Here is a 54,960-nt window from a genome sequence, read left to right as displayed (position 1 = left end):
CAGCGACTCCGCCTCGTCCTCCAGGATGTCCGTCACGGCGGTCATCGCGGTCAGCGGGGTGCGCAGCTCGTGCGACATGTCGGCGACGAACCGGCGGCTCTGCGCCTCCCGGGCGCTGAGCTCGGCGACCTGCTCGGAGAGCGCCTCGGCGGTGCTGTTGAACGTCCGCGCCAGATCGGAGAGTTCGTCCGCGCCCTCGATCTCCAGCCGGGTGTCCAGGTGGCCCTCGCCGAGTCGCCGGGCCGCCTCGCCCAGGTGGCGGACCGGCCGCAGCACGGTGGCGGCCGCGGCCTGGGCGATCAGCGCCGAGCCGATCAGCGCCAGCAGGGTGGCGATCGCCAGCGACCAGCCCAGGGTGTTGAGGTCGGTCCGCTCGTTGGCCAGCGACTTGAACATGTAGGCGGTCAGGTCGGTGTTCACCACCCGGGTGCCGGCCACCAGGTACGGGCCGTCCTGGTTCACCCGCTGCCAGTACAGGTGGTACTCGTACGGCTGGGCCGCGCTGACCTGGCGCGGGGTGTCGACGATCGACCGCAGTGCGGCCGGGACCTGGGCCTCGGTGAACCGCGACGGGTTGGAGGAGGCGACGCAGCCGGTCACCTTCGGAGAGACCACCACCACGTCGTAGTTGAGCCCCGAGGCGGCCACCTGCTGTGCCAGGTAGGTGAGTTCGGCGCAGACCGGACTCCCGGAGACGGAGGTGACGTTCCGTGACACCGAGCCCCGGAAGTCGTTGAGCGCGGTGTTCTGGGCGCGCTTGAGCACCCCGTCGCGGTTCAGCCAGTAGGCGATGCCGGAGGCCGAGCAGGCGGTGGTCAGGGCCACCACGGCGAACACCGCGACCAGCCGCACCCGGAGCGAGCGCAGGTGGAGGCTGCGCCCCGGGCGGCGGGGCGCGGTCTGGGGGTCGGTCACGTCGGCTGGTCTCCGGTCGGTTCCGGTCCGGTCAAGGGGGACGGGGGCAGGGGACGGTACGGGGCGGGGGCGGTGCTGAGCGGGCGTCAGCCCTGGGACGGCGGGTCGAGCCGGTACCCCACCCCGCGGACGGTGCGGATCAGGGTCGGGGCCGAGGGGACGTCCTCCACCTTGGCCCGCAGCCGCTGCACGCAGGCGTCCACCAGCCGGGAGTCGCCCAGGTAGTCGTGCTCCCAGACCAGCCGGAGCAGCTGCTGCCGGGACAGCGCCTGGCCCGGGCGGCGGCTCAGCTCCAGCAGCAACCGCAGCTCGGTGGGCGTCAGTTGGAGGTCCGCGCCGTCCTTGGTGACGGTCATCGCGGAGCGGTCGATGACCACGCTGCCGTAGGTGGAGGAGTCCGAGCTCTCCCGCTCGCCCCGGCGCAGCACCGCCCTGATCCGGGCGTCCAGCACCCGGGGCTGCACCGGCTTGACGACGTAGTCGTCCGCGCCGGACTCCAGGCCGACCACCACGTCGATGTCGTCGGAGCGCGCGGTCAGCAGGATGATCGGCAGCTGGTCGGTGCGCCGGATGCGGCGGCAGACCTCGAAGCCGTCGATCCCCGGGAGCATGACGTCGAGCACGATCAGGTCCGGACGCTGCTCCTTGAAGAGCTTGAGGCCGTCCTCGCCCGAGGCGGCGGCGGCCACGCGGTGACCCTGGCGGGTGAGGGCGAGTTCGAGGCCGGTCCGGATGGCGTCGTCGTCCTCGATCAGAAGGAGGAAAGGCACGGGCTCATTCTGGACCACGGGGCGCCGGGCTTCACCCACCAGGGGAGGCCGTTCAACTCCTCTGCAACCGGAACCCCGGATTCGGGCGTCCCCCTCCGACGGGCCGAAGGTCCCGGCGGCTGTGACAGCCCTGTGACAGTCGGCGGACACCTCCATCACAACGGGACGGCAGGATTTTCCATGTCGCCGCAGTTCCCGGGCGGCAGGAACCGTACCGACCCACGGGGGTGCACGATGAACGCCACGCTCAGGACCCGCAGCAACGCGGCAGTCAACCACGCGCGTTCGTCCCGCACGCACTTCGAGGTGAGGACGGACGAGAACTCCGGTGCCGTGATCGTACGGGGGTGCGCACACAGCACCGGGTCCCGCCGCCTCGGCGGGACGAGGGGGGAGCTGTACGGAATCGGTCGCATGGGGAGTGCGACCGACTCCGCGCAGACCATGACGCTGCGCGGGGTGCTCCCCGTCGTCGGCGGACAGGGTCGCGAGAGCGCCGGTGCCACGCTGCTGCGGCTCACGCCGCAGCCCGTGGTGCCCGTTCAGACCACGCAGGCGGCTCAGCCCGCTCCGGCCGCCCAGCCGGCCGCGTTCGAGCAGGCGAAGGCCGAACCGGGCGACAACATCGCCGAGTTCACCGCGTACGTGCAGGCCCGCCGGGCCTCGCTGTTCGCCACCGCGTACCACCTGACCGGCGACCGGTACGAGGCCGAGGACCTGCTGCAGAGCGCGCTGTTCTCCACCTACCGCGCCTGGGACCGGATCACCGACAAGGCCGCGGTCGGCGGGTACCTGCGCCGCACCATGACCAACCTGCACATCTCCGCCTGGCGCCGCCGCAAGGTCGCCGAGTACCCGACCGAGGAGCTGCCGGAGACCGCCGGCGACACCGACGCGATGGGCGGCACCGAGCTGCGCGCCGTGCTCTGGCAGGCGCTGGCCAAGCTGCCGGAGAACCAGCGCACCATGCTGGTGCTCCGCTACTACGAGGGCCGCACCGACCCGGAGATCGCCGGCATCCTCGGCATCAGCGTCGGCACCGTCAAGAGCAGCATCTGGCGCGCGCTGCGCCGCCTGCGCGACGACGACCAGCTCAACCGCAACGGCGACACCGCGCACGCCTTCGGCGAGCTGGTGGCGTGACGCCGCAACGAGACTCCCGTCGGGGGACGGGATAGGTCACGTCAGGGAACCAGGCGCCGGCTCGGGGGAGCGGCACCGGGAAGGAACGTGACCGGAACGGAAGGGCCCGGTGCCGGGGAGCGGCACCGGGCCCTTCTGCGTGCACGCGTGCCGCGTCGGCTCGGGCGGCCCCGGGCTGACGGAGCGCCAGCACGGCCCGGCCCGCCGCCGGCCGACCGTCGCGGGGTGCTCTCGGGCCTCGGACGTGCCGTCTGCTCGTACGGGGAGTCAGGCTGCGGGCGGCCACCGCGGCTCGGCCTGTTGCCGGCCCGGCCCGGCGGGCTTTCCTCGGGTGCTGGGGTCTCCGGTCCGCCGTCAGACCGTGGCGGGTGCCAGGCTGCGGGCGGCCACCGCGCGGACCCGCTGCTCGGCCTCCGGGCCGGCGCAGGCCAGGGCGCCGAGCTCGACCTGCCGGGCCACGATGCCGCGCTCGGCGCGCATCAGGCGCCAGCCGCGCCGGATCAGCAGCGGCACCGACTTGCGGCCCTCGCGGACGTCCCGGCGGAAGCGCCGCCAGGCGGTGGTGGTGGGGCGGTTGCGCAGGCAGATCGCCTCGCCGAGCAGGCCCTCCGCCGCGCAGAGGTTCACCAGCTCGGCCGCGAATATCCCCTCGGCGATGAAGGCCGGGGCGCCGTTCAGGTCGAACTCCCGGCTCCCGGCCCGCCCGTTGGCCGGGATCGAGTACACCGGGACCTCGGCCCGCCCGGTCTCCGCCAGCAGGCGGACCGTCGCCAGGGCCTGGTCCAGGTGCCAGGAGAGCGGCGAGTCCCAGTCCGTCCCGCCGCCGGCCTCGGCCGGCAGCCGGGGCAGCGTCGGGTCGTCGCCGTCCTTGTAGAAGTCGTCGAGCTGGAGCACCGGCAGACCGGTCCGCTCGGCCAGCGAGGACTTGCCCGATCCGGAGGGCCCGGACAGCAGGACGACCAGCGCACGCGCCGTCGGGGCGGGGTTCATGGGGGAGTCACTCACGAGACACCAGTCTGACGCACTCCCGGGCGATCCCGAAACCGACGGGACGTCAGTTCTTCGACGCCGCCGAGACGAGTGCCACACCCAGCGCCGGCAGGTACCGGCTGTGCACCTGCACGTACACCGGGCCACCGTCGGCGGGCTCGTACCGCTTGGCCGCCCAGTCCTCGTCGTGCCAGGCCTCCGGCTCCGGGTCCAGCAGCTCCCCGCCGACCGGGAACACCAGGTACGGGTACGCCCGCGACCCGAACGCCGCATCCGCCCGCCTGGGCGTGAACAGCAGACTCCCGTTGGTGTACTCGGCCGGCCACCCCGGGCGCTCGGAGCGCACCGCGCAGGGCAGCCTGGTCTGCTTCCCGGCCGCCAGTCGGCGCATCGCCCGCCGCGCGCGCAGCGCCCGCAACGGCCCGTCCCCCACCAGCAAGGCCAGCTCGCCGAGGATCTCCCACATCGTGCACTCCCCCAAGATCGTTTCTCTGCTCACGACCCTAAGGCGCAGCTCAGCCGGGGTGCACCGCCTCTCGGAGGGTCTCGCCCCTAGGGGGCGCGGGCCGCACGTACGCCCGTGGACGGAGAGGACCCGGCAGTGCGCCCGAGGCCCGCCGCAGGCGGGCGACCGGAGAGGGCGGGAGGCCGGAAAGGGCGACGGGCCCGCGCAAGGGGGGGAGATGCGCGGGCCCGTCCGTGGCGCGTCCGGGCCCTGGGGGGGGGTGAGGGCACTGGGGACGGCCAGTCTGTGTGGAGTTGTCCTTGACGGAGGGTCAGACGCCCATCGGGTGCCAGACCGTCTTGGTCTCCAGGAAGGAGAGTAGCCGCTCGGTTCCGGGCGCATTGGTCCAGGCCAAGTCGGTCTCGCCGACCGCCGGGCGGAGCACCCGCTTCAGGGTATCCGCGGCCAGCACCTCCAGCTCGGTCGCCGCGCCGGGCCCGTCCGAGGCGATCGCCCCGGCCAGGTCCAGCCCGTTGACGTCCTGGTGCGAGGCCAGCGTCGGCGCGATGTCCGCGGTCTTCCCGGAGATCACGTTGACCACGCCGCCCGGCAGGTCCGAGGTGGCGAGCACCTCGCCCAGCGAGAGCGCGGGCAGCGGGGCCTCGGCGGCGGCCGCGACCACGACCGTGTTGCCCGCCGCGATCGCCGGGGCGATCACCGAGACCAGGCCGAGGAAGGAGAAGCCCGCCCCGGACTGCGGGGCGACCACGCCGATGACGCCCGAGGGCTCCGGGGTGGAGATGTTGAAGAACGGCCCGGCGACCGGGTTGGTGTTCCCGGCGATCTGGGCGATCTTGTCGGTCCAGCCCGCGTACCAGACCCAGCGGTCGATCGCGGCGTCCACCAGGGCGGCGGCCTTCTTGGCGCCGATGCCCTCGGCGGCGGCCACCTCGGCGGCGAACTGCTCGCGCCGGCCCTGGAGCATCTCGGCGATCCGGTACAGGACCTGGCCGCGGTTGTACGCGGTGGTGCCGGCCCAGCCCTTCACGGCGCCGCGGGCGGCGACCACCGCGTCACGGGTGTCCTTGCGGGTGCCGAGCGGGGCGTTGGCGAGCCACTGGCCCTTGGAGTCGGTCACCTCGTACACCCGCCCGCTCTCGGAGCGCGGGAACTTCCCGCCGACGTACAGCTTGTAGGTCTTGAAGACGCTCAGGGTGGTCTCAGACATCGAGGTACGCCTCCAGGCCGTGGCGACCGCCCTCGCGGCCGTAGCCCGACTCCTTGTAGCCGCCGAACGGCGAGGTCGGGTCGAACTTGTTGAAGGTGTTGGCCCAGACCACGCCGGCCTTGAGCTGGTTCGCCATCCAGAGGATGCGCGAGCCCTTCTCGGTCCAGATGCCGGCCGACAGGCCGTACGGGGTGTTGTTGGCCTTCTCGACCGCCTCGGTGGGGGTGCGGAAGGTCAGCACCGAGAGCACCGGGCCGAACACCTCCTCGCGGGCGATCCGGTGCGCCTGCGTGACGCCGGTGAACAGCGTCGGGCGGAACCAGTAACCGGCGCCCGGGAGTTCGCACTCCGGGGCCCAGCGCTCGGCACCCTCCAGCTCGCCGATCTCGGAGAGCTCGGTGATCCGGGCCAGCTGGGCGGCCGAGTTGATGGCGCCGATGTCGGTGTTCTTGTCCAGCGGGTCGCCGACCCGCAGGGTGGACATCCGGCGCTTCAGGGCGTCCAGCAGCTCGTCCTGGATCGACTCCTGGACCAGCAGGCGGGAACCCGCGCAGCAGACGTGGCCCTGGTTGAAGAAGATGCCGTTGACGATGCCCTCGACCGCCTGGTCGATCGGCGCGTCGTCGAAGACGATGTTCGCGGCCTTGCCGCCGAGCTCCAGCGAGAGCTTCTTGCGGGTGCCCGCGACCTGCTTGGCGATGGCCCGGCCGACGGGGGTGGAGCCGGTGAAGGCCACCTTGTTGACGTCCGGGTGGGCGGTCAGCGCGGCGCCGGTGCGGCCGTCGCCGGTGACGATGTTGACGACGCCCTTGGGCAGACCGGCCTGGCGGCAGATCTCGGCGAACCGCAGCGCGGTCAGCGGGGTGGTCTGGGCCGGCTTGAGCACGACCGTGTTGCCGGTGGCGAGCGCCGGGGCGATCTTCCAGGCCAGCATCAGCAGCGGGAAGTTCCACGGGATGACCTGGCCGGCCACGCCGAGCGGCTTCGGGTTCGGCCCGTAGCCGGCGTAGTCGAGCTTGTCGGCCCAGCCCGCGTAGTAGAAGAAGTGCGCGGCGACCAGCGGCAGGTCGACGTCCCGGGTCTCCCGGATCGGCTTGCCGTTGTCGATCGACTCCAGCACGGCCAGCTCGCGCGAGCGCTCCTGGACGATCCGGGCGATCCGGAACAGGTACTTGGCCCGCTCGCTGCCCGGCAGCGCCGACCAGTCGGCGAAGGCCCGGCGGGCGGCGGCGACCGCGCGGTCCACGTCCTCGTCGGTGCCCTGGGCGAACTCGGCGAGCACCTGCTCGGTGGCCGGGTTGACGGTCTTCAGCGCCTCGCTGCCGGAGGAGTCGACGAAGGCGCCGTCGATGAAGTGCCCGTAGGAGGTGGCGATGTCACCGGCGGCGGCCGGGGACTCCGGCGCGGGGGCGTACGTGAACAGGCCGCCCTTGGGGGCCTCGGCCTGGACGTTGTTCTTGTTCTTGGCCATGGGGATCAGTCCACCGTCACGTAGTCGGGACCGGAGTACCGGCCGGTGGTCAGCTTCTGACGCTGCATCAGCAGGTCGTTGAGCAGGCTGGAGGCGCCGAAGCGGAACCAGTGCGGGGTCAGCCAGTCGTCGCCCAGCGTCTCGTTCACCATGACCAGGTACTTCATGGCGTCCTTGGTGGTCTTGATGCCACCGGCGGGCTTCACGCCGACCTGGATGCCGGTCTGCTGCTTGAAGTCGCGGACGGCCTCCAGCATCAGCAGGGTGACCGGGGGAGTGGCGTTGACCGTCACCTTGCCGGTGGAGGTCTTGATGAAGTCGGCACCGGCCAGCATGGCCAGCCAGGAGGCGCGGCGGACGTTGTCGTAGGTCTGCAGCTCGCCGGTCTCGAAGATCACCTTGAGGTGGGCGGCGGTGCCGTCGGGGCGCTTGCACGCCTCCTTGACCGCGACGATCTCCTGGAAGACGTCCATGTACCGGCCGGAGAGGAAGGCCCCCCGGTCGATCACCATGTCGATCTCGTCGGCGCCGGCGGCCACCGCGTCGGCGGTGTCGGCCAGCTTCACCGGCAGCGCGGCGCGGCCGGCCGGGAAGGCGGTGGCCACCGAGGCCACCTGGATGTCGGTGCCGGCCAGGGCGGCCTTCGCGGTGGCGACCATGTCCGGGTAGACGCAGATCGCGGCGACCCGGGGGGCGGTCGGGTCGCTCGGGTCGGGGTTCCGGCCCTTGGTGCACAGGGCGCGCACCTTGCCGACCGTGTCCGCGCCTTCCAGCGTGGTCAGGTCGATCATCGAGATCGCCAGGTCGATGGCGTACGCCTTCGCCGTGGTCTTGATCGAACGGGTGCCGAGGGTGGCGGCGCGGGCTTCCAGGCCGACGGCGTCGACGCCGGGCAGGCCGTGCAGGAAACGGCGGAGCGAGGCCTCGGACGCCGCAACGTCCTGAAGGCCGCCGCCCGCAGCGCCGGGGGCATTGGCTGCAACAGTGGACATGGTCACAAGAGCAGCATATCTACGCGCGTAGCAACGCGCCAGACCCGACCCCTTTCGATGCACGACCGATATCTCCCGCCGTCCGCCACCCCATCCGACCTGCACTCCCGTCCCACCCGCACCTTCCGCCCGTCGCGGCCCGCCCTGCCTCGCCGCAGCGCACGTCGCCCCTGCCGCCGTCGGCGCCGCGGCGACGTGGCGTCCTCTCCGCTCGTGCCGCAGGCGCACCTCTTCCCTCCGTCGGCACGGCGGTCGCGTGGTGTCCTCCCTGTTCCTGCCGCGGCCCGCGCCGCAGGCGCACCCCGTCCTCCGTCGGCGCCGCAGGTGCGCCGCGTAGGGTGGCCCGGTGACCTCGGGAGACGAAGCGGAGCGGCCGAAGCGGACCGGGCGGCGGCCCGGTGGGGCGGACACCCGGCGGACGGTGCTGGAGGCGGCCCGGGCGGAGTTCGCCGCGCGCGGGTACGAGAAGGCGAGCATGCGGGCGATCGCCCGGGCCGCCGGGGTGGACGCCGCGCTGCTGCACCACTACTTCGGCACCAAGGACCAACTCTTCCTCGCCGCCCTGGAGTTGCCCGTCGACCCGCGCGCCGTGGTGGAGCAGGCCCTGGCCGGTGACCCGGCCGGAGTCGGTGGCCGGGTGGCCGACTTCATGCTGAACCTCTGGGAGCAGCCGGGCGTGCTGGACCGCCTGCTGGCGCTGATCCGGGCCGCCGCCACCACCGAGCAGGTGGCGACCCTGATGCGCGGCTTCGTCGCGGCCGAGCTGATCGGCCGGATCGCCGCCTCGCTGGAGGTCGAACAGCCGGAACTGCGGGCCGAGTTGATGTTCTCCCAGATCGTCGGCCTGGCGATGGCCCGCTACGTCGTCAAGGTCGAGCCGCTCGCCTCCGCGACCCGGGACGAACTGCACCCCCTCCTCGCCCGCACCTTCCAGAACTACCTGGTGACGCCGTGAGCACCGAGCTCGACCTGTGGAAGCAGCGCCTCGGCCACGTCCCCGAGGAGGTCTGGCGCCGCACCGAGCTGCGCGTCCTGATCCTCGCCGACAACGAGCTCACGACCCTCCCACCCGCCGTCGCCGCCCTCCAGCGCCTGCGCACCCTCGACCTCGGCCACAACCGCCTCTCCGAAGTCCCGCCTGATATAGGCGAGTTGACCGACCTGTCGGACTTCCTCTACCTGCACGACAACCAGCTCACCACCCTCCCCGAGGCCCTCGGCCGTCTCACCGCCCTGCGCTACCTCAACATCGGCGAGAACCGCCTCACCCACCTCCCCGACGCCCTCGCCGACCTGGCCTCGCTCCTCGAACTCCGCGCCGAGCACAACCGCCTCACCGCCCTCCCCGCCGGCCTCGGCCGCCTCCGCGCGCTCCGCGAGCTCCACCTCCGCGGCAACGCCATCTCCGAACTCCCGCCCTCCATCGCCGAGTTGGCAGAGCTCCGGCACCTCGACCTGCGGGACAACCAGCTGACCGCCGTGCCGGAGGCGCTCGCCGCCCTGCCCCGCCTGCGCCACCTCGACCTGCGCTCCAACCGCCTGGCCGCCCTCCCCGACTGGCTCGCCGCCCTCCCCGCCCTGGAGAAGCTGGACCTGCGCTGGAACGCGGCCCGCCCCAGCCCGGCCCTCCTCGCCGAGCTCACCCGCCGCGGCTGCGCCGTCCTGTACTGAAAACCTCCGCGGTCCTTGACGGCCCCGCCCTGCGGCGCAAAACTCATCACATGATGAATTCAGCGGTCCGGGTCGCCGGACTGACCGTCGTCCGGGGCGGCCGCACCGTGCTGCACGGCCTCGACCTGGACGTCCCGGCCGGGAGCGTCACCGGCCTGCTCGGCCCGAGCGGCTGCGGCAAGACCACCCTGCTGCGCTCGATCGTCGGGGTGCAGAAGACCGCCGGCGGCCGGGTCGAGGTGCTCGGCCGGGAGGCCGGGAGCGCCGAACTGCGCCACCGCATCGGCTACGTCACCCAGGCCCCGGCCGTCTACGACGACCTCACCGTCACCGAGAACCTCCGCTACTTCGCCGCCGTGCTCGGCGCCCCGCCCACCGACCCGGCCCGGGTGATCGCCGAGGTCGGCCTCACCGAGCACCGCGACGCCCGCACCTCCCGGCTCTCCGGCGGCCAGCGGGCCCGGGTCTCGCTCGCCGCCGCCCTGCTCGGCAGCCCCGAACTCCTCGTCCTGGACGAGCCGACCGTCGGGCTGGACCCGGTGCTCCGGCAGGAGCTCTGGCAGCTGTTCCGCCAACTCGCCGACAACGGCGCCACCCTGCTGGTCTCCAGCCACGTGATGGACGAGGCCGTCCGCTGCGACCGGCTGCTGCTGATGCGCGAGGGCCGCCTGCTCGCCGCGGACACCCCCGAAGGACTTCTGCGCCGCACCGGCGCCACCGACGTCGACGCCGCCTTCCTGACCCTGGTGGGGAGCACCTCGTGACTGTCACACCCGTGAGTGGCACCCGTACCATCGCCACCGCCCGCCGCGTGCTGGCCCAACTCCGGCACGACCCGCGGACGGTGGCGATGCTGCTGGTCGTCCCCTGCCTGCTGCTCACCCTGCTGCGCTGCATGTTCGACGACCAGCCGCAGCTCTTCGACCGGGTCGGCGCCGCCCTGCTCGGGGTCTTCCCGCTGCTGGTGATGTTCCTGGTCACCTCGGTCGCGATGCTGCGCGAGCGGACCACCGGCACCCTGGAGCGCCTGCTCACCATGCCGCTCGGCAAGCTCGACCTGCTCCTCGGCTACGCCCTCGCCTTCGGCCTGGTCGCCCTGGTCCAGGCCGCCCTCGCCGCCACCCTCACCCTCGGTCTGCTCGGCCTCGACGTCCAGGGCCCCACCTGGCTGCTCTTCGCGGTCGCCCTCGGCGACGGCCTGCTCGGCATGGCGCTCGGCCTGCTGGTCTCGGCCTTCGCCCGCACCGAGTTCCAGGCCGTCCAGTTCCTCCCGGCGGTGATCCTCCCCCAACTCCTGCTCTGCGGGCTCTTCGTGCCCCGCGACGCAATGGCGGCCCCGCTCCGCTGGGCCTCCGAGGTGCTCCCGCTCTCCTACGCCGTCGACGCCATGAACCGCCTCACCACCACCCCCGGCACCAGCGCCGCCCTTCTCACCGACCTCGCCGTCATCGCCGCCTGCACCCTCCTCGCCCTCACCCTCGGCGCCGCCACCCTCCGCCGCCGAACCGACTGACCGGGTCACTACGGTGGCCGGGTGACTGACGACCCGTCGAAGACCCGCCTCCTGGTCCTGCACGACTACGGCATGGGCAGCGCCTGGTGGTGGGTGCACGCCCGGTCCGAACGTGAGGTGCTGGAGACCTTCGCCGACGTCGAGGTGGTGCACGACGAGGAGACCCGGGCCAGGGCCGAGGGCTGGGGCCTGGACGAGGCCGATGTGGACGGCCCCGTCGATCCACCCGGTCTCGACGGTTGCCGGGCCGACCGCGAGGCCCACCGGGACCTGCCCGGCTTCGGCACCCTGGTCGGCCCGGACCCGCTGTACCTGCGACGGCGCTGGGCCGAGGACGGCGAGACCACCACCTACCTGCTGGAGGTCGACTCTGCCGGCCGACGCCTGCGCCAGGTCGAGGTGGAGGAGGACGGCCAGGCCTTCCGGAGCACCCCGGACGACTGGCCGTTCAACCCGCCGTGGCTGGACCGGTACTCGCCCGAGTGGCTGCCGTTCGTGATCACCGCGCCGGAGTTCGAGCAGGAGTGGGCCGACGCCCGGTACGACCCGGAACGCTGAGGGCGCCGGTGGCGCGGTCACCGGCCGGGGCGGATGGGGCAGAATCGGCCCCATGACCGAATCCGACGGCAAGCCCGACCCGGGCAGAGCCGCCTCCGAGCCCCAGTACGCGGACCGCGTCTACCGCTCCGTCCCCGGTGTGATCTCCGGGGTCATGCTGCTGGCCGTGGCCGGGTGGCTGATCATCGACGCGGTGCTCAGCGGCACCGGCCGCACCCCGTGGATCGCGCTGGCCTGTGCCCCGGTCTTCGGCCTGCCGGTGGTCGCGTACACCCTGCGGCCCGCGGTGCTGGCCAACGACCGGCGGCTGCTGGTGCGCAATCCCTTCCGCACCGTGAGTGCGCCCTGGGCGGCCGTCGAGGGCCTGCGCGCCGGGTACTCGGTCGAGCTGTTCGCGGGCGGGAAGAAGTACCAGGTCTGGGCCGTCCCGGTCTCGCTCCGGGCCCGCAAGAAGGCCGGACGGGCGGCCGCCCGGGCCGCCGCCGGGGGTGACCCGCGCGCCTCCCTGACCTCCTCCCTGACCAACCCGCTGCGCAGCGGCAAGGCCGGCGAGGGCGACCCGACCAAGGCCTGGTCCGACCAGGTGGTGACCACCCTCCAGGAGATCGCCGAGCGCAACGCCGCGAAGCCGGAGGCGGCGGGCGAGGTGACGGTCCGTTGGTGCTGGTGGATCATCGCCCCGGCGGTGGCCGGACTGATCACCCTCATCACCCTCATCGCGGCCACCTGATGACCGCCACGGGGGGAGAACGGGAGGCGGACCCGGTCCGCCGCAGCTACGACACGGTCGCGCGGGAGTACGCCGAGCGGATCGGCGACGAGCTGGCCGGCAAGCCGCTGGACCGGGCCCTGCTGACCGCCCTGCTGGAGCAGCGGACGGGCCCGCAGGCCCCGGTCGCCGACCTGGGCTGCGGGCCCGGCCACGTCACCGGCTGGCTGGCCGGGCACGGCGCCCGGGCGGTCGGCATCGACCTCTCCCCGGCGATGGTCGAGCTGGCCCGCCGGGACCACCCGGCCGCCGAGTTCCGCGAGGGCGACCTGCGGCGCCTGCCTGCCGCCGACGGCGAGTTCGGCGGCGCGGTCGCCCTCTACTCGCTGATCCACCTGCCCCCGGCCGAGCACCGCGCCGTCCTCACCGAGGTCGCCCGCACCCTCCGCCCGGGCGCCCCGCTGCTGCTCGCCTTCCACCGGGGCAGCGAGTCCCGCCACCTCACCGACTGGTGGGGCCACCAGGTGGACGTGACCTTCCACTTCCTCGACCCCGACACGGTGACCGCCGACCTCACCGCCGCCGGCTTCACCCTCCGCGCCCGCCTCGACCGCGCCCCGCACCCGCACGAGGCCGAGACCGACCGCAGCTACCTGCTGGCGGTCCGCTCGTGAGCACCGCGGTCCACCCGGAGTCCGGCCTGTCGAAGAGCGTCTGGAGCGACGCGGACTTCGAGGAGATGGGCTGGCACGACGCCACCGTCCACGGGCTGTCGGTGCAGCAGGGCGAGCACGTCCCCCGTCTGCTGCTCGACCTGGACTACATCGTCCGCTGGGTGCACCCGGTCCGGCCGGCCAAGAGCTTCTCCTTCTGGGTCGCCCCGGCGACGCTGGTGTTCGAGGAGGTCTGGGAGGTCCAGGGCGGTCTCGACTTCACCGACCTCCACCTGGAACTGGAGCTCGACGAGGTGCATCGGCTGCCGCCGCCGGACGGCCGTGAGCAGTGGCCGCTGTGGCACCTGCAGGGCCACAGCTTCGACCTGAGGTTCCGGGCGGCGGGCTTCCGGCAGTACGTCCGCCGGGCGCCGCAGCTCAGTCCGGGGCCCGCCTTCTCGGCCGCCGAGCGCGGTGGCTGCAGCTTCACCGAGCTCGGCTTCGCCTGAGCCGCGCGGACGCACTGACGATGCGGCCCCGCCCCGGTGGTTCCGGGACGGGGCCTCGCCGTGTGCGGGGGGCCGGACGGTCCGTCAGATGCCGGCCGCCGCGGCCAGGTCGCGCTTGACGGCGTCGAGCAGGGCGGTGGCCCGCAGGCGGGTGTCGCCGAGGTCGGCGGCGGTGGCGACCGGGAGGACGACCTCCAGGTAGCACTTGAGCTTGGGCTCGGTGCCGGAGGGGCGGACCACGATGCGGGCGGCGGTGACGCCCTCGCCGGCCAGGTAGTAGCGCAGGCCGTCGGTCGGCGGCAGCTCGGCCGTGCCGGCCGTCAGGTCGTCGGCGCGGGTGACCTTCAGGCCGGCCAGCACCGTCGGGGGCTGCTCGCGCAGCCGCTGCATGGCGGAGGAGATGACCGTCAGGTCCTCGACCCGGACCGAGAGCTGGTCGGTGGCGTGCAGGCCGTGCTCCAGCGCCAGGTCGTCCAGCAGGTCGGTCAGCGTGCGGCCGGACTCCTTGAGCACGGCGGCCAGTTCGGCCACCAGCAGGGCGGCGGTGATGCCGTCCTTGTCGCGGACGCCCTCGGGGTCGACGGAGTAGCCGAGCGCCTCCTCGTAGCCGTAGCGCAGGCCCTCGGCCCGGGAGATCCACTTGAAGCCGGTGAGCGTCTCGGCGTAGCCGAGGCCCGCCGCCGCCGCGATCCGGCCGAGCAGGGTGGAGGAGACGATGGTGGTGGCGAAGGTGCCGCCCACCCGCTTGGCGACCAGTGCGGAGCCGAGCAGCGCGCCGACCTCGTCGCCGCGCAGCATCCGCCAGCCGCCGTCGTCGCTGACGGCCACGGCGCAGCGGTCGGCGTCCGGGTCGTTGGCGATCACGATGTCGGGGCCGACCGAGGCGGCGGTGCGGAAGGCGAGGTCCATCGCCCCCGGCTCCTCCGGGTTGGGGAAGGAGACGGTCGGGAAGTCCGGGTCGGGCTCGGCCTGCTCGGTGACCACGGTCGGGGCGGGGAAGCCGGCCCGCTTGAAGGCGGCCACCAGCACGTCCCGGCCGACGCCGTGCATCGGCGTGTAGACCACGTCCAGGTTGCGCGGCCCGGCCGGGTCGACCACGGTGACGGCCCGGTCCAGGTAGGCCTCCAGGACCTCCTCGCCGAGCACCTCCCAGCCGTCCTCGGCCAGCGGCACCTCGGCCAGCGAGCCGATCGCGTCGATCTCGGCGGCGATGCCGGCGTCGGCCGGCGGCACGATCTGCGAGCCGTCGCCCAGGTAGACCTTGTAGCCGTTGTCCTGCGGCGGGTTGTGACTGGCCGTCACGGTGACGCCGGCCGCGGCGCCCAGGTGGCGGATGGCGAAGGCCAGTACGGGGGTGGGGAGCGCGCGGGGCAGCAGGGCGGCGCGCAGCCCGGCGCCGACCACCACGGCGGCGGTGTCGCGGGCGAAGTCGTACGACTTGTGGCGGGCGTCGTAGCCGATCACCACCAGGTCGCCGAGCCCCTCCTTCTTCACGTACGCGGCCAGCCCGGCGGCGGCCCGGATCACCACGGCCCGGTTCATCCGCATCGGGCCCGCGCCCAGCTCGCCGCGGAGTCCGGCGGTGCCGAACTGCAGCCGGTCGGCGAACCGCTCGGCCAGCCGGGACCAGGCGATCCGCTCCGCGCCCTCCGGCTCGCCCTCGGCGGCGGCCAGCAGCGCGGTCAGCTCCTCGCGGGTCTCCTGGTCCGGGTCCTCGGCGAGCCAGGCCCGGGCACGCGCGAGCAGATCGGTGGTCTGGGACATTGCTGCCAGCTCCCTCTGAGGGTCGTACGAGCCGTACCGCCGGGTGGCCACGACGGGCGGCACCCGGCCGGGCTCCGGATTGACGAAGCCGTCGCCCCGGCGTCCCCGCCGGAGCAACGGCCCCTGCCTACTGATTCTGCGTCAGATCCGCGTCAGATCCGCTCAAGGACCTTCGCGAGCAGCGCGCCCATCCGCTCGGCGCTGGCCTTGCCGGCCTCCAGCACCTCTTCGTGGTTGAGCGGCTCGCCGGTGATGCCGGCGGCCAGGTTGGTGACCAGGGAGATCCCGAGGACCTCGGCGCCGGCCTCGCGGGCGGCGATGGCCTCCAGGGTGGTGGACATGCCGACCAGCTCGCCGCCGATCGCCCGGACCATGCCGATCTCGGCCGGGGTCTCGTAGTGCGGGCCGCGGAACTGCACGTAGACGGCCTCGTCCAGGGAGGAGTCCACCTCGCGGCAGAGCTCGCGCAGGCGCTTGGAGTACAGGTCCGTCAGGTCGACGAAGTTGGCGCCGACGATCGGGGAGTCCGCGGTGAGGTTGATGTGGTCGCTGATCAGCACCGGCTGGCCGGGGACCCAGCCCTCGCGCAGGCCGCCGCAGCCGTTGGTGAGCACGATGGTCTCGCAGCCCGCCGCGGCGGCGGTGCGCACGCCGTGCACCACGGTGGCCACGCCGTGGCCCTCGTAGTAGTGGTTGCGGCCCAGGAAGATCAGGGCCCGCTTGTCGCCGATCTTCACCGAGCGGATCTTGCCGGAGTGGCCCGCCACCGCCGGGGCCGGGAAGCCGGGCAGCTCGGTGACCGGGAACTCAGCCACGGTCTCCCCGAGGGCGTCGGCGGCCGGCACCCAGCCGGAGCCCATGACGAGGGCGACGTCGTGGCGCTCGGCGCCGGTCAGCTCGCGCAGCTTGGCGGCGGCCTCCTGGGCGGCGGCGTACGGGTCGGCGGAGAGCTTGGACTGAGGAGATGCGTTCACGTCACCGAGGATAGACGGCAATCGCCTACGCGCGTAGACATATCGCCCCTGAACTGCCGGATCGTTACCCGGATGGGCGGTAGGTCCAAACGGCCGGGCACCCCGGAGGGCCCGGTTCGGAGGAGTCTCCGAAGTGCCCTGACGCCCCGTCAGCAGGGCCGGCGGCGCAGGTCCAGCACGTAGTCGTCGGGCGCGCCCGCGCTCTCCGCCGCGTCGGCGATCAGCCCGAGGTAGCGGGCGGCGGGCAGCCCGCCCTCCCAGTCGTTGAGCACGTACGTCCAGACCGGGATGTCCCCGTCCAGGGTGTGCGCCCGCAGCCGGATCTTGCGGTAGATGCCCAGCTGGACGCCCTCCCAGCGGTCCAGGCCGTCCTCGTCCATCGGCGCCACGTCGTAGAGGGAGACGAAGACCTGCTCCTTCTCGTCCTCCACCACCGTCGCCAGCGAGCCCTCCCAGCCCAGCTGCTCGCCGCCGAAGGTCAGCCGCCAGCCGGTCAGCCAGCCCGTCCCGCGCAGCGGGGAGTGCGGGGCCCGGCGGGTCATCTGCCGGGCGTCGAGGTTGGTGGCGTACGCGGCGTAGAGGGGCATGGTCGTCAGCCTACGGGAGACCACCGGCCGGGAGGGAGCACCCGGGGATCTTCCTGACGGACCGTCGGGGACGGCTCGAACGCGTCGTCGGGACGGCCCCCGGTGCCCGCACGGCGCAGTGCGGCGCCCCCGGCGTGTCCTCGTAACCGGCGTACGGGACAATGGTGCGCGTGACTCGGATCGTGATCATCGGTGGCGGACCCGGCGGATACGAGGCGGCCCTGGTGGCCGCCCAACTCGGCGCGGAGGTGACCGTCGTCGACCGCGACGGTCTGGGCGGGTCGGCGGTGCTGACGGACTGCGTGCCGTCCAAGACCCTGATCGCCACGGCGGAGGTGATGACCACCTTCGACAGCTCGTACGAGGAGCTGGGCATCATCGTCGCCGACGACACCCCGCACGTGGACACCCCGGCCCGGGTGGTCGGCGTGGACCTCGGCAAGGTCAACCGGCGTGTGAAGCGGCTGGCCATCGCGCAGTCCCACGACATCACCCAGTCGGTCACCCGGGCGGGCGTGACCGTGCTCCGCGGCAAGGGCCGGCTCGGCGCCGGCGGCCAGGCGGTGGACGGCTCCCGCGAGGTGATCGTGGAGGCCCCCGACGGCACCACCGAGTCGCTGCGGGCCGACGCCGTGCTGATCGCCACCGGCGTGCACCCGCGCGAGCTGCCCGACGCCCAGCCGGACGGCGAGCGGATCCTGACCTGGACCCAGGTCTACGACCTGGAGGAGCTGCCCCGCGAGCTGATCGTGGTCGGCTCCGGCGTCACCGGCGCCGAGTTCGCCGGCGCCTACCAGGCGATCGGCTCGAAGGTCACCCTGGTCTCCTCGCGCGACCGGGTGCTGCCGGGCGAGGACCCGGACGCCGCCGAGGTGCTGGAGGAGGTCTTCCGCCGCCGCGGCATGAACGTCATGTCCCGCTCCCGCGCCGAGGGCGCCAAGCGCATCGGCGACCGGGTCGAGGTCACCCTGTCGGACGGCACCGTGATCTCCGGGACGCACTGCCTGATGGCGGTCGGCTCGATCCCCAACACCGCGGACCTCGGCCTGGAGGAGGCCGGCGTCCAGCTGAACGACTGGGGCCAGATCAAGGTCGACCGGGTCTCCCGCACCACCGCCCCCGGCGTCTACGCGGCCGGCGACTGCACCGGCGTCTTCATGCTCGCCTCGGTGGCGGCCATGCAGGGCCGGATCGCCATGTACCACGCGCTGGGCGACGCGGTGCAGCCGCTGGACCTCAAGACGGTCGCCTCCAACGTCTTCACCGACCCGGAGATCGCCACCGTCGGGTACACCGCGGCCGACGTCTCCTGCGGCAAGATGGACGCCGTCGAGGTCAAGCTGCCGCTGCGCGGCAACCCGCGGGCCAAGATGCAGGGCATCCGGGACGGTTTCGTGAAGCTCTTCGCCCGCCCCGGCACCGGCATCGTGGTCGGCGGTGTGGTGGTCGCGCCGCGCGCCAGCGAACTCATCCATTCGATTTCGCTCGCCGTGGACAACAACTTGACGGTCGAACAGGTGGCCCGTGCGTTCACGGTCTACCCGTCACTCTCCGGCTCCACCGCCGAGGCCGCCCGCCAGCTGCACATCCGCAAGCGGGAGGGCTCGGACTCCTGAGCTGGGCAAAGGAGTTGAGGCGGTCGCCGACGGCGGCCGCCTCTGTCGTCCCACTCCGACGGCGGAGCGTGACGAACCGTCAGCACTGGCGCGCATTGTACGGTCGCACGCCGCTCCGACGTGAGCATTTCCCGATACCAGCTGCAAACGCCTGAAAGCAGACGGTCATTCAGTTACCGTCGGTTCTGTGTTTGCTGCAGAACGTCGCCAGTTGATTCTCGAAATGGTGCGAGCCAACGGAGCCGTGTCGCTCCGCGAGTTGGCACGCGTCGTCCAGACCTCCGAGGTCACCGTCCGCCGGGACGTCCGCGCGCTGGAGGCCGAGGGGCTCCTCGACCGCCGGCACGGCGGTGCGGTGCTCCCCGGCGGCTTCAGCCGTGAGCCGGGCTACCCGCAGAAGACCCACCTGTCCGCCGCCGAGAAGAGCGCCATCGCCGACCTGGCCGCCGGCCTGGTCGAGGAGGGCGACGCGGTGGTGGTCGGCGCCGGGACCACCACCCAGGAGCTGGCCCGCCGGCTGGCCCGGGTGCCCGGGCTGACGGTGGTCACCAACTCGCTGCTGGTCGCCCAGGCCCTGGCGCACGCCAACCGGGTCGAGGTGGTGATGACCGGCGGCACCCTGCGCGGCTCCAACTACGCCCTGGTGGGCAGCGGGGCGGAGCAGTCCCTGCAGGGGCTGAGGGTCTCCAAGGCCTTCATCTCCGGCAGCGGTCTGACCGCCGAGCGCGGGCTCTCCACCACCAACATGCTCTCCGCGAGCGTGGACCGGGCACTGGTGCAGTCGGCCACCGAGGTCATCGTCCTCGCCGACCACACCAAGCTCGGCGCGGACACCATGTTCCAGACCGTGCCCACCGAGGCGATCACCCGGCTGGTGACGGACGAGCAGGCCGCCGCCACCGACCAGACCGCCCGCGAGCTGGACGCGCTGGCCGACTGCGGCGTGCAGATCTCCATCGCCCCGGTCGGCCCGCCGGTGGAGGCCCCGGTGCACCCGCACCCGGCCCCCTCCGGCTCGGCCCCCCGGCGTCCGGCCCCGCTCCCCGGCCAGCGCCGCCCGAACCACCAGCTCCCGGGCCGGATGCCCGAGCTGACGGTCACCCGGGCCCGCTGACGCCCCTGCGGGGCAGGCCCCTTGGCCCCGCTCCGCCCACCCCTCCGGCAGACACGGCCGGGGCCCCGCCGCAGCAGTGCGACGGGGCCCCTCTCCGGACGTGACGCCGGATCAGTCCTTGATCTCGCAGAGCGCGGCACCGCTGCTCACGCTGGCGCCCACCTCGGCCTTGAGGCCGGTGATGGTGCCCGCCTTGTGGGCGTTGAGCGGCTGCTCCATCTTCATCGCCTCCAGGACCACGATCAGCTCGCCCTCGGCGACGACCTGGCCCTCCTCGACGGCGACCTTGACGATGGTGCCCTGCATCGGCGAGGCCAGCGTGTCACCGCTGACCGCCGAACCGGCCTTCTTGCTGCCGACCCGGCGCTTGGCCTTGCCGGTCGCCGTGGCGCCCGCCGCCGGGGCGGCGGCCACGCCGAGCGAGGAGGGCAGCGAGACCTCGATCCGCTTGCCGCCGACCTCGACCACCACGGTCTCCCGCTGGTCGGCCTCCTCGCCGTCCACGCCACCGCCGGTGAAGGCCGGGATGGTGTTGTCGAACTCGGTCTCGATCCAGCGGGTGTAGACCGTGAACGGGCCCTCGCCGCCGTGCACCTCCGGCGCGAACGCCGGGTCGGTGACGACCACCTGGTGGAACGGGATGGCGGTGGCCATGCCCTCCACCTTGAACTCCGACAGCGCGCGGGCGGCGCGCTGCAGCGCCTGCTTGCGGGAGGCGCCGGTGACGATCAGCTTGGCCAGCAGGGAGTCCCAGGCCGGGCCGATGACCGAGCCGGACTCCACGCCCGCGTCCAGACGGACACCGGGGCCGGACGGCGGGGCGAACAGCGTCACCGTGCCGGGGGCCGGCAGGAAGTTGCGGCCCGGGTCCTCGCCGTTGATGCGGAACTCGATGGAGTGGCCGCGGACCTCGGGGTCGTCGTAGCCCAGCTCCTCGCCGTCGGCGATCCGGAACATCTCGCGGACCAGGTCGATCCCGGTGACCTCCTCGGAGACCGGGTGCTCCACCTGCAGACGGGTGTTGACCTCCAGGAAGGAGATCAGCCCGTCCTGGGAGACCAGGAACTCGCAGGTGCCGGCGCCGACGTAGCCCGCCTCGCGCAGGATCGCCTTGGAGGCCCGGTACAGCTCCGCGTTCTGCTCGTCGGTGAGGAACGGCGCGGGCGCCTCCTCGACCAGCTTCTGGTGGCGGCGCTGCAGCGAGCAGTCGCGGGTGGAGACCACGACCACGTTGCCGTGCTGGTCGGCCAGGCACTGGGTCTCGACGTGCCGCGGGTTGTCCAGGTACTGCTCGACGAAGCACTCGCCGCGGCCGAAGGCGGCGACCGCCTCGCGGACCGCCGACTCGTACAGCTCGGGGATCTCCTCCAGCGTGCGGGCCACCTTGAGGCCGCGGCCACCGCCGCCGAAGGCCGCCTTGATGGCGACCGGCAGGCCGTGCTCGCTCGCGAAGGCGACCACCTCGTCGGCGCCCGAGACCGGGTCGGCGGTGCCGGCCACCAGCGGGGCGCCGGCGCGCTGCGCGACGTGACGGGCCGTCACCTTGTCGCCCAGGTCGCGGATGGCCTGCGGCGGCGGGCCGATCCAGATCAGCCCGGCGTCGATCACGGCCTGGGCGAACTCGGCGTTCTCCGACAGGAAGCCGTAGCCGGGGTGGACCGCGTCCGCGCCCGAGTCGGCCGCCGCCTTGAGCACCTTGGCGATGTCCAGGTAGCTGGTGGCCGGGGTGTCGCCGCCGAGGGCGTACGCCTCGTCGGCCGCGCGGACGTGCAGGGCGTCCCGGTCCGGCTCGGCGTAGACGGCGACGCTGGCGATACCGGCGTCCGAGCAGGCCCGGGCGACTCGGACGGCGATTTCGCCGCGGTTGGCGATGAGCACCTTGCGCACGTGTGGCTCCCTTCTTGAACCTCGTTGAGCTTAGGGTTTGCGGGGTCTTACCGGCGAGTAGCCCCAGGTGGTGAGCTTGCCCACACGGAGCGTGACGCGGATTCGTGACCGCCCGGACACGGAGCGGGAAGCTCCGCTGGTCGCGACGTTACGCGGACCTGCCTGAGGCTGCCTCGAAGGCGGACGGTGGGCGCGTTGCGCCCCGTGGCCTTCGCCACACCGGAGGCGGGTGACTCATGCGGCCGCCACGAGTGCCAGGTCGGTGACGTCGGCGGCGAGTTCCACCACGTCGGGCCCGTAGGCGCCCGGGTTGACCACCCGGAGCACCACGGCGAAGGTGCCGTGGGCGCCGTGGGTGCGGGCCAGCTCGCGGTGGTGGCCGGTCAGGTGGCGCACCGCCGCGTGGTTGGAGGTCGCGGTCTGACCGGCTATCAGGAAGACCGGGCGGCGCTCCGGGGCGGCCTGTATCCGGGCCAGCAGCACGTAGGCGCTCGGCCGGTCGCCGGTGTCGGTGAAGCGGAACTCCTGCTCGCCCACCGTGATGGTGGAGCCGTGGGCCGTCCCGGCCGGAGGCGGGGTGAAGGCCACCCCCGGCAGCCAGTTGCGCAGGTGGGCGGCGGTGCGCTCGTTGCTCTCCGGGCCGCCGAGGCAGAACTCGGCCTTGTCGCCCAGTCCTTGGCGCACCTGGTCGTGCCCGGTGACGTCGGCCCGGGCGCCGCACTCCTTGATCAGCGCGGCCAGCTCCATCAGCGCGTACACGTCGTTGCGCGAGACGCTCTTCGAACTCGTGCCCGCCGTGTGGCGGTTGACCACCAGCAGGCAGTCCGAGCCGGGCGGCATGCCGAAGAACTCGCGGACCCGGCCGGTCCGGCGCCGCCGCCGCAGGGTGTGCGCGATCCAGCCGAGACCGGCGCTGATGGCACTGGCCAGCAGGCCGAGCGCCACGTTGAGCAGGCTGTCGAGCACCGCACGCTCCCTTCCCGGCCCGATGACCGCGCCAGCCTAGCGGCCGGGTGCGGGCGGCGGCTTGGCCCCCAGCGACAGATGTGCGGGCCGGGATCTGTCCGGATCAGCAGGGAAAAACGGAGGTCCCTGGTCCGGTTTCGGGTGCCGAACTGTAATGGTCTGGACCATTGACGGCTTTTCGGCCCGCTCCCTAGCGTGTCCGCCGACGGACGCCGCACGGCGCCCGTGGTCACCTCGACGGGGGAAGTCGAAGAGATGAAACCGCGCACCGCCCTGCCCGCGTCCGTCTGCGCCGCCCTGCTGCTCGCCGGCTGCGGCTCCACCGGCGGGACCGCCGCCGCCCCGAAGCCCACCGCCCCCACCTACGGCTGCCTGACCCAGGAGCGGGCCGACAAGGGCTCCTTCGCCCTCGACAGCGCCGCCCCGCGGGACGCCTACTACCAGGACTCCGACGCGGGCCACGCCAGGACGGCGGTGGTCCTCTCGCACGAGAACGCCTCCTCGCTCTGCGAGTGGATCCCCTTCCTGGAGGACTTCACCAAGGCCGGCTACGCCGGGCTCGCCTTCACCTCGGCCGGGGACGTCGCCCAGGACATCGAGGCCGCCGCGGCTCACCTCAAGGGCAAGGGCGTGCAGCGCCTGGTGCTGATCGGCGCCTCCAAGGGCGGCACCGCCTCACTGGCCGCCGCGGCCGCCCCCGGCGCGCTCCCGGTGGCCGCCGTGGCGACCCTCAGCTCGCCGACCTACCACGGCGGTTGGGACGGCAAGGCGGCGATCGGCAAGCTCACCGTGCCGCTCTTCATCGCCGTCCAGGAGAACGACCAGCCGTTCGCCGAGAACGCCGCCGAACTGGCCGCCGCGGCCACCGCCGCCCCGGTCAAGGACCTGAAGGTCTACCAGGGCGCCGGCCACGGCACCCGGCTGCTGGAGCAGGGCACCGCCAAGGCCGACCTGCTCGCCTTCCTGGCGAAGAACGCCCCGGCGGGCTGACGGCCGTTCAGGAGGCCCAGAGGTCGGTGATCCGGATGCCGAGGTCGGCCAGCAGCTGCCGCAGCAGCGGGAGCGAGAGGCCGATCACGTTGCCCGGGTCCCCGTCGATCCCGTCGATGAACGGCGCCGAGCGGCCGTCCAGGGTGAACGCCCCCGCCACGTACAGCGGTTCGCCCGTCGCGATGTACGCGGCCAGCTCGGCGTCGTCCGGGTTCCCGAAACGGACGGTGGTCGAGGCGGTGGCGGACGCCTCCTTGCCGGTGGCGGTGTCGATCACGCAGTGGCCGGTGCGGAGCACGCCCTCGCGGCCGCGCATCGCCTGCCAGCGGGCCAGCGCGTCCGCCGCGTCGTCCGGCTTCCCGAGCGCCTGCCCGTCCAGCTCCAGCACCGAGTCGCAGCCGATCACCAGCTGACCGTCCGTGAGCTCCCCGGCCACCTTCCGCGCCTTGGCCTCCGCCAGCACCAACGCCAGCTCCCCGGGCGACCCCGCGCTCAGCGCGTCCTCGTCCACCCCGCTGACCACGACCTCCGGCGCCAACCCCGCCTGCCGCAACAACCCCAACCGCGCCGGCGACTGCGACGCCAACACCACCACACGCTGACTCATGGGCCAAAGCGTAAATGGTGATGCCAGGGGCGCGGGGAACTGCGCGAGTACGGAAGGCGGACCGGTGTGAGATCGGGGCAGGCGAGCCAGTTGCAGGTGCTGCCGTTCCCCCGCGCGCAGTTCCTCGCGCCCCTGGACCCCCACGGGGTCCTCAGAGCGTCAGGAGCAGCGCCATCACGAAGACGAGGGCCGCCAGCACCGGGCCGGCGCGGCGGAGCATCCGTTGTGCCCGCCGCGCCTCGTCCGAATCCTCGTCCCGCGGGTCCGACCAGAGCACCTCACCAGCCTGCGCCCCGAACTGCCCGGAATGCCTGAGTACGGATACTCAACTCACCCGGCCCACCCGGAGGTTCGCCAGGCCTGCGGCCCCGGCGCGGGCGCGTGCCGCATCCGCCGGGCCCGGTCGTTCCACGCGGAGGCCGGGCCGACGCCCGCCCGACGGGCCGCCTCCTCGGCGGCCGCGGCGGCGGCGGCCCGGGCTGAGACCACCGCCAGGACGGTGGCCAGCTCCTCGGGGGTCGGCTGCCCGTGCAGCACCTGAATGGGACTCATGTACAGATCCTCCTCCCGTACGGGCTTCGCGACTACAGCGGGATGTTGCCGTGCTTCTTGGGCGGCAGCACTTCCCGCTTGCCGCGCAGCGCCCGCAGGCCCCGCACGATGTGGCGGCGGGTCTCGCTGGGGGCGATGACCGCGTCGACGTAGCCGCGCTCGGCGGCGAGGTACGGGTTGAGCAGGGTGTCCTCGTACTCGGCGACCAGCTCGGCGCGCCGCGCGTCGACGTCCTCGCCGGCCTTCGCGGCCTCCTGGAGCTCGCGCCGGTAGACGATGTTGGCCGCGCCCTGGGCGCCCATGACGGCGATCTGGGCGGTCGGCCAGGCCAGGTTGAGGTCGGCGCCGAGGTGCTTGGAGCCCATCACGTCGTAGGCGCCGCCGAAGGCCTTGCGGGTGATGACGGTGATCAGCGGGACGGTGGCCTCGGCGTAGGCGTAGATCAGCTTGGCGCCGCGGCGGATGATGCCGTCCCACTCCTGCTCGGTGCCGGGCAGGAAGCCGGGCACGTCGACGAAGGTGAGGACCGGGATGTTGAAGGAGTCGCAGGTCCGGATGAACCGGGCGGCCTTCTCGCTGGCGTTGATGTCCAGGCAGCCGGCCAGGTCCATCGGCTGGTTGCCGACCACGCCGACCGGGTGGCCCTCGACCCGGCCGAAGCCGGTGATGACGTTGCCGGCGTAGAGGGCCTGGGTCTCCAGGAACTCGCCGTCGTCCAGGACGTGCTCGATGACCTTGTGCATGTCGTACGGCTGGTTGGCCGAGTCGGGCACCAGGGTGTCGAGCTCCAGGTCCTCGTCGGTGATCGAGAGGTCGGCCTGCTCGGGGAAGGACGGCGGGTCGGAGAGGTTGTTGGAGGGCAGGTAGGAGAGCAGGTTCTTGACGTACTCGACCGCCTCCTTCTCGTCCGCCGCGAGGTGGTGCGCGTTGCCCGACTTGGTGTTGTGGGTGCGGGCGCCGCCCAGCTCCTCCATGCCGACGTCCTCGCCGGTGACGGTCTTGATCACGTCGGGGCCGGTGATGAACATGTGCGAGGTCTGGTCGGCCATCACCACGAAGTCGGTGATCGCGGGGGAGTAGACCGCGCCGCCGGCGCAGGGGCCCATGATCAGCGAGATCTGCGGGATCACGCCGGAGGCGTGCACGTTGCGGCGGAAGATCTCGCCGTACAGGCCGAGCGAGACCACGCCCTCCTGGATCCGGGCGCCGCCGGAGTCGTTGATGCCGATGACCGGGCAGCCGGTCTTCAGGGCGAAGTCCATCACCTTGACGATCTTCTCGCCGAAGACCTCGCCCAGCGAGCCGCCGAAGACGGTGAAGTCCTGGGCGAAGACCGCGACCTGACGGCCGTCCACGGTGCCGTAGCCGGTCACCACGCCGTCACCGTAGGGGCGGTTCCTCTCCTGCCCGAAGTTGGTGGAGCGGTGCCGGGCGAACTCGTCGAACTCCACGAACGAGTCCTCGTCCAGCAGCTCCTGCACCCGCTCACGGGCCGTCAGCTTGCCCTTGGCGTGCTGCTTCTCGACCGCCGCGGCCGAACCGGAGTGCACGGCCTCGTCGATCCTGCGGCGCAGGTCGGCCAGCTTTCCGGCGGTGGTGTGCGGGTCGTACGGCGCCTCGGTCATCCGGTCGGCTCTCCCTGATCCTCGGCCGCTCCCGGTGCGTCGCGCACGAGGGCAGGGGCGGCACAGCGAACTACCGCTGGGTAGCGTAGCCAGCCCGGGGCCCTTCCGGTTATGGCCAGCAACACAGTGTCATTCGGCGTGTTTCTGCGGGACGATGTGGCGGCTTACGACCATTCCCGGGGGAAACCACACATGCGTCTGACCAGTGCGGTCACCGTCCTGACCGCCGCCGTCCTGCTGACCGCCGTCGGCTGCACCTCCGACCCGGCGCCGGCCGCCGGACCGAGCGCCGGGCCGAACGCCGCCGAGCTGGTCACCAAGGCCGCCGACGCACTGCGCTCGGGCCGCTCGGCGACCGTGGACTTCGAGGCCAAGAAGGGCAACACCTCCTACACCGGCACGCTCTCCGTGGACGCCGACGGCAACTGCACCGGGCGGTTCGAGAAGACCGGCCGGCCGCTCGGCATCGGCACGGTGGAGGTGGTCCGCACCCCGCAGGGCGGCTGGTACCGGGCCGACAGGTCGGTCTACGAGACCAGCTCGCTGGAGCGGGTCTGGGAGCGGCACGGCGACAAGTACGTCACCGGCGACGGGGCCGAGGGGCTCTTCGACGGCGGGGGCCTGTGCCGCTCGATCGGGTACTTCTTCAACCCGGAGGCGGACCTGCTGAACACCGAGGGGGCGGTCCTGCTCGGGCCGCGCACCGTCGGCGGGCAGGAGGGCGTCGCGGTCTCCCTCCCCGGCAAGGTGGCCTCCAGCGAGGGGACGGTGGAGGTGGTGGTCGGCAAGGGGGAGAAGCCGGTCCTGCTGCAGCGCACCGCCTCGGCGGACGCCGTCGGGAACACCTTCACCTTCCGCGACCACGGCCGCCCGGTGACGCCCGCGGTGCCGCCGGCCGAGCGGACCGTCGACGAGCACACCCTGCTGGTCGACGCCGGGATCTTCAAGCAGGGCTGACGCCCCGTCGGATCGGTACGCTGACCCGGTGACCGAGAGCGCCGACGAGACCCCCCGCGAGCACCCCCGCCCCCGCCGCAGTGGACTGCGTGGCTTCGGCCATGACGGCCCGTCACCCTGGACCGACCTGGAGCGGCCGCCGCTGGACCAGGCCGGGCTCCGGCGGGACCTGCTGGTCCCCGGCGCGCTCTGGACCGCGCTGGACGTGGTGGCGGAGACCGGCTCCACCAACACCGACCTGGCCGCCCGGGCCAAGGAGGGCGCGCCGGAGGGCGCGGTCCTGGTGGCCGAGGAGCAGACCGCCGGGCGCGGCCGGCTGGAGCGCCAGTGGTCCGCCCCGGCCCGCTCCGGCCTCTTCCTCTCGCTGCTGCTGAGGCCGAAGGACGTGCCGGTGGACCGGTACGGCTGGCTGCCGATCCTGGTCGGGGTGGCGGCGGCCGGGGCGCTCAACCGGATCGCCGGGGTGGAGACCGGGCTGAAGTGGCCCAACGACCTCCAGGCCGTGGTCGGCGGCGAGGAGCGCAAGCTCGGCGGCATCCTCACCGAACTGGCCGACGGCGCGGTGGTGGTTGGCCTCGGCCTCAACGTCTCGCTCCGGGAGGACGAGCTGCCCGTCCCGACCGCGACCTCGCTGGCCCTGGCGGGTGCCGAGGTGACCGACCGGGAGACCCTGCTGCGCGCCCTGCTGCGCGCGTTCGCCGAGCTCTACGGCGAGTGGGTGCACACCGCCGGCGACCCGCACGCCAGTGGCCTGCTGCCCGCGTACGCCGCCCGCTGCACCACCCTCGGCCGCCAGGTGAAGGTCCAACTCCCGGGCGACCGCGAGCTGTTGGGCGAGGCCGTGGCGGTGGACGGGGACGGCCGGCTGGTGGTCCGCACCCCCGACGGCAGCCGCCACCCGGTGGCGGCCGGGGACGTCGTGCACGTCCGTCCGCAGCAGTCCTGACGAACCCCCAGGTCACCGCCCCGGGGCCGTCCGACGGGTGGACGGGGGAGCGTCCGCCCAGTGGTCGGCTTCGGGCGGATGCCCCGGATCGGGAAATTCCGTGCGACGATTCCCCCTGGCAGCGGTGTGAGGCGCACCACTACCCGCGTGGTGGTCGGTCGCCCCTGGACAGGCAGGACATGAGGCAAGTGCGGCACCCGCACGGGGACGGACCGGTGGTAGACGCAGACGGCGGCCAGGCCGGCGACGACGGGCAGACGGTCGCGCTGGACCTGGAGCGGCTGATCCTCGACGCACCGCGCAGGTACACGCCGTACCAGGCCGCCCGTGCCGCCGACGTGCCGATGGAGCTGGCCACCCGCTTCTGGCGGGCGATGGGCTTCCCCGACATCGGGCAGTCCCGGGCGCTCACCGACGGGGACGTGATCGCCCTGCGGCGCCTGGCCGGCCTGGTCGAGTCCGGACTGCTCAGCGAGTCGATGGCGATCCAGGTGGCCCGCTCCACCGGCCAGACCACCGCCAGGCTGGCCGGCTGGCAGATGGACACCTTCCTGGAGAACCTCACCCAGGCCGTCGAGCCGGGCCTCACCCGGGCCGAGGTCGCCTACCCACTGGTCGAACTGCTGCTGCCCGAACTGGAGCAGTTCCTGGTCTACGTGTGGCGCCGTCAGCTCGCCGCCGTCACCGGCCGCGTGGTGCAGGCCGCCGAGGACACCGAGATCACCAGCGGCCGGCTGGCCGTCGGCTTCGCCGACCTGGTCGGCTTCACCCGGCTCTCCCGGCGGCTGGAGGAGGAGGAGCTCGGCGAACTGGTCGAGAGCTTCGAGAACACCTGCTCCGACCTGATCGCCGGTCACGGCGGCCGGGTGGTCAAGACCCTGGGCGACGAGATCCTCTTCGTCTCCGAGGACCCGGCCACCGCCGCCGAGATCGCCCTCTCGCTGATCGAGACGCTGGCCGACGCCGAGAACATCCCCGCCCTGCGGGTCGGCATGGCCTTCGGCACCGTCACCTCCCGGATGGGCGACGTCTTCGGCACCACCGTCAACCTCGCCAGCCGCCTCACCTCCATCGCCCCCAAGGACGCCGTCCTCCTCGACGGCGAGTTCGCCACCGCCCTGGAGAACTCCGGCGCCGCCGCCCCCTCCCCCCTGGAGGAGGAGCCCGTCACCGGCCCCCACCGCTTCCACCTCCAGCCCATGTGGCGCCGCCCCGTCCGAGGCCTCGGCCTGGTCGAACCCTGGCTCCTCACCCGCCTCGGACGGCTCCCGCAGCTCGGTTAGCCCGGCTGCGCCCCTGCGGGGCGCAGCCACCACAATTCCCTCACGACAAATCGGACGAAGTCGCCACGCGTCGCCATAACCTGGGTGCAGAACGGGCAGATCCACCACCACCAGGACGAGGCGAGCCGGTGAGCGAGGCGACCATGACCGAGTGCGTCCATGCACCGTCGGACCTGCGGCTGCGCGCGGTGGTCGAACTCGCCCAGGACATGGCCGGGGCGCTGACCCCGCTGGAAGCGGTCCGGGCGGCGGCCGTCCGCGCCACCACCGCCCTCGGCGCCACCATGGCGGCGGTCTCGGTCTGGGACCGCGAGTCCGGCCGGCTCCGGGTGCTGGTGAACCACGGTGACCTGGCCCCGGGGGAGGAGGAACTGCCCGAGGACGAGTCGTACCCCGTGGCGGACTTCCCGGAGATCGTCACGTACCTGGAGGAGCACTGGACCACCGGGCGCCTTCCCCGCGCCTGGGTCCAGACGGCTTCGAGCGACGAGCCGCACGCCCCGCACGCCCACCCCGGTGCCGGTGCGTTCTGCCAGCAGCGCGCCGCGGGCCTGCGCCGCCGCGGCCGCGAGTGCTGCCTGGTGGCCCCGATCGTGCTGCACGGCCAGGCCTGGGGCGAGCTGTACCTGGCCCGGACCGCCGGCCTCGCGGTCTTCGCCGACTCGGACGCCGAGTACGCCACCCTGCTGGCGGCCCAGATCTCGGCCGGCCTGGCGCAGACCGAGCGGCTCGCCGACCTGCGCCGCCTCGCCTTCACCGACCCGCTCACCGGCCTGGCCAACCGCCGTGCGGTGGACGCCCGGCTGGAGGCGGCGCTGGAGGAGCACAACCGCAGCGGTTCGGTGGTCTCCCTGGTGGTCTGCGACGTCAACGGGCTGAAGAGCGTCAACGACCGCCTGGGTCACGAGGTCGGCGACCGCCTGCTGGAGCGCTTCGCCCACCAGCTCTCGCTGGCCGCCGCCAAGCTGCCGGGGGCGCTGGCGGCCCGGCTCGGCGGGGACGAGTTCTGCCTGCTGGCGGAGGGTCAGAAGGCGGACGAGGTGGTCGCGGTGGCCGAGGAGCTGTCCGCCCGGGCGCTGCAGCTGGCCGATGGCGAGGGGGTGGCCTGCGGGGTGGCCTCCACCGGGGACTCGATCGGGCCGGTGACCACCCCGGACCGGCTGTTCCGGCTGGCCGACGCGGCCCAGTACCGGGCCAAGGCGGCCCGGGCGGCCCACCCGGTGGTGGCCGGCCGCAGCCACGGCCCCGGCTTCTCGCCCGACCCGACGGTGCTGCTGGCCGACGCGGCCGACCCGCACCACCGGGCCGACGGGCGCCGCGGCGGCGGCCGGATCGGCGCCGCGGACCGCCGCCGCTTCCGCGGCGCCGCGCACAGCGCCGACCCGGGGCAGCTGCTCAACGTGGTGCTCGGCGCCCTGGACCGCACCGGCGCGGGCCGGGCCAGCCACCCCGCCGACACCATCAGCCGGCTCGCGGTGGTGGCCGAGAACTCCTCCCGGCTGCTGGACGCGGTCGGCTGGTGGATCTCGTACGTGCCGCCCGGCTCGCAGTTCATGCGCACCGCCCGGCACGCCGTCTACCGGATGACCAGCGGTCCGACCAGCTCCGGCGCGGAGACCCAGCGGGCCCGGATCGAGGCCCCCGACGCCGTCTTCGACCTCGGCCACTACCCGCTGACCCGGCGGGCGGTGCGCGGCGGCGGCTTCGCGCTGCGCGCCGGGGCGGCCGGGAACGACCCGGCCGAGGAGGCGATGATGATGGTCAGCGGCTACCGGGCGATGGTGGTGGCGGGCGGTCAGAACGCCGCCGGGGGCTGGCTGGTGGAGCTGTTCGCGGACGACGCGACCCTGCCGTTCGGCCAGATCGCCCCCGCCCTGCGCTCACTGGTCGCGGTGGCGCTCTCCGGCCCGGCCTCCCCGCCGCCGTAGGGCCCGTGTCCCGGCTCTGTCACGCGCCCGTCCGCTCCCCTGTCGCCCGCACCCGTCCCCGTGCCACAGTGGGGGCGACGTCCGCCGTCGGGGCCGGGCGGGAACGGGGTAACGGGGGACATGCACAGACGTATCGCCGCCACCATGCTCACGGTGGTGCTCGCCCTCGGCGGGCTCTCCACCACCACCGCCAGCGCGGTCTCCGCCGCGCCGCGCACCGCGATCACCCTGACGGCCGTTCAGGGCACCGCGCCCGGCGAGGCCGTGGTGACCCTGGGCGGCCCGGCGGTCCGGACCGAGGCGGTCCGGGAGCTGGCCAAGAGCAAGTCGGCCAAGAGCAAGTCCAAGAAGAAGAAGGGGAAGGGCGTCTCCTTCTTCGCGATCCTGCTGATCCTGCTCCTGGCGGGCCTGCTGGTCGCGGTGGTCGTCTGGGCCCTGCTGCGGCGGCGCGGCAACCGGCACTGACCGTCCGTCAGGGGCGCAGCGCCCGGACCACCTGCTCGACCAGGCCGTCGGCGTACGCCTGGTCGAGCGGACCGAGGCGGTGCAGCCAGCGGTAGTACATCGGGCCGTAGAGCAGCTCGACGGCCAGGTCCAGGTCGGCGTCCTCGGCCACCTGCCCGGCCGCGCGGGCGCTGCGCAGCCGCTCCCGGGTGACCTCCAGCAGCGGGCCGAGCAGCCGCTCGCGGTACTCGCCCAGCAGCGTGCGGTCGGTCAGCACCTCGGCGGTGAGGGCCCGTCCTGCCTGGTCGTAGAACGGGGTGGACATCTCCTCGGCGGTGCCGCGCACCACCACCCGCAGGTCGGCCGCCAGGTCCCCGGTGTCCGGGAGGGACAGGCTGCCGGCCTCGTCCTCGTTGGTGGCCAGCAGGGCGTCGAAGACCACCGCGCCCTTGGACGGCCACCAGCGGTAGATGGTCTGCTTGCCGACCCCGGCGCGGGCGGCGATCGCCTCGATGGTCAGCTTGGCGTAGCCGAGCTCGGTGGTCAGCTCGGCGGCGGCGGTGAGGATGGCCTGCCGGGAGCGCTCGCTGCGGCGGGACGGGTCCGGGGTCCGGGGTGTCATGCGGTGATGTTATCAGCTCAACGGTACGGAACGTCTCGTCTTGACGGATCGTCAGGGTGCGTTGCATGCTGGGGCTCGTTCGAGACGAACCGTCTCGTCTAGCTCATGCCGAGGAGTGCAGATGACCCGCCCCGCCCACATCGCCATGGTCTCCATCCCGGCCCACGGCCACGTGAACCCCAGCCTGGAGGTGATCCGCGAGCTGGTCTCCCGGGGCCACCGGGTCAGCTACGCCAACGACCCCGCCTTCGCCGAGCTGATCGAGGGCACCGGCGCCAGCCTCGTCCCGTACCGCACCACCCTCCCGCTCACCGCCGACTCCGGCGCGGAGGACGGCTGGCCGAGCGATCCGGTCAAGGTGCAGGAGTACTTCCTGCGGGACGCCCAGGCGATGCTGCCGGTCCTCCGCGAGGCCTTCGACCGGGACCGGCCCGACCTCTTCCTCTACGACATCGCCGGCTGCCCGGCCCGGGTGCTGGCCGAGAACTGGGACCTCCCGGTCCTCCAGCTCTCGCCGACCTTCGTCGCCTGGGAGGGCTTCGAGCAGGACGTCCCGGAGATGTTCGAGGCGATCCGCCGGGACGGCGGCGCCTACACCGCCGCCTTCACCGCCTGGCTCGCCGAGAACGGCATCACCGGCACCGACCCGCTCGACTTCATGGGCCGGCCAACCCGCTCGCTCGTCCTCATCCCGCGCGCCCTCCAGCCCAACGCCGACCGGGTCGACCCCGAGCGCTACACCTTCGTCGGCCCCGCCTTCGGCGACCGCTCCCACCAAGGGAGTTGGACCCGCCCCGCCGGGGCGGAGAAGGTCCTGCTGGTCTCCCTCGGCTCCGCCTACACCGACCGGCCCGACTTCTACCGCGCCTGCCTGAGCGCCTTCGGCGGCCTCCCCGGCTGGCACGTCGTCCTCCAGGTCGGCGAGCACGTCGACCCCGCCGCCCTCGGCCCCCTCCCCGCCAACGTCGAGGTCCACCCCTGGGTCCCCCAACTCGCCGTCCTGGAGCAGGCCGACGCCTTCGTCACCCACGGCGGCATGGGCGGCACCACCGAGGGCCTCCACTGCGGCGTCCCGATGATCGCCGTCCCGCAGGGCGCCGACCAGTACGCCAACGCCGACCGCCTCACCGAACTCGGCGTCGGCCACCGCATCGACCCCGAGGACGTCACCCCCGAACTCCTGCGCACCACCCTGCTCACCCTCGCCGCCGACCCCGAGGTGGCGGCCCGCCTCGCCGCCATCCGCCGCGAACTCCGCACCACCGGCGGCGCCGCGTACACCGCCGACCTCATCGAGGCGGCGATCTGAGGCGGCGAGGCGGGGCCGCGAGCCGGGGTGGTGAGCTGAGCCGACGTCAGTCCAGGAACAGCCCGCGGGCGGCGGCGGACTGCTCGATGGCCTCCAGGCGGGCCTCGGCGCCGGGGATGTCGTCGCACATGGTCTGGAGCAGGACGCGGCCGAGCATCATCGGGGCGCAGGCGGTGTCGAAGACCAGGCCGGTCCCGACGGCGGCGGGGAGCATCAGGTCGGAGAGCTTGGCGACCGGGGCGAAGGCGCTGTCGGCGACGGTGAGCACGGTCAGGCCGCAGTCGCGGGCGACCACCAGGGCGTCCATCAGTTCGCGCGGATAGCGGGGGAGGGCGAAGCAGAGCAGGGCGCTGGCCCCGGCCGCGGCCGCCTGCTCCAGGCGGTCGGCGAGCATCGAGCCGCCCTCGTCGAGGAGGCGGACGTCCGGGTGCACCTTGGCCGCGAAGTACGCGAAGCCCCGGGCCTGCGCGGAGGCCGCCCGCAGGCCGAGCACCGGCAGCGGGCGGGAGGCGGCCAGCAGCCGGGCGGCCCGGACGATCGGCTCCGGGTCGGCCAGCAGCTCGGCCAGGTGGCGCAGGTGCTCGATCTCGGCGAGCACCGCCTGCTGGTGCTCGTTGCGCACCACGTCGGCCGGCGACTCGGGCGTGGCCGCCTCGCCCGCGCCGAGCTCGCGCAGCTGTTTGCGCAGCGCCGGGTACCCGTCGAAGCCGAGCGCCACCGCGAAGCGGGTGACGGAGGGCTGGCTCACCCCGGCCAGTTCGGCCACCTCGACGCTGGAGAGGAACGGGGCCTCGGCGGCGTGCCGCACCAGGGAGTGGGCGATCCGCCGCTGAGTGGGCGTCAGCCGGTGGCCCTCGAAGAGCTGGAGCAGCCTGGCGGAGGGGCCGACGGAACCGTTGTCGTCGGTGCTGGTCATCGGCGCTTCCTCCGGGGTGGATCGGCGGCGTTCCGGACGACAGTGACTGTGCAGCAGTGCCGAACGCCGGGCAACGAAGTATCGAACAGTGGGATCGGGCCCCCGACTCCGGGGTGTCCCTGATTTACCCCTGACCCGCCCCCGAAACCGGTCCCGGGCGGTGGACCGGGCCGCGCGGAGGGGAGGACGCTGGTGCCCATGAACTCTCGGCAGGACGAACTCAAGCGTGACCTCGACGCCGCCGTGCAGACCCGCAAGGAGCTCGGCAAGGAGTACGAGACGGAGATCGTCGACTCCTTCCTGGCCCGGATCGACGCCCGGCTGGACGCCCGGCTGGACTCCCGGGCCGAGCAGCGCGACGGGCGTCGCCGCAGCGGGGGCGGTGGCGGCCCGAAGCTGCCGATCGTCTCGCTCGCCCTGGGCATCCCGCTCTCCGGCGTGGCCGCCGGGACCTCCGGCATCTGGGGCCTGATCGTCTGCTGGGCCGGCATCGTCGGCGTCAACATGGCCAACGCCCTGAGCAGCAGGCCCCCGCGCCACGACTGGTGAGCGGCTGACCCGAGGGTGCGAGGGACGTACGTGGTCACACCAGGGGCGCGGGGAACTGCGCGCAGGGGAACGGCAGCACCTGCAACTGGCTGACGCTGAGTCAGTTGCAGGTGGGCCGCCTTCCGATTCGCGCAGTTCCCCGCGCCCCCGAGGCATAGCCACTTTCGCCCGGAAGGCTAGGCCAGCGGCCCGGTGACCGACTCGACGGCCTTGAGCAGCTCGCCGGAGGCGACCAGCGTCGCCGCCGCCTCCAGGTCCGGCGACAGGAAGCGGTCGCGGCCGGCCCCGCCGACCCCCGCCGCCCGCGCGGCGGCGACGGCGGCGGCCGTGGCCGGCGCCAGCGGCCCGCTGCCGTTGTCGGTGCGGATCTCCAACGCCCGGGCGGAGGCGGTCAGTTCGACGGCCAGGATGCGGGCCAGGTTGTCCACCGACTGGCGGAGCTTGCGCGCGGCGGACCAGCCCATCGAGACGTGGTCCTCCTGCATCGCGGAGGAGGGGATGGAGTCCACCGAGGCCGGGACGGCGAGCCGCTTGTTCTCGCTGACCAGGGCGGCCTGGGTGTACTGGGCGATCATCAGGCCGGAGTCCACGCCCGGGTCGTCGGCCAGGAAGGCCGGCAGGCCGTGCGAGCGGGCCTTGTCGAGGAGCCGGTCGGTGCGGCGCTCGGAGATGGAGCCGAGGTCGGCCGCGGCGATCGCCAGGAAGTCGAGCACGTACGCGACCGGGGCGCCGTGGAAGTTTCCGTTGGACTCGACCCGGCCGTCGGGCAGCACCACCGGGTTGTCGACCGAGGCGGCCAGCTCGCGGGAGGCGACCAGCTGGGCGTGGGCCAGGGTGTCGCGGCCGGCGCCGGCCACCTGCGGGGCGCAGCGGATGGAGTAGGCGTCCTGGACCCGCGGGGCGTCGTCCTGGTGGTGGCCCGTCAGACCCGAACCGGCCAGCACGGCAAGCATGTTGGCGGCGGAGAGGGCCTGGCCGGGGTGCGGGCGGATCGGGCCGTGCAGCTCGGGGGCCAGCACCTTGTCGGTACCGAGCAGCGCCTCCAGCGACATGGCGGCGGTGATGTCGGCGGTGGTGAACAGGCGGCCCAGGTCGGCCAGCGCCATCACCAGCATGCCGAGCATGCCGTCGGTGCCGTTGATGAGGGCCAGGCCCTCCTTCTCCAGCAGCTCGACCGGCTCGATGCCGGCCTCGGCGAGCAGCTCGCCGGCCGGCCGCTCGACGCCCTCGGCGTCGTACGCGGTGCCCTCGCCCATCAGGGCGAGCGCGCAGTGCGAGAGCGGCGCGAGGTCACCCGAGCAGCCGAGCGAGCCGAACTCCCGGACCACGGGGGTGATGCCGGCGTTCAGCATGGCGGCCATGTTCTGCGCGACCAGCGGGCGCACGCCGGTGCGGCCGGAGGCCAGGGTCTTCATCCGCAGGAAGACCAGCGCGCGGACCACCTCGCGCTCCACCACGGGGCCCATGCCCGCGGCGTGCGAGCGCACCAGCGACCGCTGCAGCTGTGCCCGCAGCTCCGGGCTGATGTGCCGCACCGCGAGCGCGCCGAAACCGGTGGACACCCCGTAGACCGGCCGCGGTTCGGCGGCCAGCGCCTCGATCCGCTTCCGCGCGGTCGCCATCTCCTCCAGCGCGTCCGGTCCGATCTCGACCCGCGCGTTCCCGCGCGCGACGGCGATGACGTCCTCGGCGCTGACGTCGGCCTTGCCGACCACGATCACCGGAGCAGCGGGGTCCACAGCAGTGTGCATATCCATATGCACTATGACATCAGCTGAATGAAGATATGACAACCAAGTCGTGCGCTGTCTTCGGCGGGCCGTACGCTGACGGTGTGACCACCGTGCCCGAGAGCCGCCGGACGCAGCTGGCGGCGGAGAACGCCTTCCGCACCCTGATGGAGGATCAGCTGCACATCGTGCAGAGGATCGACGGCGGCAACGACTTCGGCGAGGACTTCATCGTCCGCTTCTCGGAGCGGAACCGCCGGACGCCCGACAGCATCGCGGTCCAGATCAAGGGCGGCACCTCCTTCCGCCGGGCAGAGGGCTACGCGGTCAGGGTCGAGAAGCACGGGGACGACTGGCGCGAGACCAACATCCCGGTGGTCTGCGTGGTCCACGACCCCGGCACGGGCAAACTCCACTGGGCCAACGCCACCGAACAGCTGCGCTCGGACCCGGCCGTGAGGACCATCCGGATACCCGCCGGCGCCGTCCTCGACGAGAGCACGGTCGGCACGGTGGTCCGGCAGCTCCGCCAGTACCTGCGCAACTCCCGCGGCCTGCACGCCTTCCTCTCCGGGCTCTCGGGGGCGGACCTCCGTCCGGGTGACTACCTCTCGTACTTCGTCAACGACTGCGAGGAGGAGATGATCTTCCAGCAGCGTCCCGGCGAGCCGTACGGCGTCCTGCTCCACCGTGACCTGGAATGGGAGCCCCGGCCGGTCGATCCCGGGCGGGAGGCCCGGCTGCGCGAACGGGTGCTGGCCGCCCTCCCGGCCGGGGTGGACGAGGCCGCCGCGCTGGAGCTCCTCGCGGCCCTGGGCGGCGGGCCGACCGACGTGATCATGCATCAGGCCGAACGGGACTGGCTCTCGGCCTGCATCTCGGCCAGCCAGTGGCTGCGCGAGCTGCCACGGAAGGAGAACTGATGGCACGGGCGACGGTGCGGCGGCGGGTGGTGCGGCTGCGCGGGGCGGAGCGCTCCGAGCGGGCGGACGTGCTGGCGGGGGAGGAGCCGCTGGAGATCCGGGTCGGCGGCGAGGCGCTGACGGTGACGATGCGCACCCCCGGGCAGGACTTCGACCTGGTGGCCGGGTTCCTGGTGGGGGAGGGGATGCTGCACGAGGCGGAGCAGCTGGCCGCGCTGCGGTACTGCGCCGGGACGGATGCCGACGGGCTGAACACCTACAACGTGGTGGACGCGACCGTCCGGGGCGGCGCGCTGCCCGCCCTGACGGCGCACCGGAACCTGCTCACCACCAGCGCCTGCGGCCTCTGCGGCCGCGACACGGTGGACGCCGTCCGCACCCACGTCCGCTGGCCGCTCGCCGCGGACCCGCTGCGGGTGGCGCCGGAGGTGCTGTACGGGCTGCCGGGGAAGCTGCGCGCGGCGCAGAAGGCCTTCGACTCCACCGGCGGGCTGCACGCGGCGGGGCTGTTCACGGCGGACGGCGAGCTGCTCTGTGCCCGGGAGGACGTCGGGCGGCACAACGCTGTGGACAAGGTGGTGGGCTGGGCGCTGCGGGAGGGGCTGCTGCCGCTGACGGGGCACCTGCTGATGGTCAGCGGGCGGGCCTCCTTCGAACTCACCCAGAAGGCGGCGCTGGCCGGGATCCCGCTGCTGGCCGCCGTCTCCGCGCCCTCGTCGCTGGCGGTGGACCTGGCCGAGGAGCTGGGGCTGACCCTGGTCGGCTTCCTGCGCGGCGAGGGCGCCAACGTCTACACCGGTCCGGCCCGGGTCTGCTGAACAACGGCTCGGTCACACCTGGTTGCTGACGTCCCACCAGCGGGCATCCCGTCACCAAGGCCCCACGCCGGGGCCGGACGGGGGTGCTGCTCAGCCATGCGCGTCATCCACGAGATGAAACTGGTCGGCCGGCTCGCCTCGGGCGCCGACGAGTGGTCCTGCCCCACCTGCGGCCGCCGGATCGCCCTCCGCCGGCCGCCCGACCCCGACCTCACCGTCCTCGAACCGGGCGACGAGTCCGCCGTCCACGTCGGCGTCATCGAACCGGGCGCCGCCGCCACCACCGCCGAGAAGTACGGCCTGGGCCCCGTCCAGGAGATCCCCCGCCCCAAGCGCCAGCAGCCCGACCGGCCCGCCCAGACCCCCGACGAGGCCGACCGCGCCTGGCTGGCCGCCCTCGGCATCGCCTGGGGCGACGACGGCGAGGCGGCCTGAGCTCAGAACCGGGGCTGCCGCCTGCCACTCAAGGTGTCGTCCCGATGGCGCAGTACGGCCGGTACCCGGTCGAAGCCCTTGATGCCGTCGGCCGCCCCAGGGCTGAGGTACCCGAGCACTCGGTAGAGCTTGGCATGGTCGTCCGCCAGCGCGCGGTGGTGGATCGGCTCGTGGTGCATGATCCGGTTGCGGAAGAGCAGGAGCGACGTCAGTGCGTCGTGGAGGTCGTGCCGACGGCCCGAGAAGTGCGGGAAGGCTCGGTGCAGGGCCGGGACCCAGAGGTGCCGGTCGTACGCCCGGCTCAGCAGGGAGACCCAGAAGCCGAAGGAGAGCTCGGCCACCACGGAGTCGGGCCCGGGGGTGGGACGGCCTCTCCTGGTCAGCTTCTGCTCCGCCTCGGTGATCTTCTGCGTGCTCTGGGGATTGAGCGGAGCGCGCCGCCACCAGTGCGGGCCGGAGTACTTGGCGGTGAGTTCACGGTGCACGGAGTTCCGGAGCGTGGTCTCCAGGCAGTTGAGCGGACCGACGAAGGCGGCGGATACCTCGATGTTCCACACGTAGAGGGCGGCAGCCCGAGTGGGCGAACCGCCTGCCAGCAGGTACGGCGCCAGCCGTGCCTCCGAGTAAGCCTCGAGCATCCAAGCCGGCCACTCGTCCATGTATCCCCCGTGCTCTGTGCCGCTCTTGCGGGACTGCCCTGCGCTGGTACATTGATTGCGTATGCCCCGGGTCCGCCTCTGCTCTGCAAGCCACCCGGGGCACGGCCTTTTCTCAGCCGTTTGCCTGGTGGCGGATCGTCTGGAGCATCCGGCCGGTGTTGTCGCTGAGGAACCAGAACGACCAGCCGTTGCGGGCAGTACTGACGGTTGGGTTGTAGTGGTGGACCACGGCGCTGGCGGCTCCCGTCGGGCTCTTGAAGGACTTGTTCTCGAGCGGGCCGGACACGATGTCGACCCGATGGGTTGCCGGGTCGAAGAGGGCGTTGGTGCGATGGCCGTCGTAGTTCGCGTGCACCGCTACCCGGTTGTCGTCGGTCTTGCTGTCGGGTGAGGCCGGCAGGAGGCTGGCCTGCTCCACGAGGCGGGCGATCACCTGACCAGGAGTCACTCCCGCGATCCGCGCGGCGAACTCCAGTGCGCGGGCAGTCTGGACGTCGATCTCTATCTGAGGCACGGTCGGCTCCTTCGTGTGATGCGCACGCTGCGCAACAGAAGTTACAGCACTGTCTTTGCTGTAAGCAAGCGGATGGAGTGCGCGACGGGGCCTGTTCGAGGCGGTAGTGATTGGATATATTCAGTCGAACAGAGACTGAATGAATCCATCCGCAAGGAGGCCGGGAGCATGGTGCAGCAGCAGGCGGGGAGTGGTCCGCGCGAGGTGCGCGCGGCGCGCGGGACCAACCTGACGACGCAGGGGTGGCAGCAGGAGGCCGCCCTGCGGATGCTGATGAACAACCTGGACCCGGAGGTGGCGGAGCACCCCTCCAAGCTGGTGGTCTACGGCGGCACCGGCAAGGCGGCCCGCGACTGGCGCTCCTTCGACGCGATGGTGCGCACGCTGGAGAACCTCAAGCAGGACGAGACCATGCTGGTCCAGTCCGGCCGCCCGGTCGGCGTGATGCAGACGCACGAGTGGGCGCCGCGGGTGCTGATCGCCAACTCCAACCTGGTGGGCGACTGGGCGAACTGGGAGGAGTTCCGCCGGCTGGAGAGCCTCGGGCTCACCATGTACGGCCAGATGACCGCCGGTTCGTGGATCTACATCGGGACCCAGGGCATCCTGCAGGGTACGTACGAGACCTTCGGGGCCGTCGCGGCCAAGCGGTTCAACAACACGCTGGAGGGGACGATCACCCTCACCGCCGGTCTCGGCGGCATGGGCGGCGCCCAGCCGCTCGCCGTCACCATGAACGGCGGCGTGGCGATCTGCATCGACTGCGACCCGTCCCGGATCGCCCGCCGGATCGAGCACCGCTACCTGGACGTCGAGGCGAAGAACCTCGACCACGCGCTCCAGCTGGCCACCGAGGCCCGCGACAAGCGGCAGCCGCTCTCCATCGGCGTGCTGGGCAACGCGGCGGAGATGTTCCCGCAGCTGCTGGCGATGGACGCGCCGATCGACATCGTCACCGACCAGACCAGCGCCCACGACCCGCTGAGCTACCTGCCGATCGGCGTGGCCTTCGAGGACATGGCGAGCTACGCGGCCGAGAAGCCGGCCGAGTTCACCCAGCGCTCGCGGGAGTCGATGGCCCGTCACGTGGAGGCGATGGTCGGCTTCCAGGACCGCGGCGCCGAGGTCTTCGACTACGGCAACTCGATCCGCGGCGAGGCCCAGCTGGCGGGCTACGACCGGGCGTTCGCGTTCCCGGGCTTCGTCCCGGCGTACATCCGGCCGCTGTTCTGCGAGGGCAAGGGCCCGTTCCGCTGGGCGGCGCTGTCCGGTGACGCGCAGGACATCTACAAGACCGACAAGGCCGTGCTCGACCTCTTCCCGGAGAACGAGTCGCTGCACCGCTGGATCAAGATGGCCCAGGAGAAGGTGCACTTCCAGGGCCTCCCGGCGCGCATCTGCTGGCTGGGCTACGGCGAGCGCGACAAGGCCGGCGAGCGCTTCAACGACATGGTGGCCTCCGGCGAGCTGAGCGCCCCGATCGTGATCGGCCGCGACCACCTGGACTGCGGTTCGGTGGCCTCCCCGTACCGCGAGACCGAGGCCATGCTGGACGGCTCGGACGCGATCGCCGACTGGCCGCTGCTGAACGCCATGGTGAACGTCGCCTCCGGCGCCTCCTGGGTCTCCATCCACCACGGCGGCGGCGTCGGCATCGGCCGTTCGATCCACGCCGGCCAGGTCACGGTGGCCGACGGCACCGCGCTGGCGGGCGAGAAGATCCGCCGGGTGCTCACCAACGACCCGGGCATGGGCGTCATCCGCCACGTGGACGCGGGCTACGACCGCGCCTCCGAGGTGGCGGCCGAGCGCGGCGTTCGCGTGCCGATGGCCGAGCTGTGAGCGACTCCTTCCTGGAGATGTGGGCGGAGCTGCTCCCCGTGGGCCGCTCCGCCTCCTCCGGCGGCTACCGCCGCTTCGCCTGGAACTCCGCCGACGCCGAGTGCCGTTCGTGGTTCGAGCAGCAGGCCCGCTCCCGCGGCCTGCATTACGAGCTGGACCGCAACGGCAACCAGTGGGCCTGGCTGGGCGACCCGCAGGGCGAGGGTGCGGTGGTCACCGGCTCGCACCTGGACTCCGTCCCGGACGGCGGCGCCTACGACGGCCCGCTCGGGGTGGTCTCCTCCTTCGCCGCGCTGGACGAACTCCGTTCCCGCAAGGCCGAGTTCAGCAAGCCGCTGGCGATCGTCAACTTCGGTGACGAGGAGGGCGCCCGGTTCGGCGTGGCCTGCATCGGCTCCCGCCTCACCGCCGGGGTGCTCGGCCGCGAGCAGGCGTACGAGCTGCGCGACGCCGACGGCGTCCGGCTGCCCGACGCGATGGAGAAGGCCGGCTACGACCCGGCGCTGATCGGCGCGGACCACGACCGGCTGGGCCGGATCGGGGCCTTCGTCGAGCTGCACGTCGAGCAGGGCCGGTACCTGACGGAGGACCGGCCGGTCGGGGTGGCCAGCGCGATCTGGCCGCACGGCCGCTGGCGCTTCGACTTCCACGGCGAGGCCAACCACGCCGGGACCACCCGGATCGAGGACCGCCGCGACCCGATGCTGACCTTCGCCGACACCGTGCTGACGGCACGTCAGAAGGCGGAGCTGGCCGGGGCGCTGGCCACCTTCGGCAAGGTTGCGGTGGAGCCCAACGGCACCAACGCCATCGCCTCGCTGATCCGCGGCTGGCTGGACTCCCGGGCCGCCGACGAGGAGACCCTGACCGCCCTGGTCGAGGAGATCCGGGCGGCCGCGTACACGCGCGGCGGGCTGGACGGCGTCCGGGTCGAGCTGACCCGGGAGTCGTACACGCCGGTGGTGGACTTCGACGGGCCGCTCCGCGACCGGCTGGCCAAGCGACTGGGCGGCGTCCCGGTGCTGCCGACCGGCGCGGGACACGACGCCGGGATCCTGGCGTCCGAGATCCCGACCGCCATGCTGTTCGTGCGGAACCCGAGCGGCGTCTCGCACTCCCCGGCCGAGCACGCCGAGGAGGCGGACTGCCTGACCGGCGTGGCCGCGCTCGCCGACGTACTGGAGGACCTGGCGTGTCAGTGACCGAGGCGCAGACCTACTGGGCCGAGTACGCCTGGCTGCCGCACGACGGCGGCCCCGCCGTGGAGCGGGACGTGCTGGTCACGGTGGCCGACGGCCGGTTCACCGCCGTCACCCCGGACAGCGGGCCCTGCCCGCCCGGGGCGGTCCGGCTCGACGGGCTGCTGCTGCCGGGCCAGGCCAACGCCCACTCGCACGCCTTCCACCGCGCGCTGCGCGGCAGCGTGCAGGTCGGCTCGGGCACCTTCTGGACCTGGCGGGACACCATGTACCGGTTCGCCGGCGCACTGGACCCGGACAGCTACCTGGAGCTGGCCACCGCCGTCTACGCCGAGATGGCGCTGGCCGGGATCAGCGCGGTGGGCGAGTTCCACTACCTGCACCACGCCCCCGGCGGCGCCCGGTACGACGACCCGAACGCGATGGGCCACGCCCTGATCGAGGCCGCGGCCCGGGCCGGCATCCGGATCACCCTGCTGGACACCTGCTACCTCTCCTCGGGCTTCGGCGCCGAGCCGACCGCACCGCAGCTGCGGTTCAGCGACGGCGACGCCGAGGCCTGGGCGGAGCGGGTGGACGCGCTCAAGCCGACCGCGCACGCCCGGATCGGCGCCGCGGTGCACTCCGTCCGGGCCGTCCCGGCCGGGCAGTTGGGCACCGTGGCGCAGTGGGGCGAGCGGGAGCGGGCGCCGCTGCACGTCCACCTCTCCGAGCAGACCGCCGAGAACGAGGCCTGCCTGGCCGCGCACGGCGTCACCCCGACCAGGCTGCTGGCCGACCACGGGGTGCTCGGCCCGCGCACCTCGGCCGTGCACGCCACCCACCTGACGGAGGAGGACATCCGGCTGCTCTCGGACTCCTCCACGAACATCTGCATGTGCCCGACCACCGAGCGGGACCTGGCCGACGGCATCGGCCCCGCCCGGCAGTTGGCGAGCGCGGGTTGCCCGGTCACCCTGGGCAGCGACAGCCACGCGGTGATCGACCCGTGGGAGGAGGCCCGGGCGCTGGAGCTGGACGAGCGCCTGCGCACCCGCACCCGCGGCCACTGGACCGCCAACGCGCTGCTGCGCGCCGGCGGCGAGGACGGCCACGCCTCGCTCGGCTGGCCGGAGGCCGGCCGGATCGAGGCCGGGGCGCTCGCGGACTTCACCGTGGTCGCGCTGGACTCGGTCCGCACCGCCGGGCCGCCGCCCGAGCTGGGCGCGGAGACGGCGGTCTTCGCCGCCTCCGCCGCCGACGTCCGCCACCTGGTGGTCGGCGGCCGGCACGTGGTCAGGGACGGGCGGCACCAGCTCGTCCCGGACGTCCCCCGTGCGCTGAGCACGACAATCGCCACCTTGCGGCGATAAACTGACCGGCGCGTGCCCGAGAGGGGCTGATCCTCTCGGGCACGCGCCTTTCGGCGTTCACCCCAACTCCCCGAAAGGCCCCGCGACTTGAGCACCCTGATCGGCAACGTCGGCTCGCTCGTCACCAACGACCCGTCCCACGGCAGCGGCCCGCTCGGCCTGCTCACCGACGCCGCCGTGCTGATCGAGGACGGCCGGATCGCCTGGGTCGGCCCGGCTGACGGGGCCCCCGCCGCCGACGAGCGCGTCGACGCCCAGGGCCGGGCGCTGCTGCCCGGCTTCGTGGACTCGCACGCCCACCTGGTCTTCGCCGGGGACCGCACCGCCGAGTTCAACGCCCGGATGAGCGGCCAGTCCTACACCGCCGGCGGCATCCGCACCACGGTGGCCGCCACCCGGGCCGCCACCGACGCGGAGCTGGAGGCCAACCTCACCCGCTTCGTCACCGAGGCGCTGCGCCAGGGCACCACCACCATCGAGTGCAAGTCCGGCTACGGCCTGACGGTGGAGGACGAGGCCCGCGCGCTGCGGATCGCGGCCAAGCACACCACCGAGACCACCTACCTCGGCGCGCACGTGGTGGCGCCGGAGTTCAAGGAGGACCCGGCCGCGTACGTGGCGCTGGTGACCGGCGAGATGCTGGACGCCTGTGCCCCGCACGCCCGCTGGGTGGACGTCTTCTGCGAGCAGGGCGCCTTCGACGGCGACCAGGCCCGGGAGATCCTGACCGCCGGCATGGCCCGCGGCCTGACCCCCCGGGTGCACGCCAACCAGCTGCACCACGGCCCCGGCGTGCAGCTCGCGGTGGAGCTCGGCGCGGCCTCGGCCGACCACTGCACCCACCTGACCGACGCCGACGTGGACGCCCTGGCGAGCGGTGACACGGTGGCCACCCTGCTCCCCGGCGCGGAGTTCTCCACCCGCGCCCCCTATCCGGACGCGCGCCGCCTGCTCGACGCGGGCGCCACCGTCGCGCTCTCGACGGACTGCAACCCGGGCTCCAGCTTCACCAGTTCGATGGCCTTCTGCATCGCCGTCGCCGTCCGCGAGATGGGCATGACGCCGGATCAGGCCGTCTGGGCCGCCACCGCGGGCGGCGCCCGGGCGCTGCGCCGCACCGACGTCGGCCTGATCGCCCCGGGCGCCCGGGCCGACCTGCTGCTGCTGGACGCCCCCTCGCACGTCCACCTGGCCTACCGTCCGGGCGTGCCGCTCACCGCGGCGGTCTGGCGGGACGGTGTCCGCGCGGTCTGACGCGGGTACACGGATGCACGAGACCCCCGGAGGCGCGCGGCCTTCCGGGGGTCTCCCGTGTGCGGGGGTCCGTCAGCGGATGTCGCCCATCAGCCGGTTGACCTTCCTGCGGTACATCATCAGCGCCGCGCCGGCCAGCACCGCCAGCAGGCCCTGCGAGGCGAAGTACCAGGTGGAGCCGGTGGCGTCGCCGACCATCAGCTGCACCACGGCGGCGGTGCAGTCGCCGGCTGTGACGGCGAGGAACCAGATGCCCATCATCTGGCTGGCGTACTTGGCGGGCGCCAGCTTGGTGGTGACGGAGAGTCCGACCGGGGAGAGGGTGAGCTCGCCGACGGTCTGGATCAGGTAGACGGTGGCCAGCCAGAGCGGGGTGACCTTGGCGCCGCCGGTGGCGGCGGCCATCGCCAGCATCATCACCAGGAAGGAGCCGCCGACCATCAGCAGGCCGAAGGCGAACTTCGCGGTGGTGGAGGGGTTGCGGCGGCGGCGGTCCAGCGAGACCCAGAGCCAGGCGAAGACCGGGGCCAGCGCCATGATGTAGAGCGGGTTCAGCGACTGGAACCAGCTGGACGGGAAGTCCCAGCCCAGGACGCTCAGCGAGGTGTTGTTCTCGGCGAACAGGTTCAGCGTGGAGCCGGACTGGTCGTAGATCATCCAGAAGATCGCGGCCGCCACGAAGAACCAGACGTAGCCGCTCATCTTGGACTTCTCGTCCGAGGTGAGGTCCTTGTCCCGGCGGATGCGGGAGAAGTAGAGCACCGGGACGGCGATGCCGGCGATCGACAGCGGCCAGGTGACCCAGTTGACGGTCAGGTGCCCGGTGGCCGCGACCACGGCGTAGAAGGCGACGGCCAGGGCGGCCCAGAAGCCGGCCTTGCGCAGCACCGCGCGCTTCTCGGCGGCGGGCATCGGGGAGGCCACCACGCTGCTCTTGTCGCTCAGGTGACGGCTGCCCAGCAGGTACTGGAGCAGGCCCAGCGCCATGCCCACGCCGGCCAGCGCGAAGCCCAGGTGCCAGTCGACCTTCTGGCCGACGGTGCCGATCACCAGCGGGGCGACGAAGGCACCGAGGTTGATGCCCATGTAGAAGATGGTGAAGCCGCCGTCCCGGCGCGGGTCGTTGGGCCCGTCGTAGAGGTGGCCGACCATGGTGGAGATGTTGGCCTTGAGCAGGCCGGAGCCGATCGCGATCAGGCCGAGCCCGGCGAAGAAGACCGCCTTGGACGGCAGCGCGAGCGCGAAGTGGCCGGCCATGATGATCGCCCCGCCGAGCGCGACGGTCTTGCGGGCACCCAGGAAGCGGTCGGCGATCCAGCCGCCGGGCAGCGCGAGCAGGTAGACCATGGCGTTGTAGACGCTGTAGACCGCGCCCGCCACGGCCGCCTTCATGCCGAGGCCGCCCTCGGTGACGCTCGCGCCCATGTAGAGGACGAGCAGGGCGCGCATCCCGTAGAAGCTGAACCGCTCCCACATCTCCGTCATGAAGAGGGTGGCGAGTCCGCGGGGATGCCCGAAGAAGGTCTTGCCGCTGCCGGTGGGGGTCGGCGCGATGCCGGCGGCCAGAGTGCTTGACGCCATGAGTGGGGTTCCTTGCTGACGTGCGATGGACCAGGCCACTGTACGTGGCGGTTTCTCCCACTATCAGACGAGAAGCCGTGGGATGAACCCAATGTCCGAATAAAGAAGGGATGGCGAATCCATGCTAACAACGGAAAACTTCAACTGAATCCAAGGTGAACCAGCGCATCCTTCGTCGAAACGGTGGGTTGGCGGTTCGGTTCCGATGATCACCCTCTGTGAACTACTTCACAGCCCCCATCAGGTCACGAATCCGCCCGGCGGCCAGCCAGACCGCCATCCCGCAGAGCGCCGCCAGCGCCCCCTGCAGGTAGAAGTAGGCGTCCGCGCTCACCACCTGCTGGAGCCGGATGGTCCACCCCGCCACCGCGTCCCCGGTCGCGGTGGCCAGGAACCAGAGCCCGAGCAGCTGGCTGACGTACTTGGCCGGGGCCAGCTTGGTGGTCAGCGAGAGCCCGACCGGCGAGAGCGTCAGTTCGGCCACCGTCTGCACGAAGTAGACCCCGACCAGCCAGAACGGCGAGACCTTCTGCCCGCCCGAGGCGGCCAGCTCGGCCAGGCCCATCAGGCCGAAGGAGGCGCCGATCAGCAGCAGGCCCAGGGCGAACTTCACCGGCGCGCTCGGGTTCCGGTCACGGAGCGTCAGCCACTGCCAGAGCCAGGCGAAGACCGGGGCCAGCAGGATGATGAAGAGCGGGTTCACCGACTGGAACCAGCTGGACGGGAAGTGGAAGCCGAGGACCGAGAGGTCGGTGTCGTCGGTGGCGAACTGGGTCAGCGTGGAGCCGGACTGGTCGTAGATCATCCAGAACACCGCGGCCGCGATGAAGAACCACATGAAGGCCGACATCCGGCTGCGCTCCAGCGCCGACAGCTCCCGGTCCCGCCGCAGCCGGGTGAAGTACCAGGCGGGCAGCCCGACCCCGACGATCCCCAGGATGTCGACGACCTGCCCGATCGAGAACCACCCGGCCCCCGCGTCCACCGCGAAGAACACCGCCGCGGCCCCCGCCCAGAGCGCCGACAGCCGCAGCACCCGCCGCCGGGCGGCCGGCTCGGCCGGCCGTCCGGGCACCGCCCCGGCGTGGCCGAGGTGGCGGCGCCCCCAGACGTACTGCACCAGGCCGAGCGCCATGCCCACCCCGGCCAGCGAGAAGCCCAGGTGCCAGCTGACGTTCTGTCCGACCGTGCCGACCACCAGCGGGGCGAAGAACGAGCCGATGTTGATCGCCATGTAGAAGACGGTGAAGCCGCCGTCCCGGCGCGGGTCGTCCGGGTGGTAGAGCTGCCCGACGATGGCCGAGACGTTCGGCTTCAGCAGGCCGGTGCCCAGCGCGATCAGCAGCAGCCCGCACCAGAAGGTCGCGGTGAACGGCACCGCCAGCGAGAAGTGCCCGCCCATGATCACCAGGCCGCCGACCAGCACCGCCCGCCGGGCGCCCCACAGCCGGTCGGCGATCCAGCCGCCCGGGATGGCCAGCATGTAGACCAGCGAGTTGTAGACGCTGTAGACCGAGGCGGCCGTCACGGAGTCCAGGCCGATCCCGCCCTGGTCGGCGGGCAGCGCCAGGAAGAGTACCAGCAGCGAGCGCATTCCGTAGAAGCTGAACCGCTCCCACAGCTCGGTCATGAAGAGCGTGGCCAGCCCGCGCGGGTGCCCGAAGAACGCGTGCTCGTCCTCTGGCGGCGCCCCCGAGGCCGGGGCCGGCTCCGGTACGTCGCGCAGCTCGGTCCCGCCGGCCATCCGCATCCTCCCGAGAACAGTCCCCGACCCCGCCACGGTAGGAGCCGACGGGCCGTCAGGCGCGATGGCCGGGCCGGGGTTGGTCCGACCGGGCGCGGCGGCCCGGGCCGGGGCCCTGATCTCCGCGCCCGGCTCGGACTACCATCTGCGTCATGACCTGTGTGCTGCTGGCCGAGGACGACCCGGCGATCTCCGAACCGCTGGCCCGAGCGTTGCGGCGGGAGGGCTACGAGGTCCTGGTCCGCGAGGAGGGCCCCGGCGCCCTGGCGGCCGGGCTCACCGAGGACGTCGACCTGATCGTGCTGGACCTCGGCCTGCCCGAGATGGACGGCCTGGAGGTGGCCCGCCGGCTGCGCGCCGAGGGCCGCACCTGCCCGGTGCTGGTGCTCACCGCCCGCGCCGACGAGGTGGACACCGTGGTCGGCCTGGACGCCGGCGCCGACGACTACGTCACCAAGCCGTTCCGGCTGGCCGAGCTGCTGGCCCGGGTCCGGGCCCTGCTCCGCCGCGGCAACGTGGACCAGCTGACCACCGGCGCGCACGGCGTGAAGATCGACGTCGAGTCGCACCGCGCCTGGCTGGGCGAGGAGGAACTCACCCTCTCCGCCAAGGAGTTCGAGCTGCTCCGGGTGCTGGTCCGGGACGCCGGGCGGGTGGTCACCCGGGAGGAGATCATGCGCCAGGTCTGGGACACCACCTGGTGGACCTCGACCAAGACCCTGGACATGCACATCTCCTGGCTGCGCAAGAAGCTCGGGGACGACGCGGCCAACCCCCGCTACATCTCCACCGTCCGCGGCGTCGGCTTCCGCTTCGAGAAGAACTGACCCCGCAAGAGAACCACCCCTCCGTTTTGAACTGATGTGGAGTCAGCCCGCGTGAAGCGCCGGATGATCAACTCCCTGCTCGGCGTGGTGCTGGTGATGGTGGTGGTGTTCTGCGTCCCGATCGCCCTGGTCGAGAAGCAGAACATCGTCAACGCCGCGGACGCCCGGGTGGACGCCCAGGCGGTCCGGGTGCTCGGCCTGGTGGAGAGTCGGCTGGCCGCCGGCGAGCCGATCACCGGGGAGAAGTTCACCTCGCAGCTCACCGAGGGCGGCCACGTCTCCATCTCCGTCCCCGGCCAGGAGACCTTCACCGCGGGCAGCGCCCCCGAGGGCCCGGTGATCAGCGCCACCGAGTACGGCGCCAACGGCGAGTCCGTCACCGTGGTGCAGTCCCGCGGCCCGGTGGACCACGAGATCGCCAACATGCTGCTGCTGCTCGGCGTGGTGGCCCTGCTCGCCGTCCAGGCGGCGGTGGCCCTCGCGGTCTGGCAGGCCAAGCGGCTGGCCCGCCCGCTCACCGACCTGGCCGAGACCGCCGAGCGGCTCGGCTCCGGCGACCCGCGCCCGCGCGACCGCCGCTACGGGGTGCCCGAACTGGACCGGGTGGCCGAGGTGCTGGACGCCAGCGCCGAGCGGATCGCCCGGATGCTCACCGCCGAACGCCGGCTCTCCGCCGACGCCTCGCACCAGCTGCGCACCCCGCTGACCGCCCTCTCCATGCGGCTGGAGGAGATCAACGCGCTGGCCGGCGAGCCGGAGACGGTCAAGGAGGAGTCCACCATCGCGCTCCAGCAGGTGGAGCGGCTCACCGACGTGGTGCAGCGGCTGCTCACCAACCAGCGCGACCCGCGCAGCCCCACCGCCGTGCTCTTCCGGCTGGACGACGTGATCACCCAGCAGTTGGCCGAGTGGAGCCCGGCGATGCGCGGCAGCGGCCGCACCCTGCGGGTCGAGGGCCTGCGGGACGTCGCGGTGCTCGGCACCCCGGGCATGGTGGCCCAGGTGCTGGCCACCCTGATCGAGAACTCCCTGATGCACGGCGCCGGCACCGTCACCCTCCGGGTCCGCCCCTCCGGCCGCTCGGTGGTCGCCGAGGTCCAGGACGAGGGCCCCGGCGTTCCCACCGAGCTCGGCAACCGGGTCTTCGAACGCTCCGTCAGCGGCCGCAACTCCACCGGCATCGGCCTGGCCGTCGCCCGCGACCTCGCCGAGGCGGACGGCGCCCGCCTGGAGCTGCTCTCCCTCCAGCCCCCGGTCTTCGCCCTGTTCCTGACGCGCAGTGAGGAACGGGCCGCCTGACGAGGAGTCAGACGGCCCGTTCCCGGAACGCGCGTTACTTGGCGGCCACCAGCACGGGCTCGGTCTCAAGCTCGGGCTCGGCCAGCTCGGGCATCGCCTTGAAGACCCAGGTGCGGTACGAGAAGAAGCGGAACACGGTGCCGACCCCCAGGCCGAGGACCTTGGCGGCCATCTTCTGCATGTCGCCGTCGAAGCCGAGGCCGTACTCCGAGATCGCCAGGATGCCGGACTCGATCACCATGCCGGCGCCGCTGAAGACCAGGAAGAGCACGATCTCCCGCCGGCGCGAGGTGGCGTCCCGGTCCTTGTAGAGCCAGTAGCGGTAGCCGAGGTAGTTGGTGCCGATGGCGACCATGGTGGCGATCACGTTCGAGCGCACCGAGGCGAGGCCGAAGGCGGTGATCAGGGTCCAGAAGATGAGGAAGTTGACCCCGACGCCGCTCAGGCCGACCAGCGCGAACTTCAAGGCCTCGCCGCGAAGCCCCATGAGCTTCTGTATCACCGAGGGCTTCGGGTCGGTCGTCATCCGGGGTCTCCATGTCTGCCGAGAGGACTGCGCACACGGGCGCGGCCGGTCAAGGCCGCTCTGCATGCACATCATCCGACAGTGTGCTTCGGGCCCGGCCATCTAGGCTACTCGCTCCCGCCTGATACACCGCTGCCCCCTGCCTCCCGACACCGGGGGCCGCCGGTGCAACCCCCGTGACCGGCCCGGATATCCTGGGCGGGTGACTTCTGCGGCCAAGGCGAATTTTCCAGTGGTGGGCGTGATCGGTGGCGGCCAGCTGGCCCGGATGATGCACCAGGCGGGCGTCCCGCTCGGCATCCGGTTCAAGCTCCTGGCGGACACCCCGCAGGACTCCGCCTCCCAGGTGGTCTCCGACGTGGTCCTCGGTGACCACCGCGACCTCGAGACGCTGCGCCGCTTCGCGGCCGACTGCGACGTGGTGACCTTCGACCACGAGCACGTCCCGACCGAGCACCTGCGCGCGCTCCAGGCCGAGGGCATCGCCGTCCGCCCGGACCCGTCCGCGCTGGTGAACGCCCAGGACAAGGGCGTGATGCGGGCCAAGCTGGACTCCATCGGCGCCCCCTGCCCGCGCCACCGCCTGGTCGCCGACCCGGCCGACGTGACCGCCTTCGCGAACGAGGGCGACGGCTACCCGGTGGTCCTCAAGACCGTCCGCGGCGGCTACGACGGCAAGGGCGTCTGGGTGGTCGACGACGAGACCGAGGCGGCCGCCCCGTTCCTGGCCGGCGTGCCGGTGCTGGCGGAGGAGAAGGTCGACTTCGTCCGCGAGCTGGCCGCCAACGTGGTCCGCTCGCCCAGTGGTCAGGCCGTCGCCTACCCGGTGGTGGAGAGCGTCCAGGAGAACGGCGTCTGCGCCGAGGTGACCGCCCCCGCCCCCGACCTGGACCCGGCGCTCTCCGACGAGGCCCAGCAGCTCGCGCTGCGGATCGCCGGCGAGCTCGGCATCACCGGCCACCTGGCGGTCGAGCTGTTCCAGACCCGGGACGGCCGCATCCTGGTCAACGAGCTGGCCATGCGCCCGCACAACTCCGGCCACTGGACCCAGGACGGTTCCGTCACCTCGCAGTTCGAGAACCACCTGCGCGCGGTGCTCGACCTCCCGCTCGGGGACCCGCGCCCGCGTGCCAAGTGGACCGTCATGGTCAACGTGCTCGGCGGCGACTACCCGGACATGTACCACGCCTTCCTGCACTGCATGGCCCGCGACCCGGGCCTGAAGATCCACATGTACGGGAAGGACGTGAAGCCCGGCCGCAAGGTCGGCCACGTCAACGTCTTCGGGGACGACCTCGACGACGTCCGCGAGCGCGCCCGCCACGCGGCCGCCTACCTGCGAGGAACGATCACCGAATGACCAGCCCCCTTGTCGGCATCGTGATGGGTTCGGACTCCGACTGGCCCGTGATGGAGGCCGCCGCCCAGGCGCTCGACGAGTTCGAGATCCCCTACGAGGTCGACGTGGTCTCCGCCCACCGGATGCCGCGCGAGATGGTCACCTACGGCGAGCAGGCGCAGGCCCGCGGCCTGAAGGCGATCATCGCGGGCGCCGGCGGCGCCGCCCACCTGCCGGGCATGCTGGCCTCGGTCACCCCGCTGCCGGTCATCGGCGTCCCGGTGCCGCTGCGCTACCTGGACGGCATGGACAGCCTGATGTCGATCGTCCAGATGCCGGCCGGTGTCCCGGTCGCCACCGTCTCGATCGCCGGTGCGCGCAACGCGGGCCTGCTGGCGGTCCGGATGCTGGCCGCCTTCGACCAGGAACTCACCGAGAAGATGACCGAGTTCCAGGCCGACCTGAACCGCCAGGCCACCGAGAAGGGCCAGAAGCTCCGCGCCAAGGTCGCCGGCTCCACCTCCTTCGGCTTCGGCAAGTAGCAACACCTTTGCCCGCCGTCCCGCGCCGCGCGCTCCTGCTGGGAGCCGCGGCCGCGGTGACGGCGGGCTGTTCCGTCTCCGGGCCGCGGGGCGCGCTGCGGCTGGCCGCCGGGCCCGAGGGCGGGCCGTACCGGACCTTCGGGCGGCGGCTGGCCGAGGAGGTCCACCGGGCCCACCCCGGGCTGACCGTCGAGGTGCTCGCCACCCCCGCCAGCGTGCGGAACCTGCGGCTGATCGACACCGGCGGCGCCGAACTCGGCCTGTCACTGGCGGACAGCGCCACCGACGCGGTGGCCGGCCGCGGCGCCTTCGCCCGGCCGGTGGCGGTGGCCGCCCTCGCCCGGCTCTACCTCAACCACCTGCACCTGGTGGTCCCTTCGGCCTCCCCGGTCCTGACGGTCGGTCAACTCGCCGGGCTGCGCGTCTCCCTGGGTGCCGAGGAGTCCGGCACCTCCGTGGTCGCCGAACGGGCACTGGCCGCCGCCGGGGTGCGGGCCGAGGTGCGGCTGCTCGGCACCGCCGAGTCCGTCGCGGCGCTGCGGGCCGGGGAGTTGGACGCCTTCTTCTGGTCCGGCGGGGTGCCCACCCCGGCCATCACCGAACTCGCCGAGCGCACGCCCGTCCGGCTGGTCCCGCTGGCGGAGACGGCGGTCGCGCTGCGCCGGGCCTACGGGCCGGTCTACGAGAGCGTGTCGATCCCGGCCGGCAGCTACCGCCAGCCCTCGCCCACCCCGACCGTGGGCACCCCCAGCCACCTGCTCTGCGCCGCCGGGCTGGACGCCGGGGTGGTGCGGGCCGTCACCGAGGTGCTGTTCCGCCGCCGGGACGACCTGCTGGCCCCGGACGCGCCCGGCAGCCGGCTGGACGAGCGGTACGCGATCGGGACGGGCGCCGTGCCGCTGCACCCGGGCGCGGCCGCCTACTACCGCTCGGTGTACTGAGCGGTCCGCACCTCCACGGTGAGGCCGTGGGGCCGGGTCCCGTGCAGCGCGAGCCCGGCACCGCAGCTCCGGGCCAGTTCGGCGGCGATGGCCAGGCCGAGGCCGCTGCCGGGGACGTTGCCGCGGTCCGGCGCGCGCCAGAACCGGCCGAGGGCGGTCGCCCGCTCCTCCTCCGTCAGGCCCGGGCCGTCGTCGGCGATCCGCAGGACCCCGCCGGTCAGCGAGACCACCA

At 72.9% G+C, this 54,960-nt stretch carries 55 protein-coding genes and 1 pseudogene (2 of these 56 only partly in view); 31 read left to right on the top strand and 25 right to left on the bottom strand.

Going from position 1 to position 54,960, the window contains the following annotated elements:
• Together ACIA8O_RS27575 and ACIA8O_RS27570 are read right to left on the bottom strand one after the other, a co-directional pair.
• Window positions 1-915 carry the 5' portion of an ATP-binding protein gene (locus ACIA8O_RS27575; RefSeq protein ID WP_396296681.1) on the bottom strand. It extends 567 nt beyond the left edge of the window, so only the first 915 of its 1,482 coding nucleotides appear in the window; the start codon lies at window positions 913-915; its stop codon lies beyond the left edge, outside the window.
• An 86-nt stretch (window positions 916-1,001) separates the two neighbouring features.
• Complete coding sequence (locus tag ACIA8O_RS27570) at window positions 1,002-1,685, bottom strand: response regulator (RefSeq protein ID WP_396296680.1); 684 nt, start codon at window positions 1,683-1,685, stop codon at window positions 1,002-1,004.
• A 234-nt stretch (window positions 1,686-1,919) separates the two neighbouring features.
• Here ACIA8O_RS27570 and ACIA8O_RS27565 point away from each other — a divergent pair, with 234 nt between their 5' ends.
• Complete coding sequence (locus tag ACIA8O_RS27565) at window positions 1,920-2,828, top strand: SigE family RNA polymerase sigma factor (RefSeq protein WP_396296679.1); 909 nt, start codon at window positions 1,920-1,922, stop codon at window positions 2,826-2,828.
• Between the two features lie 354 nt (window positions 2,829-3,182).
• Here ACIA8O_RS27565 and ACIA8O_RS27560 read toward each other — a convergent pair whose 3' ends face one another.
• From ACIA8O_RS27560 to deoC, 5 genes are all read right to left on the bottom strand, one after another.
• Complete coding sequence (locus ACIA8O_RS27560) at window positions 3,183-3,818, bottom strand: ATP-binding protein (RefSeq protein ID WP_396296913.1); 636 nt, start codon at window positions 3,816-3,818, stop codon at window positions 3,183-3,185.
• Between the two features lie 64 nt (window positions 3,819-3,882).
• A complete protein-coding gene (locus tag ACIA8O_RS27555) occupies window positions 3,883-4,284 on the bottom strand; it encodes a hypothetical protein (RefSeq protein ID WP_396296678.1) in 402 nt (133 codons plus the stop codon).
• Between the two features lie 310 nt (window positions 4,285-4,594).
• On the bottom strand, window positions 4,595-5,491 hold the full coding sequence (locus ACIA8O_RS27550) for an aldehyde dehydrogenase family protein (RefSeq protein WP_396296677.1): 897 nt from the start codon (window positions 5,489-5,491) through the stop codon (window positions 4,595-4,597).
• Complete coding sequence (locus ACIA8O_RS27545; protein WP_396296676.1) at window positions 5,484-6,962, bottom strand: aldehyde dehydrogenase family protein; 1,479 nt, start codon at window positions 6,960-6,962, stop codon at window positions 5,484-5,486. The genes ACIA8O_RS27550 and ACIA8O_RS27545 overlap by 8 nt, the downstream gene beginning before the upstream one ends.
• A gap of 5 nt (window positions 6,963-6,967) precedes the next feature.
• Window positions 6,968-7,954 (bottom strand): deoxyribose-phosphate aldolase, encoded by a 987-nt coding sequence (gene deoC / locus ACIA8O_RS27540; protein ID WP_396296675.1) that lies wholly within the window; start codon window positions 7,952-7,954, stop codon window positions 6,968-6,970.
• A 346-nt stretch (window positions 7,955-8,300) separates the two neighbouring features.
• On the opposite strand from deoC, the gene ACIA8O_RS27535 reads away from it, so the two are divergent.
• Genes ACIA8O_RS27535 through ACIA8O_RS27500 form a run of 8 tightly spaced genes read left to right on the top strand, consistent with a single transcriptional unit; the run spans window position 8,301 to window position 13,567 of the window.
• Complete coding sequence (locus ACIA8O_RS27535) at window positions 8,301-8,909, top strand: TetR family transcriptional regulator (protein WP_396296674.1); 609 nt, start codon at window positions 8,301-8,303, stop codon at window positions 8,907-8,909.
• Window positions 8,906-9,625, top strand: a complete 720-nt coding sequence (locus ACIA8O_RS27530; protein WP_396296673.1) for a leucine-rich repeat domain-containing protein — start codon at window positions 8,906-8,908, stop codon at window positions 9,623-9,625. Before ACIA8O_RS27535 ends, ACIA8O_RS27530 begins: the two co-directional genes overlap by 4 nt.
• A 50-nt stretch (window positions 9,626-9,675) precedes the next feature.
• On the top strand, window positions 9,676-10,389 hold the full coding sequence (locus ACIA8O_RS27525) for an ABC transporter ATP-binding protein (protein WP_396296672.1): 714 nt from the start codon (window positions 9,676-9,678) through the stop codon (window positions 10,387-10,389).
• 11 nt (window positions 10,390-10,400) lie between these two features.
• Complete coding sequence (locus ACIA8O_RS27520) at window positions 10,401-11,138, top strand: ABC transporter permease (protein WP_396296671.1); 738 nt, start codon at window positions 10,401-10,403, stop codon at window positions 11,136-11,138.
• Between the two features lie 21 nt (window positions 11,139-11,159).
• Window positions 11,160-11,696 (top strand): hypothetical protein, encoded by a 537-nt coding sequence (locus ACIA8O_RS27515; RefSeq protein WP_396296670.1) that lies wholly within the window; start codon window positions 11,160-11,162, stop codon window positions 11,694-11,696.
• Between the two features lie 52 nt (window positions 11,697-11,748).
• The gene (locus ACIA8O_RS27510; protein ID WP_396296669.1) at window positions 11,749-12,426 is read left to right on the top strand and encodes a PH domain-containing protein; all 678 of its coding nucleotides are present in this window, start codon (window positions 11,749-11,751) and stop codon (window positions 12,424-12,426) included.
• Window positions 12,426-13,079 (top strand): class I SAM-dependent methyltransferase, encoded by a 654-nt coding sequence (locus ACIA8O_RS27505; protein ID WP_396296668.1) that lies wholly within the window; start codon window positions 12,426-12,428, stop codon window positions 13,077-13,079. Before ACIA8O_RS27510 ends, ACIA8O_RS27505 begins: the two co-directional genes overlap by 1 nt.
• The gene (locus ACIA8O_RS27500) at window positions 13,076-13,567 is read left to right on the top strand and encodes a hypothetical protein (protein WP_396296667.1); all 492 of its coding nucleotides are present in this window, start codon (window positions 13,076-13,078) and stop codon (window positions 13,565-13,567) included. The genes ACIA8O_RS27505 and ACIA8O_RS27500 overlap by 4 nt, the downstream gene beginning before the upstream one ends.
• An 84-nt stretch (window positions 13,568-13,651) precedes the next feature.
• Here ACIA8O_RS27500 and ACIA8O_RS27495 read toward each other — a convergent pair whose 3' ends face one another.
• The 3 genes from ACIA8O_RS27495 to ACIA8O_RS27485 form a co-directional block, all read right to left on the bottom strand.
• Entirely contained in the window at window positions 13,652-15,331 is a 1,680-nt protein-coding gene (locus ACIA8O_RS27495; RefSeq protein WP_396296666.1) for a phospho-sugar mutase, read from the bottom strand.
• Window positions 15,332-15,483: 152 nt separating this feature from the next.
• Window positions 15,484-16,305, bottom strand: a complete 822-nt coding sequence (locus ACIA8O_RS27490; protein ID WP_396296665.1) for a purine-nucleoside phosphorylase — start codon at window positions 16,303-16,305, stop codon at window positions 15,484-15,486.
• A 149-nt stretch (window positions 16,306-16,454) separates the two neighbouring features.
• Window positions 16,455-16,892 (bottom strand): gamma-glutamylcyclotransferase, encoded by a 438-nt coding sequence (locus ACIA8O_RS27485; RefSeq protein ID WP_396296664.1) that lies wholly within the window; start codon window positions 16,890-16,892, stop codon window positions 16,455-16,457.
• 161 nt (window positions 16,893-17,053) lie between these two features.
• On the opposite strand from ACIA8O_RS27485, the gene ACIA8O_RS27480 reads away from it, so the two are divergent.
• Window positions 17,054-18,508 (top strand): NAD(P)H-quinone dehydrogenase, encoded by a 1,455-nt coding sequence (locus tag ACIA8O_RS27480; protein ID WP_396296663.1) that lies wholly within the window; start codon window positions 17,054-17,056, stop codon window positions 18,506-18,508.
• 223 nt (window positions 18,509-18,731) lie between these two features.
• Complete coding sequence (locus tag ACIA8O_RS27475) at window positions 18,732-19,622, top strand: DeoR/GlpR family DNA-binding transcription regulator (protein WP_396296662.1); 891 nt, start codon at window positions 18,732-18,734, stop codon at window positions 19,620-19,622.
• A gap of 111 nt (window positions 19,623-19,733) precedes the next feature.
• Here the strand turns inward: ACIA8O_RS27475 and ACIA8O_RS27470 are convergent, their stop codons facing one another.
• Together ACIA8O_RS27470 and ACIA8O_RS27465 are read right to left on the bottom strand one after the other, a co-directional pair.
• Window positions 19,734-21,509 carry an acetyl/propionyl/methylcrotonyl-CoA carboxylase subunit alpha gene (locus ACIA8O_RS27470; RefSeq protein ID WP_396296661.1) on the bottom strand — a complete coding sequence of 592 codons (1,776 nt, stop codon included), beginning with the start codon at window positions 21,507-21,509 and terminating at the stop codon, window positions 19,734-19,736.
• Window positions 21,510-21,743: 234 nt separating this feature from the next.
• Window positions 21,744-22,475: a hypothetical protein gene (locus ACIA8O_RS27465; RefSeq protein WP_396296660.1), complete on the bottom strand. Its 732-nt coding sequence runs from the start codon at window positions 22,473-22,475 to the stop codon at window positions 21,744-21,746.
• A 255-nt stretch (window positions 22,476-22,730) separates the two neighbouring features.
• Here ACIA8O_RS27465 and ACIA8O_RS27460 point away from each other — a divergent pair, with 255 nt between their 5' ends.
• Window positions 22,731-23,465 (top strand): alpha/beta hydrolase-fold protein, encoded by a 735-nt coding sequence (locus tag ACIA8O_RS27460; RefSeq protein WP_396296659.1) that lies wholly within the window; start codon window positions 22,731-22,733, stop codon window positions 23,463-23,465.
• A 7-nt stretch (window positions 23,466-23,472) separates the two neighbouring features.
• Here the strand turns inward: ACIA8O_RS27460 and ACIA8O_RS27455 are convergent, their stop codons facing one another.
• The 4 genes from ACIA8O_RS27455 to ACIA8O_RS27440 all read right to left on the bottom strand — a co-directional run bounded on the left by ACIA8O_RS27455 (window position 23,473) and on the right by ACIA8O_RS27440 (window position 26,249).
• The gene (locus tag ACIA8O_RS27455) at window positions 23,473-24,072 is read right to left on the bottom strand and encodes a Maf family protein (RefSeq protein ID WP_396296658.1); all 600 of its coding nucleotides are present in this window, start codon (window positions 24,070-24,072) and stop codon (window positions 23,473-23,475) included.
• A 151-nt stretch (window positions 24,073-24,223) separates the two neighbouring features.
• Window positions 24,224-24,349, bottom strand: a complete 126-nt coding sequence (mmpB, locus tag ACIA8O_RS27450) for a morphogenic membrane protein MmpB (protein ID WP_396296657.1) — start codon at window positions 24,347-24,349, stop codon at window positions 24,224-24,226.
• 53 nt (window positions 24,350-24,402) lie between these two features.
• The gene (locus ACIA8O_RS27445) at window positions 24,403-24,624 is read right to left on the bottom strand and encodes an acyl-CoA carboxylase subunit epsilon (RefSeq protein ID WP_396296656.1); all 222 of its coding nucleotides are present in this window, start codon (window positions 24,622-24,624) and stop codon (window positions 24,403-24,405) included.
• A gap of 32 nt (window positions 24,625-24,656) precedes the next feature.
• Window positions 24,657-26,249, bottom strand: coding sequence for an acyl-CoA carboxylase subunit beta (locus tag ACIA8O_RS27440; RefSeq protein WP_396296655.1), 1,593 nt, complete (start codon window positions 26,247-26,249; stop codon window positions 24,657-24,659).
• 192 nt (window positions 26,250-26,441) lie between these two features.
• Between ACIA8O_RS27440 and ACIA8O_RS27435 the strand changes: the two genes are divergently transcribed.
• From ACIA8O_RS27435 to ACIA8O_RS27415, 5 genes and pseudogenes are all read left to right on the top strand, one after another.
• Window positions 26,442-27,206: a hypothetical protein gene (locus ACIA8O_RS27435; RefSeq protein ID WP_396296654.1), complete on the top strand. Its 765-nt coding sequence runs from the start codon at window positions 26,442-26,444 to the stop codon at window positions 27,204-27,206.
• Between the two features lie 85 nt (window positions 27,207-27,291).
• A complete protein-coding gene (locus ACIA8O_RS27430; protein WP_396296912.1) occupies window positions 27,292-28,152 on the top strand; it encodes a biotin--[acetyl-CoA-carboxylase] ligase in 861 nt (286 codons plus the stop codon).
• A 179-nt stretch (window positions 28,153-28,331) separates the two neighbouring features.
• A complete protein-coding gene (locus ACIA8O_RS27425) occupies window positions 28,332-29,435 on the top strand; it encodes an adenylate/guanylate cyclase domain-containing protein (protein WP_396296653.1) in 1,104 nt (367 codons plus the stop codon).
• 143 nt (window positions 29,436-29,578) lie between these two features.
• A pseudogene (locus ACIA8O_RS27420) lies at window positions 29,579-30,775 on the top strand (diguanylate cyclase domain-containing protein); the annotation flags it as partial.
• Window positions 30,776-31,483: 708 nt separating this feature from the next.
• Window positions 31,484-31,828 carry a hypothetical protein gene (locus tag ACIA8O_RS27415; RefSeq protein WP_396296652.1) on the top strand — a complete coding sequence of 115 codons (345 nt, stop codon included), beginning with the start codon at window positions 31,484-31,486 and terminating at the stop codon, window positions 31,826-31,828.
• Window positions 31,829-31,835: 7 nt separating this feature from the next.
• Here the strand turns inward: ACIA8O_RS27415 and ACIA8O_RS27410 are convergent, their stop codons facing one another.
• The gene (locus ACIA8O_RS27410) at window positions 31,836-32,429 is read right to left on the bottom strand and encodes a TetR/AcrR family transcriptional regulator (protein ID WP_396296651.1); all 594 of its coding nucleotides are present in this window, start codon (window positions 32,427-32,429) and stop codon (window positions 31,836-31,838) included.
• Window positions 32,430-32,550: 121 nt separating this feature from the next.
• Between ACIA8O_RS27410 and ACIA8O_RS27405 the strand changes: the two genes are divergently transcribed.
• Window positions 32,551-33,738, top strand: coding sequence for a macrolide family glycosyltransferase (locus tag ACIA8O_RS27405; RefSeq protein WP_396296650.1), 1,188 nt, complete (start codon window positions 32,551-32,553; stop codon window positions 33,736-33,738).
• Window positions 33,739-33,784: 46 nt separating this feature from the next.
• On the opposite strand, the gene ACIA8O_RS27400 is transcribed toward ACIA8O_RS27405, so the two are convergent.
• A complete protein-coding gene (locus ACIA8O_RS27400) occupies window positions 33,785-34,654 on the bottom strand; it encodes a MurR/RpiR family transcriptional regulator (protein WP_396296649.1) in 870 nt (289 codons plus the stop codon).
• Window positions 34,655-34,852: 198 nt separating this feature from the next.
• On the opposite strand from ACIA8O_RS27400, the gene ACIA8O_RS27395 reads away from it, so the two are divergent.
• Complete coding sequence (locus tag ACIA8O_RS27395; RefSeq protein WP_396296648.1) at window positions 34,853-35,203, top strand: hypothetical protein; 351 nt, start codon at window positions 34,853-34,855, stop codon at window positions 35,201-35,203.
• Between the two features lie 176 nt (window positions 35,204-35,379).
• Here ACIA8O_RS27395 and hutH read toward each other — a convergent pair whose 3' ends face one another.
• Window positions 35,380-36,960 carry a histidine ammonia-lyase gene (gene hutH, locus ACIA8O_RS27390; protein ID WP_396296647.1) on the bottom strand — a complete coding sequence of 527 codons (1,581 nt, stop codon included), beginning with the start codon at window positions 36,958-36,960 and terminating at the stop codon, window positions 35,380-35,382.
• A 77-nt stretch (window positions 36,961-37,037) separates the two neighbouring features.
• Here hutH and ACIA8O_RS27385 point away from each other — a divergent pair, with 77 nt between their 5' ends.
• From ACIA8O_RS27385 to ACIA8O_RS27375, 3 genes are all read left to right on the top strand, one after another.
• Window positions 37,038-37,856, top strand: a complete 819-nt coding sequence (locus ACIA8O_RS27385) for a DUF4365 domain-containing protein (protein ID WP_396296646.1) — start codon at window positions 37,038-37,040, stop codon at window positions 37,854-37,856.
• A complete protein-coding gene (gene fdhD / locus ACIA8O_RS27380; RefSeq protein WP_396296645.1) occupies window positions 37,856-38,674 on the top strand; it encodes a formate dehydrogenase accessory sulfurtransferase FdhD in 819 nt (272 codons plus the stop codon). The genes ACIA8O_RS27385 and fdhD overlap by 1 nt, the downstream gene beginning before the upstream one ends.
• A gap of 96 nt (window positions 38,675-38,770) precedes the next feature.
• A complete protein-coding gene (locus ACIA8O_RS27375; RefSeq protein WP_396296644.1) occupies window positions 38,771-39,109 on the top strand; it encodes a hypothetical protein in 339 nt (112 codons plus the stop codon).
• 2 nt (window positions 39,110-39,111) lie between these two features.
• On the opposite strand, the gene ACIA8O_RS27370 is transcribed toward ACIA8O_RS27375, so the two are convergent.
• Window positions 39,112-39,747, bottom strand: coding sequence for a hypothetical protein (locus ACIA8O_RS27370; protein ID WP_396296643.1), 636 nt, complete (start codon window positions 39,745-39,747; stop codon window positions 39,112-39,114).
• 133 nt (window positions 39,748-39,880) lie between these two features.
• Complete coding sequence (locus ACIA8O_RS27365) at window positions 39,881-40,282, bottom strand: hypothetical protein (protein WP_396296642.1); 402 nt, start codon at window positions 40,280-40,282, stop codon at window positions 39,881-39,883.
• Between the two features lie 168 nt (window positions 40,283-40,450).
• Here ACIA8O_RS27365 and hutU point away from each other — a divergent pair, with 168 nt between their 5' ends.
• The 4 genes from hutU to hutI all read left to right on the top strand — a co-directional run bounded on the left by hutU (window position 40,451) and on the right by hutI (window position 45,929).
• Window positions 40,451-42,124, top strand: coding sequence for a urocanate hydratase (hutU, locus tag ACIA8O_RS27360; RefSeq protein WP_396296641.1), 1,674 nt, complete (start codon window positions 40,451-40,453; stop codon window positions 42,122-42,124).
• Between the two features lie 17 nt (window positions 42,125-42,141).
• The gene (locus ACIA8O_RS27355; protein WP_396296911.1) at window positions 42,142-43,326 is read left to right on the top strand and encodes an allantoate amidohydrolase; all 1,185 of its coding nucleotides are present in this window, start codon (window positions 42,142-42,144) and stop codon (window positions 43,324-43,326) included.
• A complete protein-coding gene (locus ACIA8O_RS27350) occupies window positions 43,317-44,675 on the top strand; it encodes a formimidoylglutamate deiminase (RefSeq protein WP_396296640.1) in 1,359 nt (452 codons plus the stop codon). Before ACIA8O_RS27355 ends, ACIA8O_RS27350 begins: the two co-directional genes overlap by 10 nt.
• A gap of 87 nt (window positions 44,676-44,762) precedes the next feature.
• Complete coding sequence (gene hutI, locus ACIA8O_RS27345) at window positions 44,763-45,929, top strand: imidazolonepropionase (protein ID WP_396296639.1); 1,167 nt, start codon at window positions 44,763-44,765, stop codon at window positions 45,927-45,929.
• A gap of 72 nt (window positions 45,930-46,001) precedes the next feature.
• On the opposite strand, the gene ACIA8O_RS27340 is transcribed toward hutI, so the two are convergent.
• Window positions 46,002-47,510, bottom strand: a complete 1,509-nt coding sequence (locus ACIA8O_RS27340; RefSeq protein WP_396296638.1) for a peptide MFS transporter — start codon at window positions 47,508-47,510, stop codon at window positions 46,002-46,004.
• A 223-nt stretch (window positions 47,511-47,733) separates the two neighbouring features.
• On the bottom strand, window positions 47,734-49,254 hold the full coding sequence (locus ACIA8O_RS27335) for a peptide MFS transporter (protein WP_396296637.1): 1,521 nt from the start codon (window positions 49,252-49,254) through the stop codon (window positions 47,734-47,736).
• 152 nt (window positions 49,255-49,406) lie between these two features.
• On the opposite strand from ACIA8O_RS27335, the gene ACIA8O_RS27330 reads away from it, so the two are divergent.
• Window positions 49,407-50,081 carry a response regulator transcription factor gene (locus ACIA8O_RS27330; protein WP_345289390.1) on the top strand — a complete coding sequence of 225 codons (675 nt, stop codon included), beginning with the start codon at window positions 49,407-49,409 and terminating at the stop codon, window positions 50,079-50,081.
• Between the two features lie 51 nt (window positions 50,082-50,132).
• A complete protein-coding gene (locus ACIA8O_RS27325; protein WP_396296636.1) occupies window positions 50,133-51,380 on the top strand; it encodes an ATP-binding protein in 1,248 nt (415 codons plus the stop codon).
• Between the two features lie 34 nt (window positions 51,381-51,414).
• Here ACIA8O_RS27325 and ACIA8O_RS27320 read toward each other — a convergent pair whose 3' ends face one another.
• The gene (locus ACIA8O_RS27320) at window positions 51,415-51,906 is read right to left on the bottom strand and encodes a GtrA family protein (RefSeq protein WP_396296635.1); all 492 of its coding nucleotides are present in this window, start codon (window positions 51,904-51,906) and stop codon (window positions 51,415-51,417) included.
• 268 nt (window positions 51,907-52,174) lie between these two features.
• Between ACIA8O_RS27320 and ACIA8O_RS27315 the strand changes: the two genes are divergently transcribed.
• Genes ACIA8O_RS27315 through ACIA8O_RS27305 form a run of 3 tightly spaced genes read left to right on the top strand, consistent with a single transcriptional unit; the run spans window position 52,175 to window position 54,728 of the window.
• Window positions 52,175-53,266: a 5-(carboxyamino)imidazole ribonucleotide synthase gene (locus tag ACIA8O_RS27315; protein WP_396296910.1), complete on the top strand. Its 1,092-nt coding sequence runs from the start codon at window positions 52,175-52,177 to the stop codon at window positions 53,264-53,266.
• Window positions 53,263-53,787 (top strand): 5-(carboxyamino)imidazole ribonucleotide mutase, encoded by a 525-nt coding sequence (purE, locus tag ACIA8O_RS27310; RefSeq protein WP_396296634.1) that lies wholly within the window; start codon window positions 53,263-53,265, stop codon window positions 53,785-53,787. Before ACIA8O_RS27315 ends, purE begins: the two co-directional genes overlap by 4 nt.
• A gap of 8 nt (window positions 53,788-53,795) precedes the next feature.
• Complete coding sequence (locus ACIA8O_RS27305; RefSeq protein WP_396296633.1) at window positions 53,796-54,728, top strand: TAXI family TRAP transporter solute-binding subunit; 933 nt, start codon at window positions 53,796-53,798, stop codon at window positions 54,726-54,728.
• Here ACIA8O_RS27305 and ACIA8O_RS27300 read toward each other — a convergent pair.
• Window positions 54,710-54,960 carry the 3' end of an ATP-binding protein gene (locus ACIA8O_RS27300; RefSeq protein WP_396296632.1) on the bottom strand. 1,081 nt of this gene lie beyond the right edge of the window, so only the last 251 of its 1,332 coding nucleotides appear in the window; the start codon falls outside the window, past its right edge; it ends in the stop codon at window positions 54,710-54,712. The two genes, ACIA8O_RS27305 and ACIA8O_RS27300, sit on opposite strands and share 19 nt — an antisense overlap.

Source organism: Kitasatospora sp. NPDC051853 (genome assembly GCF_044452665.1).
Lineage (GTDB): Bacteria > Actinomycetota > Actinomycetes > Streptomycetales > Streptomycetaceae > Kitasatospora.
The sequence above is the reverse complement of the archived record's forward strand: the minus strand, read 5'-3'. Positions and strand labels throughout refer to the sequence as shown.

Coding starts and splice junctions, on each gene's coding strand:
- ACIA8O_RS27525 (WP_396296672.1), top strand. CDS start 9,676: ATGATGAATTCAGCGGTCCGGGTCGCCGGACTGACCGTCGTCCGGGGC.
- ACIA8O_RS27565 (WP_396296679.1), top strand. CDS start 1,920: ATGAACGCCACGCTCAGGACCCGCAGCAACGCGGCAGTCAACCACGCG.
- ACIA8O_RS27400 (WP_396296649.1), bottom strand. CDS start 34,654: ATGACCAGCACCGACGACAACGGTTCCGTCGGCCCCTCCGCCAGGCTG.
- ACIA8O_RS27415 (WP_396296652.1), top strand. CDS start 31,484: ATGCACAGACGTATCGCCGCCACCATGCTCACGGTGGTGCTCGCCCTC.
- ACIA8O_RS27330 (WP_345289390.1), top strand. CDS start 49,407: ATGACCTGTGTGCTGCTGGCCGAGGACGACCCGGCGATCTCCGAACCG.
- ACIA8O_RS27440 (WP_396296655.1), bottom strand. CDS start 26,249: ATGACCGAGGCGCCGTACGACCCGCACACCACCGCCGGAAAGCTGGCC.
- ACIA8O_RS27485 (WP_396296664.1), bottom strand. CDS start 16,892: ATGCCCCTCTACGCCGCGTACGCCACCAACCTCGACGCCCGGCAGATG.
- ACIA8O_RS27355 (WP_396296911.1), top strand. CDS start 42,142: ATGTGGGCGGAGCTGCTCCCCGTGGGCCGCTCCGCCTCCTCCGGCGGC.
- ACIA8O_RS27560 (WP_396296913.1), bottom strand. CDS start 3,818: ATGAACCCCGCCCCGACGGCGCGTGCGCTGGTCGTCCTGCTGTCCGGG.
- hutH (WP_396296647.1), bottom strand. CDS start 36,960: ATGGATATGCACACTGCTGTGGACCCCGCTGCTCCGGTGATCGTGGTC.
- hutU (WP_396296641.1), top strand. CDS start 40,451: ATGGTGCAGCAGCAGGCGGGGAGTGGTCCGCGCGAGGTGCGCGCGGCG.
- ACIA8O_RS27395 (WP_396296648.1), top strand. CDS start 34,853: ATGAACTCTCGGCAGGACGAACTCAAGCGTGACCTCGACGCCGCCGTG.
- ACIA8O_RS27445 (WP_396296656.1), bottom strand. CDS start 24,624: ATGAGTCCCATTCAGGTGCTGCACGGGCAGCCGACCCCCGAGGAGCTG.
- ACIA8O_RS27370 (WP_396296643.1), bottom strand. CDS start 39,747: ATGCTCGAGGCTTACTCGGAGGCACGGCTGGCGCCGTACCTGCTGGCA.
- ACIA8O_RS27335 (WP_396296637.1), bottom strand. CDS start 49,254: ATGGCCGGCGGGACCGAGCTGCGCGACGTACCGGAGCCGGCCCCGGCC.
- ACIA8O_RS27495 (WP_396296666.1), bottom strand. CDS start 15,331: ATGTCCCAGACCACCGATCTGCTCGCGCGTGCCCGGGCCTGGCTCGCC.
- ACIA8O_RS27375 (WP_396296644.1), top strand. CDS start 38,771: ATGCGCGTCATCCACGAGATGAAACTGGTCGGCCGGCTCGCCTCGGGC.
- ACIA8O_RS27460 (WP_396296659.1), top strand. CDS start 22,731: ATGAAACCGCGCACCGCCCTGCCCGCGTCCGTCTGCGCCGCCCTGCTG.
- ACIA8O_RS27555 (WP_396296678.1), bottom strand. CDS start 4,284: ATGTGGGAGATCCTCGGCGAGCTGGCCTTGCTGGTGGGGGACGGGCCG.
- ACIA8O_RS27480 (WP_396296663.1), top strand. CDS start 17,054: ATGGTGCGCGTGACTCGGATCGTGATCATCGGTGGCGGACCCGGCGGA.
- ACIA8O_RS27510 (WP_396296669.1), top strand. CDS start 11,749: ATGACCGAATCCGACGGCAAGCCCGACCCGGGCAGAGCCGCCTCCGAG.
- ACIA8O_RS27545 (WP_396296676.1), bottom strand. CDS start 6,962: ATGGCCAAGAACAAGAACAACGTCCAGGCCGAGGCCCCCAAGGGCGGC.
- ACIA8O_RS27320 (WP_396296635.1), bottom strand. CDS start 51,906: ATGACGACCGACCCGAAGCCCTCGGTGATACAGAAGCTCATGGGGCTT.
- ACIA8O_RS27410 (WP_396296651.1), bottom strand. CDS start 32,429: ATGACACCCCGGACCCCGGACCCGTCCCGCCGCAGCGAGCGCTCCCGG.
- ACIA8O_RS27505 (WP_396296668.1), top strand. CDS start 12,426: ATGACCGCCACGGGGGGAGAACGGGAGGCGGACCCGGTCCGCCGCAGC.
- ACIA8O_RS27475 (WP_396296662.1), top strand. CDS start 18,732: ATGGTGCGAGCCAACGGAGCCGTGTCGCTCCGCGAGTTGGCACGCGTC.
- ACIA8O_RS27550 (WP_396296677.1), bottom strand. CDS start 5,491: ATGTCTGAGACCACCCTGAGCGTCTTCAAGACCTACAAGCTGTACGTC.
- fdhD (WP_396296645.1), top strand. CDS start 37,856: ATGGCACGGGCGACGGTGCGGCGGCGGGTGGTGCGGCTGCGCGGGGCG.
- ACIA8O_RS27315 (WP_396296910.1), top strand. CDS start 52,175: ATGATGCACCAGGCGGGCGTCCCGCTCGGCATCCGGTTCAAGCTCCTG.
- ACIA8O_RS27425 (WP_396296653.1), top strand. CDS start 28,332: ATGAGGCAAGTGCGGCACCCGCACGGGGACGGACCGGTGGTAGACGCA.
- purE (WP_396296634.1), top strand. CDS start 53,263: ATGACCAGCCCCCTTGTCGGCATCGTGATGGGTTCGGACTCCGACTGG.
- ACIA8O_RS27455 (WP_396296658.1), bottom strand. CDS start 24,072: ATGAGTCAGCGTGTGGTGGTGTTGGCGTCGCAGTCGCCGGCGCGGTTG.
- ACIA8O_RS27405 (WP_396296650.1), top strand. CDS start 32,551: ATGACCCGCCCCGCCCACATCGCCATGGTCTCCATCCCGGCCCACGGC.
- ACIA8O_RS27340 (WP_396296638.1), bottom strand. CDS start 47,510: ATGGCGTCAAGCACTCTGGCCGCCGGCATCGCGCCGACCCCCACCGGC.
- ACIA8O_RS27435 (WP_396296654.1), top strand. CDS start 26,442: ATGCGTCTGACCAGTGCGGTCACCGTCCTGACCGCCGCCGTCCTGCTG.
- deoC (WP_396296675.1), bottom strand. CDS start 7,954: ATGTCCACTGTTGCAGCCAATGCCCCCGGCGCTGCGGGCGGCGGCCTT.